The sequence below is a fragment of the Actinoplanes sp. GCM10030250 genome (genome assembly GCF_042666575.1).
Classification (GTDB): domain Bacteria; phylum Actinomycetota; class Actinomycetes; order Mycobacteriales; family Micromonosporaceae; genus Actinoplanes.
In genome coordinates this window covers 1-57,671 of sequence record NZ_JBHTDO010000040.1, presented here as the reverse complement: position 1 = coordinate 57,671, position 57,671 = coordinate 1, and the positions used below count along the sequence as shown (strand labels likewise).

Genomic DNA, 57,671 nt, shown 5'->3' with positions numbered 1-57,671 from the left:
CCACGGTCCCAGCCGCCCCCATAGTTGGTGCTGTGCGCCCAGCGCGAACCGGCGTGCTCGGTGCGGCTCGGTGCCGCCGCCGGTCGCCGCGTCCCTCCGGTGTGGAAGAAGTCCATCAGGGCGGTGAGCTGGGAGGTCTGCGCCGACATCTGCTCGGCGGTGGCGGCCAGCTCCTCACTGGACGACGCCGTCTGCTCAGTGACCTTGCCGATCTGCGACATCGCGATGTTGATCTGCCGGACCCCGGTGGACTGCTCACCGCTCGCGGCGGCGATCTCCTGCACCAGGTCGGACGTGCGGATGATGCTCGGGATCATCGTGGAGAGCAGGTCACCGGCGCGCTCGGCGGTGTGCACGCTGCCGGCGGCGAGCTCGCTGATCTCCTGGGCCGCGATCTGGCTGCGCTCGGCGAGCTTGCCGACCTCGCTGGCGACGACCGCGAAGCCCTTGCCGTGCTCGCCGGCCCGGGCCGCCTCGATCGTCGCGTTCAGCGCCAGCATGTTGGTCTGGAACGCGATGTCGTCGATGATGCCGATCTTGCTGGTGATCTCCTTCATCGCCGCCACGGTCCGCTGCACCGCGTCGCCGCCCTCCTGTGCCTCGGCCGCCGTCGTCGTGGCGATGCCCTCGGTGGCTGTCGCGTTGTCGCTGTTCTGGCTGATGCCCGCGGTCATCTGCTCGATGCTCGCGGTGGTCTCCTCCACGCTCGCGGCCTGCTCGGTGGCGGCCTGCGACAGGCTCTGCGACGCACCGCTGATCTGCATGGAGGCGCTGTTGAGCTGGTTCGCCGACTCCACGACAGTGCTCACCGTCTCGCTCAGGCGGTCGAGGGCGCTGTTGAGGGCGGTACCCATCCGGCCGACCTCGTCGCGGCCCGCGACGGTGACCCGCTGGTCCAGGCGCCCCTGGGAGAGGGCGGTCAGCACGGCGACGGTCTCCCGGAGCGGCCCGGCGACCGCGCGGGTGATGAGCTGGACCACGGTGAAGGCGAGGATGAGCGCCGCGACGATCAGGATGATCATCAGGAGCCGCGCTGTCGAGTAGGCGTCCGCGGACTCGTCGAGCGAGGTCTTGGCCGCGGCGTCGTCCTTGGTGATCAGGTTGTCCACCGCCGTGTTGATGGCGTCGGACACCGGGTTCACCTCGGTCCGGGACACCTCGTTGAACTCCGCCAGGCGGTTCGCCGAGGCCAGCGGCTTGAGCTTGTCGTTCGCCAGCTTCTTGTAGGTGTTCCACGAGGCGAGGAACGCCTCCTGGTCCGGGTCGCCCTGGTCGCCGGTGGCGAACGAGGCCCAGGCCTGGTCGAGGCTGGTCATCGCGGTGTCCAGGGTGCGGATCGCCTCCTCGGCGGCGTCCGCGGAACCGGCCAGGGCCACCCCGCGCATCTGGAAGCGGACCTCTTTGTAGTTCGTGGCGATCTCACCGAGCAGCCGTACGTCGTGCAGGTTGCTGCTGTAGAGGTGCTCCAGCCGGTCCTGGGTGCGGCCGAGCTGGAAGATGCCCACCGACCCGATCACGACGAGCAGGACGCAGACCACCCCGGCGAGCCCTCGCAGCTTCCAGGCGATCGGCATGTCCCGCAAACCGAGGCCGCCGCGCTGGTGGCGTGTTTCCGACGGATCTGCCACGGAAGAATCCCCCCATCCGGCACCTGCCGCGCCGACCGGGCCAGCCTATCGACGTACGGATCACGATTTGCCGGAACGAATTAATGCCTGGCCTTTCCACGGGATGGCCCGCAAAGGCCTGGCGGAACCGGACACCAGGCCGCTTTCACGGCTAACTCCTCGATCCTCTGCAGCGCACACAAAGAATCTGATCGAATGCGGGGAAGGCGGGATAAAGGGGGGCCGACAGTGGACACGGTTACCGAAGCCGGGCGGTACCTGACGTTCACGCTCAACGGCGAGGCGTACGCGCTTGACATATTCCACGTGACCGAGATTCTGGAATACCGGAATCTGACAGTGGTGCCGATGATGCCCGATTTCATCCGGGGCGTGATCAATCTGCGCGGTCGGGCGGTTCCGGTCATCGACATCGCGATGCGGTTCTCCCGTGGCAGTACCACGATCGGCCGGCGCACCAGCATCATCATCGTGCACATCAAGGATCCGGCGCTGGCCGAGATCGCCGGTCTGGACGGTGACGACAAGGGTGCCGCCGAGAGCCAGGACATCGGCATCCTCGTCGACTCCGCCTCCAAGGTGGTGACCCTCTCGCCCGAGGACATCGAGCCGGCGCCCGCGTTCGGCGCCGGGATCCGTGCCGACTACATCAGCGGCATGGCGCGCCGGCACGACGACTTCCTGATCCTGCTGGACATCAGCCACGTGCTGTCGATCAGCGACATGGTCCGCCTCAGCGACATCACCCAGCAGGCAGGCTCCGACCCGATCACCCAGCAGGCAGGCTCCGACCAGTCCCCGCCGCCGGAGGGCGGTGGAACGCCGCCCGGGCCGGGATCGCCGTGACCGCCCCGGCCGCCTTCCCGCGGACGATCAGCCGTGCCGACTTCGAGTACATCACCGGTGTCCTGCACGACCACACCGGCATCCGGCTCGCTCCCGGCAAGGAGGCGCTGGTCGCGAGCCGGCTGGACAAGCGGATCCGCGAGCTCGGGCTGGCCGGTTACCCGGACTACGTCCGCCTGTTGCGGGAGCGACCGCACGAGGGCGAACTGCGTCAGCTGATCAACGTGCTCACCACGAACGAGACGTACTTCTTCCGGGAGACGCAGCACTTCGACTACCTGCGCCGCAACGTGCTCCCGGCGCGGCAGGCCGGGCGCACCTTCCGGTTCTGGAGCGCGGCCAGCTCCACCGGCGAGGAGGCCTACACGGCGGCCATGGTGCTGGCGGAAACGCTGCCACCGGCATCGTGGGAAATCGTCGGTACGGACATCTCCAGCCGGGTCGTGGAGACCGCCCGCGCCGCCCTCTATCCGATCGCGGCGGCCGAGAAGATCCCCAAGCCGCTGCTGCGCCGCTTCTGCCTGAAGGGCCGCGACGAGTACCAGGGACTGATGACCGTCGACCGCGACCTGCGGTCGAGGGTGCAGTTCCACTGCCGCAACCTGATCGAGGACTTCAGCGAGCTCGGCCGGTTCGACGTGATCATGCTGCGGAACGTGATGATCTATTTCGACATGGAGACCAAGCGGTCGCTGGTACCGCGCCTGGCGGAGATGCTGGTACCCGGCGGTCACCTGATCATCGGCAGTTCCGAGTCGCTCAACGCGATCCCGTCGCGCCTGCGGATGGTCGAACCGTCGATCTACCGGCTGGACGGCGACGGCCGTGACTGACGTCTTCCTGCACCCCGGCGACTACTGGTTCGGTGACGGCGGCACCCGCGTCCACACGGTGCTGGGCTCGTGCGTCTCGATCACGATGTGGCATCCCGGCCGGCGGATCGGGGGCATGTGCCACTACATGCTGCCGGGCCGGTGCCCCGCCGCGGACCGGATGGACGCCCGGTACGCCGGCGGTGCGATCGGCCGCTTCCTGCGCGACCTGCACCGCACGAGAACCGTCCCCGGTGAGTACGAGGTGAAGATGTTCGGTGGCGGCAAACAGTTCCCGCACCTGGCCACCTCGGCGACCTTCGACGTCGCCGGCAACAACATCGAGGCCGGGATCAGCCTGCTGGAGAACCACGGCTTCGCCCTGTCCGCGCGCGAGCTCGGCGGCACCGGCGCCCGGCGGCTGATCTTCGACATCGCCACCGGTGACGTGTGGCTGCGAGCCCTCGACCGGGTCCGCGACGGCGACGGGGCGAACTTGTGAGCGGGCGGATCGGCGTGCTGATCGTCGACGACTCGGCGGTCGTGCGGCAGGTCCTCTCGGCCCGCCTGCGCGGTAATCCGGGCATCGAGGTGATGGGCGCGGTGCCCGACCCGATCTTCGCCATGGACCACATGAACAAGGCCTGGCCGGACGTCGTCGTCCTCGACCTCGAGATGCCCCGGATGGACGGGCTCACCTTCCTCCGCAAGATCATGGAGGTGCGGCCGACGCCGGTGGTGATCTGCTCGACGCTGAGCCGCCGCAACGCGGAGATCTCGATGGAGGCGCTCGCCGCCGGTGCGGTCGCGGTGATCGCCAAGCCGGAGACCGGGCTGAAGAAGTTCATCGAGGACGACAGCGGTGACATCGTGGCCGCGGTCCGGGCCGCGGCCGCCGCCGGCCGGCACCGTAGACCCCGGCCCGCCTCCACGGTCACTGGCTCCACCGCCACCGGCTCCACTGCCACCAGGCCCGTCGCCAGGCCGGCCGACATCAGGCCGACCGCCAGGCCCACCGCCGTCCGGCCCGGCGGCACCGGGTCCGTCGCCGATCGGGCCGCGGGTCCGGTGCCGGCCCGCAACGGCGCGCTGCTGATCGCGCCCTCGGCGCCACGGCCACGGTCGCTGGCGACCACCGCGGAGCGGCTGATCGCGATCGGCACGTCGACCGGCGGCACGCAGGCCCTCGAGGTGGTGCTGCCGGCCCTGGCACCCGGCGGGCCCGGCGTGGTCGTCGTGCAGCACATGCCGGAGAAGTTCACCGCGGCGTTCGCCGCCCGGCTGGACACCATGTGCCGGGTCAGGGTCCGGGAGGCGCAGGACGGCGACCCGGTGCTGCCGGGCGAGGTCCTCGTCGCGCCCGGCGGACGGCACCTGGAGGTGCTCCGGATGGACACCCGCTACCGGGTACGGGTCTTCGACGGGCCGCCGGTCAACCGGCACCGGCCCTCGGTGGACGTGCTGTTCCGGTCGGTGGCGAAGGCGGCCGGCGCGGACGCCCTCGGAGTGATCATGACCGGCATGGGCGACGACGGCGCGCGCGGCCTGCTGGAGATGCGCCGGGCCGGCGCGTACACGGTCGCGCAGGACGAGGCGACCTGCATCGTCCACGGCATGCCGCGGGAGGCCGTCGCCCTCGGCGCCGTGGACCGCGAGTCGCCGCTTCCCCAGATCGCGGAGGTGATCCACCAGCATGGCTAAGTTCGTACTCACGGCGGTGATCGCGCTGGCCGTCGGATTCGGCGGCGGCTACCTGCTGCGCGGCCGGCGGCCGGAATCCGGCTCCCTCGTGGCGCAGACCGCCCCGGAACGGTACGCGGACGACGTCACCCAGTTCGCCGGGGCCGTCGCACCGGTCTGGACGGCGCAGATCGATTCATCGCGAACCCAGATGGAATCGGCCGTCGGCCAGCTGACTGAGACGTTCGGCGGCATCGTCGAGCACCTCGACTCGGTGCTGACGTCCTCCTCCGGCGCGCTCGACGACGGCCGGGGCGGCACCTTCGACCGCAGCCGCGAGCGCCTCGGCGACGTGGTGGGCACGCTCGACAACGCCCTTGCCGTCAAGCGGCAGGCCGTCGCGGAGCTGCACTCGCTGCTCGGCCTCAACGAGGAGCTGCGCCGGATGTCGGGCGAGGTGACCCGGATCGCCGCGCAGACCAACCTGCTGGCGCTCAACGCCGCCATCGAGGCCCAGCGCGTCGGTGAGGCGGGAGCCGCGTTCGGCGTGGTGGCCCTGGAGGTACGCCAGCTCGCTGACCGGTCCCAGAACACCAGCGAGCGCATGATCGAGAAGGTGGACCGGGTGGCCGAGGCGATCGCGGCGGTACTGGCCACCGCGGAGGCCAGCGCCGAGCAGGAGAGCACCGCCGTGGTGCACGCCAACGGTGAGGTGCAGGCCGTTCTCGACGACCTGATGACCATGCTGTCGCGGATGCAGGACTCGTCGCAGCAGCTGGAGCAGGCCGCCGTCGGCATCCGCGGTGAGATCAGCGAGTCCCTGGTGAACCTCCAGTTCCAGGACCGGGTCAACCAGATGCTGGAGCACCTGCAGGACAACATCGGCCGGTTCCCGGAGGTGGCCGCCGCCGCCGCTTCCGGCGTGGCACCGCTGGACGCCCGGCCCCTGCTGGAGGAGCTGGCGTCCAAATACACGATGGCCGAGGAGCACCAGGCGCACAGTTCCGGGTCGGCCACCAAGGTAAGCGAATCCGAAATCACGTTCTTCTAGGAGACGACGATGGCCAAGACCATTCTGATCGTGGACGACTCCGCATCGGTACGACAGGTCGTCAGCATCGCCCTGAAGGGCGCGGGCTACGAGGTGATCACCGGCAACGACGGCAAGGACGCCCTGACCAAGCTGAACGGGCAGCGCATCCACCTGATCATCTCGGACGTGAACATGCCGAACATGGACGGCATCACGTTCGTGGCCGAGGCGAAGAAGCTGCCCGCCTACAAGTTCACCCCGATCATCATGCTCACCACGGAGTCCCAGGAGGACAAGAAGCGCCAGGCGCAGGCCGCCGGCGCGAAGGCCTGGGTGACCAAGCCGTTCCAGCCCGAGCAGATGCTCAGCGCCGTGGCGAAGCTGGTCGCACCGTGACCCTGCGGCGATTTCCCGCCGACGAGGAAATGACCATCATCACGGCGGCCGAGCAGCGCGACCGCCTGCTGGCCGCCCTCGCCGACAGCACCGGCGTACGCGTGGACCTGTCCGGGGTCGCGGACATCGACACCGCCGGCCTCCAGGTGCTGCTCCTGGCCCGCGACGAGGGCGCGCGCCGCGGGGTGCCGGTCGAGTTCGCCGAGCCCAGCCCGGCCGTCGCCGAGGTGCTGGCACTGACCCGTCTGGAGTTGTGATGTCCCTCGACGACGACATGCGCGAAGCGCTCGACATGTTCGTGACCGAGGCCCGCGACCTGGTGCAGGGGCTCGAGGAGGGGCTGCTGGAACTGGAGGGGCAGCCGGCGGGCGGTGAGGTCGTCAACGCGGTGTTCCGCGCCGCGCACACGCTCAAGGGCTCCTCCGGTCTGTTCGGGCTCCGGCACATGGTCTCCTTCACCCACGTCGTGGAGACTGTGCTGGGCTCGTTGCGCGAAGGGCAGCTGGACGTGTCCCCGGGCCTGGTCAGCGCCCTGCTGCCGTGCACCGACCACATCTCCACGATGGTCGAGGCGGTGGCCGAGGGGCGCCTCGAGCCGGACGCCCAGCAGGCCTCCGCGGGCGCGCGGCTGCTGACCGGTCTCGAGCCCTATCTGCTGGACAACGTCGCGGCGGCCTCGAGCGCCTCGGCACCCGCCGCACCGGCCGAACCGGAGGAGGGCGCCTGGCGCCTCGAGCTGCGATTCGGGCCGGACTGCCTGCGCAACGGCATGGATCCGCTGTCGTTCCTGCGCTACCTGTCCACCCTCGGCACCGTCACCGACGTGGTCACCGACACCGGCGGGATGCCCGACGCCGACGGGATGGACCCCGAGTCCTGCTATCTGAGCTTCACCGTCGACCTGGTCACGCCGGCACCCAAGGCCGAGATCGAGGCGGTCTTCGACTTCGTCCGCGAGGACAGCGACATCCGGATCACCCCCTCGGAGAGCCGGCTCGACGCGTACGTCCGGGCGATCCGGGCGATGCCGGAGAACGACCGGATCGGCGACGTGCTGGTCAACAGCGGCGCGGTCACCGACCTGGAGATGGCCGAGGCGCTGCGGGTCCAGCAGGAGCGCGCGGTCCGGGAGGGCACCCAGCCGGTACCCATCGGCGAGATCCTGATCGAGCAGGGCATCCTCCAGCGCGAGATCGTGGACGCCGCCCTGACCCGCCAGCGGCGGACCACCGAGACCCGCTCCCAGGACACCCGGACCATCCGGATCGACGCGGCCCGGCTCGACAAGCTCATCGACCTGGTCGGTGAGCTGGTGATCGCCCAGTCCAGCACCGGCATCCAGGGCAAGACCGGCGGCGACACCGCGGCCGAGGCGCAGGGTGAGGTGATGCGGCTGGTCGACGAGGTACGGCACAGCGCGCTCTCGCTGCGGATGGTCACGATCGGCACCACGCTGCGCCGGTTCGAGCGGGTGGTCCGCGACGTCTGCATGGAGCTGGACAAGGAGGTGTCCCTGGTGATCACCGGAGGGGACGCCGAGATGGACAAGGCCCTGGTGGAACGGATCAGCGACCCGTTGCTCCACCTGGTCCGCAACTCGCTGGACCACGGCATCGAACCGGCCGCCGAACGCCGCCGGCACGGCAAGGCCCAGCAGGGGACGCTGCGCCTCAACGCGTACCACGACGCCGGGAGCATCGTGATCGAGGTGGCCGACGACGGCCGGGGCCTGGACCGCGACCGGATCTACGCCAAGGCCGTCGAACGCGAGCTGATCGCGCCGGGCACACCCCTGACCGACGCCGAGATCTACAACCTGATCTTCGAACCGGGGTTCTCCACGGCGGACGCGGTGTCCAACCTCTCCGGCCGGGGCGTCGGCATGGACGTGGTGAAACGCAACGTCACCTCGCTGCGGGGAACCATCGAGGTGGAGACCAGCCGGGGCGTCGGCACCACGATCCGGATCCGGTTGCCGCTCACCCTCGCCATCATCGACGGGTTCCTGGTCGGTGTCGGCCCGTCCTCGTTCATCGTGCCGCTGGACCGGGTCACCGAGTGCGTCGAGCTGCCGGCCGGGCCGCTCGGGCGTGACTGCATGAACCTGCGCGGTGAGGTGCTGCCGTTCATCCGCCTGCGCCAGCTGTTCCGCATCCCCGGCCCGCCGGCCCGCCGGCAGAACGTGGTGATCGTCGAGCAGTCCGGTCAGCGCACCGGCCTGGTGGTGGACAGCCTGCTGGGCGAGTTGCAGACGGTGATCAAGCCGCTCGGGGTGCTGTTCAGCAGGGTGAAGTGTGTCAGCGGCTCGACCATCCTCGGCAACGGGGAGATCGCGCTGATCCTCGATGTTGGCCCGCTGATCGCGGACCATTCCGACCGGGAGCACACCCGCCAGGCGGTGATGGTCGGTTGAAAGGTTGCTCGCGTTCGGGGCGCACATGAGCCGGTCGCGCACATGAGCCGGTCGCGCACATGAGCCGGTGGCGCACATGAGCCGGCGGCGGGGTGCGGCCCGGTGTGGGTCGCACGCCGCCGCCCGGTCACCGTGGGACTGTGCGTCGATCGTACGAAATAGTGCTTCTAGTCTTTTGCGGTGGCTTTTTCGGTGTTCGGGGTGAGGCTGTCCATGAACGAGCTGACGGAGAAGACGGCGTTGCCGGGTCCCGCGGGGCCGTAACCGGGCGGGCTGGACAGGCCGTAGTGATCCATCGTCGCGCGGTAGGTCTCCAGCAGCCGGATGTGGTACTCCAGGGGCGCACCGTTCGGGTTGGTCTTGCCCAGCGGCGTGGTCGGTTCCGGGCACCAGGTCGTGAAACGCGGGGTGATGCCGCGCGACATGAAGTAGTGCAGGCCCTCGGCGGTCGAGTCGATCGCCTCGTCGACGGTGGTGAAACCGAACGGCTCGGCCATCTCGACGCCGGCGACGAAGTTGGGGATGACGTTGCGCGGGCCGAAGACCTCGGCCGACTCGAGGATGCGGCGGTGCCACTCCTCGCGGCCCACGTAACGCTCCTTGCCGGGGCAGTAGAGCTCGAAGAGCCGCTTGTCCCACACCTCGAAGTTCGGGTGGTAGATCTGGATCCCGTAGTCCTTGAAGCGCTGCACGTCAGCCCGGGGAAGGGCCTGGGCGACGACCTTGCCGATCCAGCGGCCGGGGAAACGCTCCTCGATCGCCTGGGCGTATTGTCCGTAGAAGTCCGCCTCGGTCTTGCCGCCCACCTGCGAGGTGACGCTGCCGCCGGTCAGCGTGTAGGCCGTCGACGTCTTCGCGGTGTCGTACTTGTCGATGATCGCGAGCGCCTCGAGCACCTCGTCGACCGGCTTGACCCCGGTGTAGGGCCGCCCGGCCGCCTTGTGCTGGCGCCAGTTGTGGTTGATGTCGCAGTACTGGCACTCCTCCTTGGCGCCGAAGTACTGGCACACCCGGAAGACCGTCAGATAGACCAGGTAACCCCACTGGATGGTCGGGGCGACCTCCATCACCTGCTTGCCGTTGGACAGCGTGTGCCGGTAGTAGTCCGGCATCGGCGGCAGGCCCACGTCGGCGATCGCACGGCCGTCCAGGAACAGCATCAGGCGACCGTCGGCGTCCGGCTTCACCCGGTACGGCGACTCCGGGTTGATCCGGACCGACACCACCGTGCGGCGCAGGTCGTACGGCCCGCCGGTGAGCACGATCTCCTCCGGCGGCCGCCGCAGCGCCGCCTCACCCAGCTCCGGCAGCGTGCGGTGATCGAACGAGAAGATGAAGTACGACTTGGGCTTGACCTCACCGTTCTCGTTGTCGGTCAGCGCCGAGTCGTCGAAGGCGAGACCGCCGCGCAGCAGATCCTCCTTGATCACCGCCTCGCGCGGGACATGGGGGAACCGGGACATCAAATCCTCGACGAGATCGGTACGCGACTGCATACGTCCTCCTTCTGCTGCTCGTACACCCATCCCATGCCATCACATCTCCGGCGTGTCGCCGGGGTCGGAGCAGGGAGACGTACGCGACATGCGATCCTGCCCGCGTGTGGACGACATTCTGGCGCTCGGTCGGCGCGAAGCCCTTCTTCACCCCCGTCGCGCGCCGGATGGTCGACGCCGACCGGTGGCTGAGCCGGGTGACACGGGGGCGAGTCGTGGCGCTGGGCATGGCGCCGTCGCTGCTGCTCACCACCACCGGGCGCCGCAGCGGCCAGCCCCGGAGCAGCCCGCTCCAGTACGTGAGCGACGGATCCGACTACATCGTGATCGCCTCCAACTGGGGCGGCGAGAAGGATCCCGCCTGGTCCTTCAACCTGCGGGCCGAACCGAGGGCCCTTGTCACCGTCGGCGGCCGGGAGGTGGCGGTGACGGCCCGCGAGACCGAGGGCGCGGAGCGCGAGCGGCTCTGGGGGAAGATCGTCGATCAATGGCCGGGGTACGAGACGTACCGCACTCGCGCCTCGCATCGCAAGCTGCGGATCTTCCGCCTGACACCTGGCTGATATCGCTGTTTAAGGCTCTCTTATGGCAGCCACCGTTACGGTCCTGGCAACAACAGCCGATCGAGGTGATTTCGTTGCCAGAAGTGGACGTTCAAGGGCGGTCGCTGAGCCTGCTGGAAGGGCGGAGGCTGGAGTATGTCCGGCTCGACCACGCCGTCATCCTGGGATTCACCGGCGACCGTCAAGTGGTGATCGAGTCCGTCGTCCATCTCGACGGGCCCGGCGGCCGGGTCGACGTGGAACCCGGTGACGACTCCTCCGACGCCCTCGCCACGTTGCTCGGCGACGTCGTCCGGACCGCACGGACCCGGGGCACCGGCGAACTGGAGCTGACCTTCGGCAGCGGGTCGGCGCTGCTCGTCGACGTCGAGACCGACGTGGAGTCCTGGGCCGTGACCGGCCCCGACGGATTCCTGATCGTGTGCATGGCCCACGGCGAACTCGCCGTCTGGGGCGACGCGGGTGCCGGTGACAGTCAGCGGGACGGCGCCAGGGCGTAAGAGCCCTTGCCGTCGCGTTTCACCGCGTACATGGCGTGGTCCGCCTCGCGCAGCAGGTCGTCGCCGTCCTTGGTCAGAGCGGACGACACGGCGATGCCGACGCTGGCGCCCACCCGGGCGGAGCCGGCGCCCGGCACCGCCACGGGCGACTCGACCACCCGGACCATCCGGGCGGCGATGGCACTCGCGTCGCCGGCCGACTCCGGGCTCAGCAGCACCGCGAACTCGTCGCCGCCGATCCGGGCCACCGTGTCGGTCGCCCGTACGCACGCCCTCAGCCGCTGGGCGACCTCACGGAGCAGCGAGTCGCCCGCACCGTGCCCCCACTCGTCGTTGACCTGCTTGAAGTCGTCCAGGTCGATCAGCATGGCGACGACCGGGCCGCCCGCCTGCAGGGCCGCGTCGAGGCGTTCGGCGTACAGGGAGCGGTTGGGCAGGCCGGTCAGCCCGTCGTGGAAGGCGTGATGGCGCAGCCGGGCGGCGAGGGCGTCACGCTCGTCCAGGGACTCGCGCAGGCCCTCCTGGGTCACGTGCAGCTCCTGGACCTTGACGTCGAGCTCGGTGAGCAGCCGGGCGTTGTCCCGGAACGCGGTCAGCTGGCGCAGCACCACGAGCAGGGTGCTGACAGCCGTGCCGGCCAGGGCGATCGGTACGGTCGCCGCGTCCCGCCGGATCACGGCGATGGTGAGCAGCAGGTAGGTGACGGCGATCGCGCCGTACGGGAGAAGGCTGTACGGCTTGGTCTGCTTCGGGTGCAGGATCTCGGGAGTGCCGGCGAGCTGGAGCTGGTTGACGCGCAACCCGATGGTCAGGAGCGCGTGAGCCGCGATCGTGCAGGCCAGGTACCAGTGGAGCTGGTCCTCGGGGAGGCCGTCACGGCTCAGGGCGTCCGCGGCGGTCTTGATCGCGGCGCCGCCCGCCCCGATCATTCCGCACGCCCTGGTGAACGGGGCGGTCCCGGACATGACGAGTTTCGCCACCACGAACACGCACAACAGCAGGATCACCGGGCCGGCCAGCACCGGGGCGGCCATGTCGAGCACGGCGCCGGGACGGTCGGGCACCACCAGATGCCAGCCGACGACCACCGCGGCGACCATGACCGTGGCCACGTCCATCCAGAACCGGGATCGCTCCCGTCGCGAGGCGAAACCCAGCGGGACGGTGAGCAGGGTGATCATCAGCAGGGCGCTGCCGATGGAGAGCGCGGCCTGGTGCACCGGCCCGCCGGTCGCGGCGATCGTGGCTGAGGGGTCACGGGCGGCGGTTACCGTCTGGGCGATGTCGCCGAACAGGTAGATGACGCCGGCGGCGGCTACTGAATGCCAGAAGCGCCTGGTCGGGGCGGGTAGGCCGGGAGTCTTCGCGGTGGAGAAGGCGACCCACACCAGGAAGACGTGGATGACGGCGATGGCGAGCCAGGTGGTGATGACGCGTACCTGGGAGGTGGAGACGCCGGCCGCGTACAGCGTGATCAGGACGGCGGTGCCGGCCGTCAGACCGCCGAGGAGACGGTCCGAGGCGACCCGTCGCTGTATCGCGTCCACTTGGCCATCATCGGCAGGTCGGCGCCGGAATCAACCCTTACGCCTTTTGTTGACATTGCCCACCCCCGAATCCGGCCCCCTGGCCGGCCGTGAGTGCTGCCTCCCGCCGGGTTCGACAGCACTGGTAGCCAGCCGGGGGCGCGAGCGCGAATGTGCGTGCGCGCGCATAGTCGCTGCGGTGGGGCGGCTGGGCGTGAGGGGTGCTTTTGTGGCCGTGGGGGGCCGCTTACTGCCAGCCGGGCGGGCCGGCTGGGCGTGAGGGGGGCTTTTTGCGCTCGAAAGCACCGCTGAGGGCCAGCTGGGTGGGTGGGTTCGGGCGGCTGGGCGTTTCGGGTGGGGGCACTGGGAGTCGGCGGGGGTGGGGGAAGGGTTAGGAGGCTTGGCGGATGGGGGTCTGGGGGAGCCAGGCGTCGGCGAGGGTGGTGAGGGGGATGTTGAGGGCCTGGCTCAGGCAGACAACGATGCCGAACGCGGGTGCGGGGAGGCGGCCGGTCTCGATTTTGCGGAGGGTTTCGGGGGAGATGCCGGCAGAGAGGGCTACCTCGGTGAGGCTGCGGCCGGCGCGGGCGGTGCGGAGGGCGGTTCCGAGGCGCTGGCCCGCGGCGATCTGTTCGGCGGTGAGGGGTTGGCGAACCATGGGAGCAGGATATCTCCCCGGGAAAGCCCCGATCCGGAGCTGGGCGGGCGGCGGTGGCAGAGCTGGGCGGGCGGCGGTGGCAGAGCTGGGCGGGCGGCGGTGGCGGAGCTGGGTGAGTGGCCGGGGCGGAGGTGAGCGGCCGCCGGGGGTAGCCACCGTGGAGGTCGGTGGGGGGCGGGGTGGGGGTGAGGGTGCGTGGTATAAAAATACCGCTTAGGGAGAGGGAGGCTGTCGTGATCGAGCTCAAGTCCGCCGAGGAGATCGGCCGGATGGCGGTGGCGGGGCAGTTCGTCGGGGAGTTGCTCGGCGAGTTGCGCGGTGTCGCCGGGGTGGGGGTCAACCTGATGGACCTCGAACACCATGCCCGCCGCCGGATCAAGGAGCGCGGTGCCGAGTCGTGCTACTGGGACTACGCGCCGTCGTTCGGGCGGGGGCCGTTCCGCAACGTGCTGTGCCTGTCGGTGAATGACGCGGTGCTGCACGGGCTGCCGCACGACTACGTGCTGCGGGACGGTGATCTGCTCAGCGTCGACATGGCGGTGGGTATCGGCGGCTGGGTGGCTGACTCCGCGCTGTCGGTGATCGTCGGTACCCCGGACCCGGCCGACCTGAAGCTGATCGAGGCGACCGAGGTCGCGCTGGAGGCGGGGATCAACGCCGCCCAGCCGGGTGGGCGCCTCGGTGACATCTCGGCTGCGATCGGGGAGGTCGCGCGGTCTTACGGGTACGGCGTGAACGGTGAGTTCGGCGGCCACGGTATCGGCCGCACCATGCACGAGGACCCGCACGTCGCCAACAACGGGCGGCCCCGCCGTGGCATGCGGCTCGACCCGGGACTCACCGTCGCCATCGAGCCCTGGTTCTGCCGGTCCACCGACAAGATCAGGTTCGACGAGGACGGCTGGACGATCCGCTCCGCCGACGGTTCCCGCACCGCCCACTCCGAGCACACGATCGCCGTCACGGCTTCCGGCCCCCGGATCCTGACGCTGCGCCCCACGCAGGACGCCACCGAGGCGGAGCCGGCGGGGAAAGCCGCCACGGCCTCTTGACGAAGAGGTGATCAGACCAGCTGGAACGTAGCGGCCTCCGTAGCGAGCCCGTTGACCTGCAACGCGATCGCATGCGGCCCCGGGTGGTAGCGGCGGGTGGTGATCACACGGAAGGAGTGCTCACGCCGTACCGTCAGCATTTCTCCTGGCTGGAGCGTCGCGACCGTGAGTTTGAAGATCTTGGCCGACTGGCTGCCGTTGGCCTTGTGGTGCGAGACGACGTAGTCGATCGCCAGCCGGGCCGGCGCGTTGCCGGTGTTGCGGACGGTCGCGCTGAAGCCCACCGCCTCGCCGATCGGCACGACGTCGCGGTCCAGTGCCGGTCCGTCGATCGTCAGTGACGCCGGGTCGCCGGTGAAGCCCATCAGGGCCAGCGCTCCCGCGTCGCCGCGCTTGACGAGCGTGCGCAGTCCGGCCCGGACCACCCGGGTTGTTTCAATGTCCGGCGTGTCCATCCAGCGTGAGGCGGTCTCGGTGACCAGGCCGGGGTGGTCGCGGCTGAGATCGTTGAGGTGGTTGGCGACCGAGCGGCGGACGTATTCGCTGGGGTCGCGGTGCAGGGCGTCGAGGATCGGCACTGTCACGCCGGGCCGGTGCAGGATCTCCGGCACGCGGACGGACCAGGGCAGGTAGGGGCGGGTGCCTTCGGAGGCGAGCCGGCGCACGTCGGCGTCGCCGGAGGTGGTCCAGTCGAGGACGGTGGCGAGGGCCCGGTCCAGGTTGTGGCGCAGCAGCGTACGGATGGCGAACTCGGCCGTGAGCAGCCCGGTGAGCTCGGCCATCATCGCCATCGCGTCGTCGAAGGCCTGGTCGGAGCCGTCGGCGACGGCCTTGGTGGCGACGGCCGCCGTGACCGGCCAGATCATCCAGCCGCTGAGACCGCCGGCGGCGCGGACGACTGTCGCGAGGTCGGCGTAGCTTCCGGGTACGTCGGTGAGCAGCGCGTCGCGGAGCAGGTCGGCCCGTTCCCGCAGTGACAGCGTGGCCAGCTGTCCGGCGGCCGCGGTCAGGGCGGGCAGTGGCGTGCGGGGTGCTGCCGTGCTGATGGCACGGGCGAGGTTCTCGGCGGTCCGGTTGCTGATGAGTTCGTCGGCGAAAGGCACGAGGGTATTCAACGCAACCCGGTGAGGCGGCGCCGCAGGTACTCCCGTTCGGCCCGGTCGGCGGTGAGATCGATCGCGTGATCGTAAGCGGCCACGGCCTCCTCGGTGCGGCCCAGCCGTTCCAGCAGGTGCGCCCGGGCCGCCGCGGCCGGCTGGAAACCGGCCGGGGCGGGATCGAGGAGGGCGAGGCCCGCCGCCGGGCCCTCCACCTCGGCGGTGACGGCGGCGAGCGCGACGCTGCCGCCGAGCGACGGCGCGAGCCCGTGCAGCACCCGGTGCAGGCTGAGCAGCGTCGGCCAGTCGGTGGTGCCGGTCCGCGGCCGTGCGCAGTGCACCGCCTGGATGGCCGCCTCGAGCTGGAACCGGCCCACCTGACCGCGGGCGTGTGCGGTACGCAGGTGCTCGTGTGCCCGCCCGATGAGACGCCGGTCCCACAGTGCCGGGTCCTGGTCCGGCAGCGGCACGAACCGGCCCTCGGCGTCGAGTCGCGCACCGGCACGGGCCGCGGAGAGCTGGATCAGGGCGGCCAGGCCGTGCGCCTCGGGATCGTCCGGCACCAGCGCCGTCAGCACCTCGGCGAGGTGCAGGGCCTCCCGCGGGCCGTCGATGACGTGGATGCCGTAGACGGCTTCGAGGACGGCCGCCATCCGGGCCGGCAGGTCACCGCGGTCCGGGATGCGGAACGGGATGCCCGCGGTCTTGATGCGCTTCTTCGCGCGGACCAGGCGGGTGGCCATCGTGCTCGCCGGCACTGAGAAGGCCCGCCCGACCTGCTCGGCGGTGAAGCCGAGCACGGTGTTGAGCATCAGCGGGGTGTGCACCGCACGGTCGATCGCCGGGTGCGCGCAGACCAGCATCAGCTCCAGCCGCCGGTCGGGCAGCGCGTCCACGTCGACGTCGTCGAGGTGGATCGGCGAGTCCCGCTCGGTGTCGAGGGCGACGGTCCGCCGGAACTCGGCCGACTTCCACCAGTCCCGCAGCCGGTTGCGGGCGACCGTCAGCAGCCAGGCGTCCGGTTTGTCGGGCACACCCTGCTCCGGCCAGGTCCGCACCGCCCGCTCGAACGCGTCGGCCAGCGCGTCCGCCGCCGCGGCGAGATCGTTCGTCGCGGCGGACAGCAGCGCGAGCAGCCGGCCGTAACTGTCCCGGGCGGCGAGGAGAGCGGCCTGCCGGGCGGCCGCGGTCAGCGGGTCCATCCGCCGCCGACGAACGCGGTGGAGACCGGGCGGACCTCCACCACGCCCCACTGCGCTGCCGGGCACTTCGCGGCCCAGCCGATCGCCGCGTCCAGGTCCGCCACGTCGATCAGGAACACCCCGGCCAGGGCCTCCTTGGTCTCCGCGAACGGGCCGTCCTGCACCCGCAGCGAACCCTCCCGGTGGGTCACCGTCGTCGACGCGACGGTCGGCTGCAGCACGTCCGCCGAGAGCAGGACCCCGGCCTTCTCCAGCGCCTTGCCGTAGACGTCGAAGGCGCGCATCGCCTCCGACAGGGCTTGCTCGCTCAGGTCGCCCTCGGCCGGTTCCCCGTAGTGCATGAGCAGTGCGTATCGCATCGTCGGCTCCCTCTCGTCGAGTCTCTACCCTCCATGACGAACGAGCGAAGCCTCAATCGTCAGCGCACGGCTCACCAACCCAGATAGCTGCGGGTCATCGCCGTGACCTGTTCAACGACCTCGATCCCGGCCGCCTTGTCGCGGTGCCCGCCGGACAGCACCGCCACGAGGGTGTCCGTCTTCTCACCGGAGACCCGGCCCATGCTGTTGATCACCCACCGGTTGTCGTCGTCCGACCGGGCCACCCAGCCGTTCTTCAGCGCCGTCCGGTCACCGTCCAGGGCCGCCGCGCTGACCCCCCAGTTCTGATCGGCGTTGACCGACGCCATGAGCTGGAGCGCCGTGTCCCGGGAGTCCTCGTCGAGGGCACTGCCCGGGTCGGTCAGCGCGGTCAGCATCCGGACCTGGTCGTCGGCGGTGGTGGTGGTCAGGCCCCACGACGCGTTGGGATCCGTTTCGGTCAGGCCGAGTCGCCCGCCGGCACTGTCCAGACCCGAGGGCCCGCCGATGGCGGTGAAGACCTTGGACGCCGCGGCGTTGTCACTGGCCAAGATCATTTTTCGTACGCGGGACGCCTCACCGTTCGTCAGGTCCCGGCCGCCGTCCTGGGCCCTCAACAGCAGCGCGGCCATCAACTCGACCTTCACGATGCTCGCGGTCTCGTGGCGCCGGCCGCCGTGATAGCTGTACCTCTTCCCGGTCTTGCGGTCCGCGACCGAGACGGAGAACTCCGGTACGCCCTGCGCGTACTCACCGAGCACCTTGGTCAGCCGCTTGACCCGCTCCGGCCAGGAGCCGGTCGCCTTCGACCGGTCCACCTTGTCGCCCTTCTGCGGTCCGAGGTACACCACAGCCTTCGGCTTGCGGCCCGTCTCCGGCAGCGTCCTGAGGTCGCTGACCTGCACCGTCCCGGCGTTGGCGGGCGCGGTGATCTGCCGGGTGGGCTGGTCACGCAGGGCGCCGGTCAGGAAATCCTGCCAGATCCGGTACGGCATCCCGTCGCCGTTGACGGACCTGCCCTTCCCGTCCCGGATCGGCCCCGGCTTCTCACGGCCGATCCACGTCACCGCGGCCAGCCCCGGGGTCCAGCCGGCCGTCCACGCGTCGGACGAGTCGGCCGAGTCACCCCACTGCTGCGAGCCGGTCTTCGCCGCCGCGTCGATCCCCGGCACCTCGCCGTCCGCGGCCACCACCTTCGCCAGCACCGCCTGCACGTCCGCGGCCACCTCCCGCGACAGCACCCGCCGGGCCTTCCCGGAGTGCTCGTGCAGCGTCGCGCCGTCGGCGGTGGTCACCGAGGCGACGAAGTGCCGTTCCCGGTGGCGTCCCTCGTCAGCCAGCGTGGCGTAGACGGTGGCCAGGTCCGCCGGGGCGACCGGGTACCGCCCGAGCGAGATGTCCGTGCGGGTGCGGCCGGGGTCCGGGTCGCCGCGAAGGTCCACGAGCGTCGGGTCCTTGCCGTACTTCTCCGGCACGCCCATGTCGTGGGCGAGCTCCCGTACCGAGTCGGGGCCGATCTGCTCGGCGACGGCGTAGAACGGCGTGTTCAGCGAGTGGACCATCGCCACGTCCAGCGGGCAGATCGGGCACTGCAGGTTGCGCTGGTTGTAGAGCGGCACCCCGAGCCGGTCCGCGAACTGCCGGGGCGACGTCCCGTTGTAGAGGGAGCCGAAGCCGATACCGTGCTCCTCGGCGGCGGCCAGCACGACCGGTTTGAACGTGGACGCCGGAGGGCGGGCCGCCAGCGCGTCGTCGAAATAGCCGCGGCCGCGGTCCCCGCCGTAGTAGGCGCGTACCGCCCCGCTGCCCGGGTCCACCGCCACCAGCGCGGCCCGCAGCTCCTTCGGCTGGCCGCGCAGCTGGTCGCCGATCGTGGTGGTGGCGGCCTCCTGGGCCTGTGCGTCGATGGTGGTGGTGATCCGCAGGCCGCCGGTGCGGATCTGCTGGCGGCTCACGCCCGCCTCGACCAGCTCGTCCTCCACCCGGTCCGCGATCAGCCCCGCGGCACCGCTGATGCTGCTGGCCGTCACCGACTCCGGCGCGACCTGCGGGTACACCGTCTGTCGTGTCTCATTCTCGTCGAGCCAGCCCTGCGCGGCCATCGCGCGCAGCACCCACACCCACCGGTCCTGCGCCCACTCCGGGTCCACCGCCGGATCGCCGTGCGTCGGGTCCTTCACCAGCGCGGCGAGCACCGCACCCTGAGCGGTCGTCAGGCGGTCGGCCGTCGTACCGAAATACGCGTGCGCCGCGGCCTCGATCCCGTATGCGGCACGGCCGAAGTAGATCGTGTTCAGATACCGCTCGAAGATCTCATCCTTGCTGAACCGGTGCTCGGCCTTCAGCGCGAGAGCCGCCTCCTTGCTCTTCCGGCTGACCGTCCGGTCCTGCGTCAGGTAGGCGTTGCGCACATACTGCTGGGTGATCGTCGACGCGCCCTGACCACCGTCGCGGGTGACGTTCGCCCACAGTGCGCGCAGCACACCGCGCACCGACACACCCGCGTGGTCGTAGAACCCCCGGTCCTCCGCGGCGAGGAACGCCTTCCGGACCCCTTCCGGGATCCGTTCCAGGCGCACATCGGTGCGGTCGGTGGCGCCGATGCGCGCGAGCACGGTGCGCCCGTCACGGTAGAAGAGAATCGACGCCTGCGGCGGTTCGGGATCCGCGGGCAGATCGACGGAGACCACATAGGCGGCGGTGCCGGCCACGAGCGTGAGGGCCAGCAGTGCGACAACCGCGACGGTACGGCGAAACCAGCGCGGAAGCCTTCCCGGATGTCGGAGAACACCCGGCACCGAACGCAGCCATCCCAGCAGCCTCGCGGCGACGGCGGTGGCACCCGACAGATCGATCCGGTTGTCTCCCACACCTCCACGACGGATCACACCCCGCAAATGTTGCACGACCGGCCAAAGATGATCGACCGTAGTGAAATGCCTACTATCCGGTGCCTTGCGGGCGGTGTCTCTATGCGTTCAGGAATGGAATGACGTCATTGCGTAATGGCGTCATTCTCCGCCATTGGTGTTCCGCTCCGGATACTCCACGTATGCGAATCGGGTGCTGTCCGGGGACCAGCTGTTGACGTTGATGGTGCCCTGGCCGCCGGGCAGTTTCGCGACGGTGCGGGGCGAGTCCCAGGCGTCGCCGTCGACCAGGCGCAGCTCCACGGGCAGGTCGGCGGGGTGGCCGGTGGTGCCCGGCGGGTAGCTCAGGTAGACGGTGCGGGCGCCGTCGGGCGACGGGTGGGGGAACCAGTTGACCCGGTCGTCGGTGGTGAGCCGGTGCATGTCGCTGCCGTCCGGGCGGATCCGGGCGATCTGCGCGTGGCCCGGTGCGGTGCTGAAACGCTCGGTGTTGAAATAGATCCAGTCGCCGGCGGGGGAGTACTCCGGGCCGTCGTCGGGACCGCCCGGCGCCGGGGTGAGCGGCGTGGTGGCCGAGCCGTCGGTGGCCATGGTGAACAGGGATCCGGCATCCCAGCGCTGGTTCTCGATCCCGACGTACGCCAGGGTCGTCCCGTCCGGGCTGACACCGTGCAGGAAGTGCATCAGGCCGTCGTCGGGGGTCACGCGGCGCCCGGGGCCGCCGTGCAGCGGCGCCTCGTAGATGTGCCCGTCGTTCGCGCTCAGGAAGATCGTCTCCGAGCCGGGCGCCAGGACGTGGTCGTTGTTCAGCTCGGGCACGCCCTCCAGCGGGATCTGCCGCGGTGGTGCCGAGCCGCCGGACGGCAGCCGCCACAGCAGACCGTCCCCGTTGAGGATCAGATCGCCGCCGGCGGACCAGTTCGGCGCCTCGAACAGCACGGCGGAGTCGGTGTGCACCACGGTCGCGGATTCGCTGGTCAGGTCGTACACAAGAATCCGGCACCGCTGTCCGTGGGTGAGCTTGCGTGCGTAACTCATCGCCCGCCCTCCGGGGTGCGGCGTTCGCGGATGACGTCCGTACCCGTCTCGCCGGCCGCCTCCGCCGCACTCTCCACCCGCGCGACCTCGGCGAAGCCGGCCTTGATCGCGACCGCCGCCGAGGCGCCGTTCGCCACGTCATGGCGGATGGCCACCCGCTCGACGCCCGGCAGCGTGAACGCCACCCGGGTCAGTGCCTTCACGGCCGCGGTCATGTGGCCGCGCCCGGCACAGGCGGTCCGCATCCAGTAGCCGATCTCCAGCACGCCCGGGCCCATCCTGGTCATCAGGCCGATGCCGCCGGCGAGGTCACCGCCCGCGGTGAAGATCGCGTAGTTGAACGTCTTCCCCTCGTCCCACTCCCGCAACGAGGTCGCGATGAACGTGCGCGACCCCTCGGCGTCGTAGGAGTCGGTCGCCCACGGCAGGAACGGCTTCAGCTCCGGCAGCGACTCACGAACGGCGGCGGTGGCCTCGTCCACCCAGGCCGGGTCCCACCGCCTCAGCACGACGTCACCGGCGGGAATCATCTCAGGCGGCTTCATGATCTGACAGCTTTGCCGCCCGCCGGTGCCGTGGCAATGCGATTGCGGCGGTGCGGGCCCTCGGCCGGAGGGCCCGCACCGGGACATCAGGCCCGCGTCCACTTCTGGTTGGCGGCGCCGGTGCAGTCCCAGAGGTGCAGCAGGGAGCCGTTGGCGGTGCCGCGGTCGGCGACGTCGACGCAGCGGTTGGCGGCGGTGTTGACCAGGTCACCGGCGGCGCTGAGGGTGAAGCGCTGGGCCGCGCTGCCGTTGCAGGTGTAGAGCTGGATCGCGGTGCCGTTGGCGGTTCCGGCGGCGGCCGCGTCCATGCACTTGCCGAGGGAGCGTACGGAGCCGTCGCTCGCGAGCTCCCACCGCTGGGCGGCGGTGCCGTTGCAGTCGTAGATCTGCAGGCGCGCACCGTCGGCCGGGTTGGCCGAGGGTACGTCGACGCAGCGGCCGCTCGCGGCGGACCGCAGGACGCCGGTGTTGCCGGCCGGGGGCGTGATGTTCACGTCGTTCCAGACGTAGGTGCCCACGGTCTTGGCCGGCAGGGTGCTGGTGAACTGCTGCCCGCCGGCGCGGAGGGTGAACGACTGACTGGCGGTGCTGCGGTTGACGACGACGGTGACGAGGCTGCCGTCCGGGTTGAGGAACGCCACGTTGGTGACGGTGCTCGCGGAGCCGTTGTTGGTGTCGACCCGCTTGGCGCCGCGTTTGACGAACTTGGAGAACTGGGCGGTCAGGTAGTACTCCGGCAGCGCCCACACGGTGTCGGCGCTGGACGGGCTCTGCACCAGCATGGTCGGGTCGGGGGAGCCGGACCACTTCTCCGGCTGCCGGTTCTGGTCGAGCATGGTGACCCAGTTCTGGTACATGATCGAGTGGTTGCGCAGGTAGTCGACGATCCGGTTGGCGCCGGTGGTGCCCCAGACGGCGCGCTCGGTCATCGCGACGTCCTTGGCCGGGTAGCTGTTCTTGACCTGGCCCATCGTCGACGGTTCGCCGGAGTAGTCGTGGAAGGCGAGACCGTCGACGGCGTTGTAGGCGTCGGTCGGACTGCCCGGATTACCGAGGACACCGGCGACGTACGAAAGTCCCTCCGCGAAGTTGTGGTCGAACGCCCAGATCTTGGTGGCGCCGGCGCCGTTGGCGTTGAACTCGGCGCGCATGGCGACGGCGAGGCGGCGTTCCTGGTCGGCGGAGATCAGGGTGCCGGGGTAGTCCGGCGGTGAGTACAGCGGCTCGTTCTGCAGGGTCACCGCGTGCACGGGCAGGCCCTGCGCGGCGTACGCCTGCACCGCCTTGCGGTAGTAGGCGGCGAGCGTGGGCACGTGCTGGTCGAGCAGGTTGCCGCCGATCAGGCTGTTGTTCGACTTCATCCACGCGGGCGGGCTCCACACGCTGGCGAAGATCAGCAGGTTCGGGTTGATCGCCCGCGCCTGCTTGAGCACGCTGATGATGTTGTAGTCGATGTCCTTCTGGATGGAGAACCGCGACAGGCCGGGATCGGCAGTGCCGTCGTTGTAGGTGTAGAACGCCCGGCTGGTGAAGTCGCTGGCGCCGAAGGCGATCCGGGCGACGTTGAAGCCGGCACCCGTCTGCGGGTCCACCAGCAACCGCAGCGTGCGCTCCCGGGCGGTGGCGCTCATCCGGGACAGGTTGTAGATCGTGGACTCCTCCAGGGAGGATCCGAAGCCCAGGACGCTCTGGTACTGCTGAGCGGTGTTGGCGGTGATCGTCGCCGTGCCGCCGGCCGCGGTGACCGGGACGTCGGCCTGCTGCGAGAGCTTGTACGGCGTACCCGCCAGGCCCGTCGCGGGGTTGGTGTACCAGTTGCCGTTCACCGGCTCGAAGCCCGCGGTACGTGACTCGGAGCTCCAGTAGACCTGCACGGACGTGGCCGCGGCGGCCTCACCGGCCGTGCTGATGACACCGGCCAGACCGGCGGTCACCGTCATCGTGGCGGCGGCGAAGGTCGCCACCCGGCGGCGTGCTGTCACGACGTGTCTCCCTCTTCGAAGGTGCGGCGCAGTTCCGGCGCCGTAACGGAAACGAAACACCGTTACATCGGAGAGTGTCAACATCAACTCAGCAAGTTGAGGTTCCGGAACTGGCATCTACGCCGCATCGCGTTCCGGAACTGGAAACTGTTGACACTCTTATCTGTAACGGTGTTTCGTAGCGTTACGGCGGCGCCGCCCACAGTCCGGCGGCACCCGCGGGCGCCCGGAACCGTGATCCCCGACGGCTCCCGGCGCAGCTCCTCCGTACGAAAAAGCTGTTCGTCCGTACCGAAAAAGGCCCGTTCCAAAAAAGGGAGTCCCCGATGCCCGCATCCCCGCGGCGCCGCCGCTTACGCCCCAAGATCTTCGCCGTCGGCCTGTCCGGCGTCGTGGTCGCCGGCCTCAGCCTGGCCGGCATCACCAGCGCCTTCGCCGCCTCGGCCGGCTCGCTCGTCGGCGCGGCCAGCGGCAAGTGCCTGGACGTGGCGAACAACTCCACCGCCGACGGTGCCGCGGTGCACATCTGGACCTGTTACAGCACGGTACCCAGCCAGACCTGGACCCTCGCCGACAACGGTACGGTCCAGTCGCAGGGCAAGTGCCTCGACGTGGCGAACAACTCCACCGCCGACGGCGGCACCGTGCACATGTGGTCCTGCGTCGACGCGGTGGCCACCCAGAAGTGGTCGCTGAACGCCGGTGGCGCGCTGGTCAACCAGGCCAGCGGCAAGTGCCTCGACGTGCGCGAGCGCGGTACGGCCGACGGCACCCGCCTGCAGATCTGGGCGTGCGGCGGCACTGACAACCAGCGGTGGACGCTGACCGGTGGCGGTACGCCCCCGACCACCCCGCCGACCACACCGTCCAACCCGGGTACGCCGGTGACCAACCCGGACCTGGGCCCGAACGTGTCGGTGTTCGACCCGTCGATGTCCGCCTCGACGATCCAGAACCGCCTCAACACGGTCTTCAACCAGCAGGTGACCAACCAGTTCGGGCAGCAGCGGTTCGCCCTGCTGTTCAAGCCGGGCACCTACAGCGCCGACGCCAACGTCGGGTTCTTCACCCAGGTCGCCGGGCTGGGCCTCACCCCAGGGCAGACGGTCATCAACGGCCGGGTGCACGTGGAGGCCGACTGGTGGCCGGACGGCTCGCAGAACGCCACCCAGAACTTCTGGCGTGCCGCCGAGGGCCTGGCGGTCAACCCGACCGGCGGCGCGGACCGGTGGTCGGTGTCGCAGGCCGCCCCCTACCGGCGCATGCACGTGCGCGGCAACCTGGCGCTCTCCGACGGCGGCTGGTCCTCCGGCGGCTGGATGTCCGACACCAAGGTGGACGGGCAGATCAACTCCGGGTCGCAGCAGCAGTGGATCACCCGTAACTCGCAGATCGGCAGCTGGACCGGCTCCAACTGGAACCAGGTCTTCGTCGGCGTGCAGGGCGCACCGGCCAACAGCTTCCCGAGCCCGCCGTACACCACCATCGGGCAGGCGCCGGTGGTCCGGGAGAAGCCGTACCTCTACGTCGACTCGGCGGGCGCCTACCGCGTCTTCGTCCCGGCGCTGCGCCGCAACTCGGCCGGCACCACCTGGGCGAACGGCAACCCCGCCGGTGAGTCGATCTCGCTGAGCGACTTCTACATCGTCCGCCCGGGTGACAACGCGGCGAACATGAACGCCGCGCTGGCCGCCGGCAAGAACCTGCTGGTGACGCCGGGCGTCTACAACATCAACCAGACCATCAACGTGACCCGCCCGAACACGGTCGTGCTGGGGCTGGGACTTGCCACGTTCGTACCGCAGAACGGTGTCGTCGCGATGCGCGTCGCCGACGTCGACGGCGTGAAGGTCGCGGGTGTCCTCTTCGACGCCGGCACCACGAACTCGCCGGTGCTGATGGAGGTCGGCCCGAACGGCTCGGCCACCGACCACGCCGCGAACCCGACCTCGCTGCACGACGTGTTCTTCCGCATCGGCGGCGCGATCGCCGGCAAGGCCACCACCAGCCTGCTGATCAACAGCGACGACGTGATCGGCGACCACACCTGGATCTGGCGTGCCGACCACGGCAACGGCGGAACGGTCGGCTGGAACATCAACACGGCCGACAACGGGCTGACCGTCAACGGTGACGACGTCACGTTCTACGGGCTGTTCGTCGAGCACTACCAGAAGTACCAGACCATCTGGAACGGCGAGAACGGGCGCACGTACTTCTATCAGAACGAGATGCCGTACGACCCGCCGAACCAGGCCGCCTACATGAACGGGTCGACGCAGGGGTGGGCGGCGTACAAGGTCGCCGACTCGGTCAACAACCACCAGGCCTGGGGCCTCGGCTCCTACGCCTACTTCAACGTCAACCCGTCGGTGGTCAACGCCCGGGCCTTCGAGGTGCCGGTCAAGCCGGGCGTGCAGTTCCGCAACATGGTGACCGTGTCGCTGGGCGGCACCGGCACGATCAGCCGGGTCATCAACAACACCGGTGCCGCGGTCAACACCGGGCACCAGGTCACGTACCTCACCAGCGGTCCGTGATCGTACGGCTTCCCCAGGCCCGCACCGCCGTTCCCGGTGGTGCGGGCCCGCCGTTATGCTCGGCGCGGTGATGGCGGCGGTGGAACCGCGGTATCGGCGGCGGTGAACCGCGGTGATGGCGGCAGTGAACAGGGAGCTGGGAGCGTTGTGAGACGAGCGTCGGTTCGGGATCTCGCCGCCCAGACCGGCCTGTCGATCGCCACGGTCTCCCGGGCGCTCAACGGTCAGGCCAACGTCGCCGAGCACACCCGGCAGAAGGTGCTGGAGGCCGCCGGCCAGAAGGGCGGGCAGGCGACGTCCCGCGTGGTCTACCTGCGCTGCCCGTATGTGCTGACCGATTACTTCGGGCTGATCGTGTCGTCGGTCGCCGAGGCGGCCGAGCTCCACGGCTTCAGCGTCGTGCTCAACGCCGGCGAGGCGGCGCGCAACAGCGACGTGCTCAGCAGCCTGCCCGACCGGCCCGGCATCGACGCGGCGATCCTCATCCTCCCGCCGGAGCCGGCCTCGGCGCTGACGGCCCTGCGGGACCGGCGCTTCCCGTTCGTCGTGGTGGACCCCCGGGTGTCGCCACCGCGCGACGTGGTGGCGGTGTCCGCCGCCCACTTCGCCGGTGCCCGCGCGCTGATGACACACCTGGTCGAGCTCGGCCATCGCCGGGTGGGCATCATCGGCGGGCCCCGCGAGTGGCTGGTGAACGACAACCGCCTCGCCGGGTACGTCGCCCCGCTCGCCGAGATGGGACTGCTGCCGGCCCCCGAGCTGATGCGCTTCGTCCCCGAACCCAACGAGGAGAACGGCTACCACGCCGCGCGGGAACTCCTCGACGTCGCCGACCGGCCGACCGCGATCGTGGCGTTCAACGACAAGATGGCTGTCGGAGCGACGCGCGCGGCCGGCGAACGGGGCCTGCGGGTGCCGGACGACGTGTCGATCGCGGGATTCGACGACATCGACGTCAGCCGTGCGATGCAGCCGATGCTCACCACGGTGCGCCAGCCCCTGGCGGAGATGGGCCGGATGGCCGTCACGCTGCTGTCGAGGCTCCTGGAGCGGCACGAGCTCGACGCCCTGCACGTGGAGCTGGCCACCGAGCTCGTCGTCCGCGGGTCCACGGGGCCCGCGGCGGTCTGATTCCCCGCCGGACGATGCCGGCGCGGGTGACATCCACGCGGTCGGCTCATGCGGCCGGGAACGCCGGTGACTAACATTCAGGTTGTGGAACGCAGCGAAGAGTCCGCCGAGCTGAGCCGCCGGGAGCACCGCGTGTCTGAGCGGGAGAGGCTCGTTGCGGAGCGGGAGAGGCTCGTCGCGGAGCGGGAGAGGCTCGTCACGGACAAGGAACTGCTCGCCGCCGACAGGGAACTGCTCGTCGCGGACAGGGAACTGCTCGCCGTGCACCGCGACGATGTGGCCGACCAGCGTGATATCGACTTCGAGACCCGGATGAGCAGGGCGACTCTGCGGGATCGGCACATCGGTGACCGGGCGGCCGATGCCGGTGCCCGGGAACGCGGCATGGACCGGCGATCCGAGGCGCAGGACGACCGCGAGAGCCGGGCCGATCAGCGTGAGGCCGATGAGGTGCGGCGCGCCGCCCTGGCCGATGAGCGTGACCGGACCGCCGACCGGCGAGACCGGCAGGCGGACGAGCGGGAACGTGCGATCGGCCGGGGGGAGATCGACGAGGAACTGCGCTCCTGGGACCAGCAGGACCACTGACCGGGGACCAGCGGAGTGATCCGGTCCGGAACGGGTATCCCGGCGCCTCATCGATCGGCACCGGGAGAAGAGATGGCAGAGTCGCCGCGCGCTACCGACCCGTACCCACCGGCGGACGGCGCCCTGGTGACCGCCATGATGGCCCTGGCGGGCACGCCGGATCACTCGCCGGATGTGGACGCTCAGCTGGCGGCGATCGCGAACCTCACCGTCGAACGGGTCGCTGTCGCGGCATATGCATCTGTTACCGCATTGCGCGGCAAGGCCTATACCACCGTGGCGGTGAGCGACGACCTGATCCGGGCCGTCGACGCGGCGCAGTACTCCGACGGTGCCGGCCCGTGCCTGGACGCCTTGGATCGGGGGTCTCCCGTCGGCGTACCGGATATCGGCACGACCGTGCAGTGGCCCGGATTCCATGAGGTGGCGCCCCGGCTGGGCCTGGCGGCGTCGGTCTCCGTACCGCTGTTCGCCGGGCGTGGCAACGCCGTCGCCGCCCTCAACGTGTACGGTCACGACCGCGCCGCGATGGCACCCCTGATCGCCGCGATATGTGCGGTGCACGGGCGGGACCAACGTCAGGCGGCCGAATTGGACGTCGGCGGAACGGAGCTGGTGGCCGGCTATGTCGAGGCACTCGGCATCCGCGCCACGATCCGGCTCGCTCTCGAGATCATCCGATCCGAGAACCGCTGCGGTCCGGATGACGCGTACCTGAGCCTGTGCGCGGGGGCCGCGGAAGCTCGCACCGACCTCGGTGCGGCAGCGGCGAAGCTCGTGGCCCGTGACCTGTGAGCCGTGAGCGGTGAGCTGGTGAGCGCGGTCAGGCGTCGCCCATCACCAGGCCCTCGATGGTGTGCTTCTGCGTGATCGGGGTCAGCCGCGGCACCACCGGGCAGTGCAGGTGGGCGCGGACCTGGTCCGGCAGCGAGGCCCAGTAGTCCTCGGTGACCGCCATCGCGTGCTTGTCGCTGTTGCCGGCGCCGGCGGCGTCGACGCCGAGCACCAGGACCGGCCGGGACAGCTGCGAGTGATTGGCGGTGCCACGATGGATGGTCAGCGCCGAGCGGGCGGAGATGTCACCGCGCTGGGGGTATTTACGCACGGCGCGGCCGGCGAAGCCCTCATACCGGGTCTTCGGCGGGAACATGCCGTGGTGGAAGTCGGGCTCGTCGTCGAACTGCGTCCCCGGGGCGATCTCGAACGGGCCCATGTCGTCGGTGGTGTCCACAGCGGTCAGGTTGAACGCCAGCGAGTTGAGCCGGCGCTCGGCGCGGGTCACCTCGGGCATCGGGAAGTCGCGGTGCCAGGGCTGGTTGACGGCGCCGGCGAACGGTGTGTCGAAGCCGAGCTCGACGATCTCGTAGTCGGGGCCGAGCACCGCGGTGCAGACCGCGTCGACCCACGGGTGGGTGACCAGGTCGGCGAAGCCGCGCAGCTGCTCGGGGTGGATCTCCACGTAGTAGCGGTGGGGGCCGCGGCCGACCGCTCCGCCGGGCCGGTCGATGGCCTCGGCGAACGCGGCCTCGATGTCCTCGCGCATGGCGTCGGCCCAGGCGACGCTGAACGCACCCGGCAGCGCGGTGATGCCGTCGGAGTAGATGGCGGTGCGTGCCTTCTCGCCGGCCTCGGCCCAGTCGATGTCCGTGGAAGTTGTCATACTCCCCATGTTGCAACGTTGCATGCCACGTTGCAAGGGATAGGCTGCCACCCATGAGTGCCACCTTGCGGGAGGTCGCTGAGCGCGCCGGTGTCTCCGTGCGGACCGTGTCCAACGTGGTCTCCGGCTTCGCGCTCGTCGCACCGGAGACCCGGGCCCGGGTTCAGCTCGCGCTCGAGGAATTGCGATACCGGCCCAACGCCGCCGCCCGCCACCTGCGCGGCGGGCGCTCCGGACTCGTCGCGCTCGTCGTGCCGGAGCTCTCCACACCGTATTTCGGCGAGCTGGCCGGCCACTTCGCGGACGAGGCCGACGCCCGGGCGCTGATGCTGCTGGTCCAGCAGACCGGCGGCGACCCGGCCCGCGAGCGGGAGCTGCTCGACGGCGTGCGGGGCCAGGTCGTCGACGGCCTGATCATGAGTCCCTGGGGCCTGTCCCCGGCCGAGCTGCGCCGCGACCCCGGCGCCGCGCCGCTGGTGCTGCTCGGTGAGCAGGACGCCGACGGGCGGCTCGACCACGTGGTGGCCGGCAACGTCGCCGCGGCCCGCGAGATGACCCGGCACCTGCTCGGTCTCGGGCGCACCCGGATCGCCGCGATCGGCCCGCAGCCCCACCTGCACAACGCCACGGCGGCACGCCGGATCGAGGGTTACCGGCAGGCGCTGGCCGAGGCCGGGCTGACGCCCGGCCCAGAACTGGAGATTCCGGTCGACCGGCTGCACCGCGCCGACGGTGCGGTGGCGATGCGGCACCTGCTGGATTCCGGTACGCGGTGCGACGCCGTCTTCTGCTTCAGCGACCAGCTGGCCCTCGGCGCCATGCACGCCGCCGTGGAGCGAGGGCTGCGGGTGCCGGCCGATCTCGCGGTGGCCGGCTTCGACGACATCGAGGACGGCAGGTATGCGAACCCGCCCCTGACCACCATCTCACCGGACAAGGCGGCGATCGCGCGGGCGGCGCTGGACTGCCTGACCACGCGGCTGGACCGCGGCGCCCAGGAAAGCGCGCCGCGGACCATCGTCGTCCGGCACCGGCTGGAGATCCGCGCCAGCACGGACGCGGCCGCCCGCTAGCGCCGGGCCCGCGAGGTCAGCCGGTGGTGCAGGGCAGGCCGTTGAGCGTGAACGCGGTCGGCGCGGGTGCCGGAGCCGTCCAGGTGCCCTGGAAGCCGACGGTGCGGCTCGCGCCCGGGGCGATCGAGGCGTTCCAGTTCACGTTGCGCAGGGTCACGGCGGTGCCGTCCTGGGCGTACGAGGCGTTCCAGGCCGACGTCACCCGCTGGTCACCGGCGAGGGAGAACCCGGCCGTCCAGCCGCTGACCGGCACGGCTCCGGTGTTCGTGATCGTCAGCGAGGCCACGAAGCCGCGGTTCCACTGTGCGGTGTTCTCGTAGCTCACCCGGCAGGCGGGTGGGGGCGGCGGCTGGCTGGAGGGCGGGCCGCTCGTCGGGCTGGTGGAGTTCACGGTCACCGTGTTCGAGGCGATCGACACGTTGCCGGCGGCGTCGCGGGCCCGGACGTAGAAGACGTTGCGGGTGGCGGTCAGTGCCGCGGTGTACGACGTCCCGGTGACCGTCGCCACCAGGCGCGAGCTGAACCAGCCGTCGAACCAGTACACGTTGTAGCCGGTCACACCCACGTTGTCGGTTGACGGTGACCAGCTCAGATCGGCGCTCGCCGGTGTCTCCGCGGTGACCGTCAGCCCGGACGGTGCCTGCGGCGGTGTGGTGTCACCGGTGTCGGAGCGCGGGGTGACCACGGTGACCGTCTCGGAGGACGCCGAGTAGTGGCCGACGTCGTCGAACGCGGAGACCCGGAAGCTGTACTGCGTCGCGGGGGAGAGGTTCGGGATCGTGACGGTGGTGACGTTGCCGACCTTGGTGAGCCGGTACACGTCGTCGAACGCCTGGCTCCAGACGACGTCGTAGCCCTCGACGCCACAGCAGCCGGGCCGCGAGGCGGTCCAGCTCAGCGTCACGGAGTTCGCCGTGACCGAGGTGGCGGTGAGGCCGGTCGGTGCCGTCGGTGGCTGCGGCGACTTGGACGGGGTGGGCATCGTGAAACTCGGTGACGCCGAGCCGGACGCCACGGCGGCACCCGGCAGGGCGGCACCCGGCAGGGCGGCACCAGGCAGGGCGGCACCAGGCATGGCGCCGCCCGGCACGGCGCCGGCGCGGGGTGTGGCGGTGCTGCCCTGCGCGTCGGTGACGGTGAGCAGGCCGGCCAGGGTCATGGCGGCCGTGACGGTGACGGCCACCAGCAGCCGTCTGCCGGATGGTCTGGTTGCGGAAGGTGAGGTCGACATGACCCGAGCGTGCAAGGAGCATTCACGCGAGTCAATGTCATCTCATGGCGGGACGGCTCAGCCGATCAGGGCGGGCACCGCGGAGGCGAAGACGTTGCCCGGGTCGTAACGGCGTTTGGCCCTCAGCAACCGGTCCAGATTCGCACCGTACGACGCGCGGGCCCGCTCGTCCTCCTCGGGACCGAGCAGGTTGGGGTAGCCGCCGGGCAGCGCGATCGGGTCCAGTGCCGTCACCACCGAGCCGGCCCACGCCCGGTGCCGCTCCGGCGTCTCACCGGGCGTCCACACCGCGATCACCTCGGCCACCTGGTGCGGGGTGCGCAGCGCGAAAGCCGTGGCGGCCGGGTCGACCCGGGCCGCCGCGCCGTGGAACCGGTTGACGATCAGTGCCGAGTACGGCGACGGCAGCGCGGCGGCCCCGGCGATCAGCGCGTCCGCGGCAATCGGCGACATCTCCGGGAACCAGCGGCTGCGCAGCAGGTAGGAGTTGCGGTCGGAGATGTTGCCGTCGAACATCGCGAGCGCGGCCGGGTACGGCACGGGTCCCACCTGATCCACGATCGGGTGCCCGAGCGACCGCAGCCGGGCCACCGCCCGCTCGCCGGCGGCCAGGTCACCGGAGGACCAGAACGGGCACAGGAACGGCAGCGCCCGGCCGTCCGGGCCGGGCAGGAACCCGCACATGACGGTGAGCTCGTCCGGAGCCTCCGCGACGATCTCGGCGTAGCCGGCGAGGACGGCGGCGGACTCCTCGAACGGGAACATCAGCATGCCGGCGAGCACGGCCGGCAGTTCGTGCAGCCGGTAGCGCAGGCGGGTCACCACACCGAAGTTGCCGCCGCCACCGCGCAGCGCCCACCACAACTCGCTGTCACCGTCCGGCCCAGCTTTCACGGTCGAGCCGTCGGCGAGGACGACGTCGGCGTCCAGCAGGTTGTCGAGGGCGAGCCCGGCCCGGCCGATCAGCCCGCCGTAGCCGCCGACGGTCGTGAGCCCGGCCATGCCGACCGAGCTGACCACGCCGGTGGCGGCAACCAGGCCGTGCGGGGTGGTGACGGCGAGCAGGTCGGCTGCCGTCGCGCCGCCGCCGACGGTGACGGTCCGGGCGGCGGTGTCCACGTGGGCACCCCGCATGCCGGTGAGGTCGACGACCAGGCCGCCGTCGCGCAGGGCGCGGCCGGCCCAGTCGTGCCCGCCCGCCCGTACCGAAAGGGGCAGTCCGGCATCGGCCGCCGCACTCACCGCGAGACTGACCTCGGCCGCGTCCGCGCAGCGGGCGATCACGGCCGGACGGCTGGTCACGGCGGCGTTCCAGACCCGCCGGGCCCCGGCGAACGCGCCGTCGCCGGCCACGATCAGGCGTTCGCCCAGGTGCTTGCGCAGCAGGCGGATCGCGGTGTCATCGGTGGCTGCGCTGGTGGCACTCATGCCGTCCCCCGGGATAGGCGTCGATGGCACGGCGACCGTACCCCGATGCTCACCCAGCGTGCCGTCGTGAACACGACTCGGCAGGTGTGGTGGTGCCGGCACCACTGCCCGGCACCACCGCCCCGGTCAGCTGTTGTCGACGGCCGCCTTCTGCACCGGCAGCGCGGCCACGTAGCGCTCCATGAAGGCGTCGAAGCCCGCCACGTCGGCCGGATCGGGTTCGGCCGTGTCCAGCCGGGCGTCGCCGAAGACCGAGGTGGTCAGGAAGTCGTCGAGGCTCTGCCCGGGCCGCCGGCCGGTCACGAACGCGGCGAGGACGGCGATGCCCCAGGCGCCGCCCTCGGCGGCGAGGTCACCGACCGAGACCGGCGTGTTGATCGCGGCGGCGAGCAGGCGCTGCGCCACGCCCTCGGTCTTGAACAGGCCGCCGTGCGCGAACATCCGGTCCAGCCGCACGGACTCGGCCTTCTGGAGCACGTCCATGCCGATGCGCAGGGTGGCCAGGGCGGCGTAGAGCTGGGTGCGCATGAACGTGGCGAGGGTAAGGTCGCTTCCCGGCGTACGGAAGAAAAGCGGTCTTCCCTCGTGCAGCCCGGTGATCGGCTCCCCGGAGAGGTTGTTGAAGGCCATCAGGCCGCCGCCGTCAGGCGCGCCCTCCAGCGCGGACCGGAACAGAGCCTCGAAGACGGTGGAGCTGTCTCGCCCGGCGCCCAGCGCCGTGGCGAACTCGGCGAACAGGCCCGCCCACGCGTTCAGCTCGCTGGCGCCGTTGTTGCAGTGCACCATCGCCACCAGATCACCGGCCGGCGTGGTGACCAGGTCGATCTCCGGGTGCACCCGGCTCAGCTCACCGTCGAGCACGATCATCGCGAAGATGCTGGTGCCGGCGCTGACGTTGCCGGTGCGCCGGGCCACCGAGTTGGTGGCCACCATGCCGGTGCCCGCGTCACCCTCCGGCGGGCACAGCGTGGCACCCGGCTGCAGGGTGCCGCTGGGGTCCAGCAACGTCGCCCCGGCCTCGGTCAGCGTGCCCGCCGCCTCACCGGCGGGAAGCACGGCCGGCAGCAGCTCCCCCAGCTTCAGCGACAGGCCACGCCCGGCGACCAGGTCGTCGAACTGGCTCAGCCGCCGCGCGTCGTAGCCGCCGGTGGCGATGTCGATCGGGAACATGCCGCTGGCGTCACCGACACCGAGCACCTGGCGGCCGGTCAGCTTCCAGTGCACGTATCCGGCGAGGGTGGTCAGGTGGGCGAGGCGGCCCAGGTGCTCCTCGCCGTTCAGCACGGCCTGGTACAGGTGGGCGATGCTCCAGCGGTGCGGGACGTTGTAGCCGAACAGCTTGCTGAGCTGCTCGGACGCGTCACCGGTGTTGGTGTTGCGCCAGGTGCGGAACGGCGTCAGCAGCTCGCCGTCCGCGTCGAACGCCAGGTAGCCGTGCATCATCGCCGAGACACCGAGCGCGCCCGTGGTCCGCAGCTCGGTGCCGTGACGGCGCCGCACGTCCTCGGCCAGCGCGGCGAAGCACGCCTGCAGGCCCGACCAGACGTCGCCCATCGAGTACGTCCAGGTCCGGTCGACGAACTGGTTCTCCCAGTCGTGGCTGCCGACCGCGATCGCCGCATGGTCCGGGCCGGTCAGCACGGCCTTGATCCGGGTCGACCCCAACTCGATCCCAAGCGTCGTGCGGCCCTGGTCGATCGCTTCGCGCACACCGGCCGGGCGTGCATCCGTGTCATTCATCGTCACGTTGTACCTCAATTCCTGCGGGGTACGGGAGCGGCACCGCGCAGAGCGGCAGAACTTGCGTGTGAACGCTCACCTAAGGCACCGGGAGTCGGTAGCGGAATGACCCGTCGTCGAGGATACGTATCGCGGTATGGGCCGCCCAGCGGGAGTTCCCCGGCGATGCGGCCCGTGCCACGGCGAACGCGAACAATTCCGGCCGTGCACGAGTCCGTTCCGCGCCGTTTGCGGTGACGCTTTCCCGCCCCGCGCGGACGTCCGCGCGTACGCCGTCCGTGGCCACCTTTCATCTCCGGCTCGGTGACTGATATCGTCCCTGCCCTGTGCGGTTCCGTGGCGTTCAGAGAGCGCTGTAACACACCGCATGGTAAGATCTGAAAGAATCCGATTTGTCCGATTTGAGACATATTCGTAAGAAGTGTGGGAGTGCGCGATTCCCTCACCTCTGGCGAACCTCTCGCGCGAGAAGGACTGGGCCTTGGACGAGTGGCCGGACGGGGTCGACACCGACCTACCTGACTTGCGCGGGCTGGGTTTCGACGAGCTGCGCCCGCAACAGCGGGACGCTTTGGAACCCTTCAAAGAGATCCTCCTCAGTCAGGTGGAACGGCCGCGGATCAACCTGGGCAGCGGCCCGCCCGGTCGCGCTGACTGATCGTCGCTCTGACTGAGCCTTTTTCAACGTGGCGAGGGCCTCGCTTGCCGGCGCTGGACAACGGCCCGGCAGGCATCGGGCCCGATGCCAGGTTGAAAATGGCTCACTGATCCGACGTCCGCCGAACCGTCACCAGGGAAAGACACCGATTTCTGATGGATTCGAACCGGGAACCGCGGGATCTCACGCGGCACCGCATGCCGAGTGAGTGGCTGTCCACGCTGGCTTCCGGTGAAGGATCCTCGGAGATAACCCGCTTCTTCTGGGAGACCGAGCGCAGCCGTCGCTTTCTGCTCGTCAGAACGCTGATGGAGACGATCGAGAAGGACGACTCGCTCACCGAGCACCTGCCACCGGTGAGCGCGGTCCGGGACGTGCTGAAGGCGGCATGGCATGCGGCGCCCGAAGCCGTCAACGCTCTGTTGCTCGACCCCGGCGTGGGTGGCGGCTGCGCCTATGCCCTTCGCCGCCTCCGTGGCGGCGCTCGCAGCGGCGCCCCGCTCTGGCGCGACCTCGCGACTCTGTACTCCTTCGCACTGCTTGCGGCCGCCCGGGCCGGCCTCTCCTGGTCGACCCCGCTCCCGGCCCGCGACGGTGCGGTCATGCTCGTGACCCTTGGACTGGCCCGGCTTCCCGGCCCGGCTTCCCACACGTTCGTCGAGGCGAGCACCGAGGGCGGCCGGATCCGGTTGACGGCGGGCGATCATGAGTTGCTGGTGCCGGACGACGAGACCGACATCGAGCCGGACGGCGCCGGCATCGGCTGGTGGGCACTTCGGCGGGTGACGGTCGGCGGTGATCTACCGCTGACCGTCTGCCTCGACGACCTGGACCCGTTCCGGGACCTCGCCGATCCGGTCGCCGCCGCCCGGCTCGACGCCGAAGCCTTCTCCCGCTGGAGTGAGCTGCTGACCGAGGCGTGGGAACTGCTGTGCCGCGACCACCGGTCGTCGGCGGAGGCGATGGTCGACGGCTTCGTGACGCTGGCGCCGCTCAAGCACGAGCAGGGCTGGGACACGCGCAGCGCGTCGAACGGCGAGGCCTTCGGCAGCGTCATGGTCTCCGAGCCTCCGGACGCGGTGACCCTGGCGGTGTCGCTGGTACACGAGTATCAGCACATCACTCTCGGCGGTCTGCTCCATCTGCTGCAGCTCACCACCGCGGACGACGGGACGCTCTACTACGCGCCCTGGCGCGACGATCCGCGCCCGCTGCCCGGCCTCGTCCAAGGCGTGTACGCGTTCTACGGGATCGCTCGCTTCTGGCAGGAACGTGCGCGCGCCACCACCGGCGCGGATGCTCAGCATGCCCAGTTCGAGTTCGCCTACGCGCATCGCCAGATGCAGGACTCCCTGCGGCAGGCGCTGGCCGCCCCCGGCCTGACCGAGCAGGGGCGCCACTTCTTCACGATGCTGCGAGACAGCATGACGAAGTGGACCGGCGAGCCCGTCGACCCGGCGATCGCCGGCCTGGCCACGCTCACCGCCGACAGCCACCAGATCGGCTGGCGGCTCCGGCACTTCCACCCCGAGCCGCGAGAGGTCGAGGCTCTGGCCCAGGGCTGGCTCACCGCCCAGGCATCGGCGCCCACGGTGCCCGGGCCCGCGCGGCTGGCCGTCCATCCGAGCCTCCGCTGGAACCAGCGCATGCCGGCCGTCACCAGGCGCTCGGTCACCGCGGAGGGACGAGGCGCGCCGAAGCCGCCCGGTGACCAGGTCTCGGCCGGCGAGAACGCGCTCGTCCAGGGTGATTCCGCCGCCGCGCGGTCGGCGTTCCTCTCCTGGTTCGGTGCCCAGCCCGGCGTCCCCGCCGGCCTGGGCGCGCCGGCCGACGACGAGGCGCGGGCCTGGGTCGGTCTGGCACTCAGCTCGGCGGACACCCCGGCGGCCGGGGTGCTGGCCCACCGGCCCGATCTGGTGCGGGCTGTCTGCGCCGAGCTCAGGGCGGCCGGGCACACGCCACCGCCGCCCGACGTGGCGACGTGGCTCGCACCCGTGGTCGACAGGCGCTAGCGCCTCCCGGTCAGAACTGCATCGGGTCCACGTCGCAGTTCGCCCGGGCCCGGTCGCGGGCGGCGGCGATGGCGGGATGGTGAGCGCCGAGAACGCGGATGTAAGCGTTGATCGTGTTGTCGAACAGGGTCGTGCCCTCCTCCTGAGATCCGAGCGCGGCCAGGTCGAAGGCGAGGTTGAGCGAGCAAGCCAGCGTGGAGGGGTGCTCCGGGCCGATGAACTGGTCCGCCTGGCGCAGCATCGCCGCGTCCAGGTCGTGTGCCGCCCGATGGTCGCCGGTGGCCGCCAGTGCGCTGGCCAGGTTGATACCGCAGGTGATCGTCAGCATGTGGTTCGGGCCCAGCACCCGGGTCAGCGTGTCGAAGGCGGCCTGGTGGTGCGTGACGGCCTCCGCCGTCCGGCCCATGAGCCGCAGAACGATGCCGAGGTTGGTGCGGGCGCACAACGTGTACGGATGATCGGTGCTCAGGGTCGCGTTGTACGCGTCGATCGTCTCCGTCGCGAGTGTGCGGGCGCGTGCGAGATCGCCCGTCTCCCGTACGTCCACCGCGAAGTCGAGAGTGGCGGCGATGGCATCCGGGTGATTGACGCCGAACCGGTCCTGGAACCGGTTCATCGTGTCCTCGGCCAGTTTGTAGGCGTTCTCGTGGTCGCCGGCCCGCCGCCGGGCCACCGCCAGGTTCCGGGCGATCCGGATGGTTTCCAGGTGCCCGGTGCCGTACTTGTTCGTGTACCGCTCGTAGAGCTGCTCGACCCAGTGGCGTGAGTTGATGTACTCCCCGCATTCTCGCTGGTCGATGGTCAGGTTGTTGAGCGTGCGCAGTGTCTCCGGGCTGTCGCTGCCGAGTGCGGCCACCCGGCGCTGATAGGTGTCGGCGTCGATTTCCCGTGCGGTGCGGAACTCGCCCGTCAGCCGCAGGCTGATGCCCAGATTGTGCGCCGCCGCCAAGGTGGCCGGATCATCCTCGCCGAGGCTCCGCCGCGCCCGCTCGAACGCCTCCAGGTCGATGTCGCGTGCGGCGGAGAACTGACCGTTCGTCCGCAGCGCGATACCCACCATGTTCATCGCGTCGATGGTGCCCTCGTCGTTGGGCCCCGCAGTCTCGCGGTACTGGTCGAGGGCCGAGCGCCAGATCTGCTCCGCGGTCGGGAAGTCACCCTCGATCCAGGCGTAGTAGCCGAGCCACTTCGCCGCCTCCAGCGTCTGTGAGTAGCCCTCGCCGAGCCGCTCGCGCCAGTCGTTGTAGACGTCGGTGGCCAGCTTGCGGCCGCTGGGGTAGTCGCCCCAGTAGAAGAAGTACCGCATGAGCTTGAGCACCAGCACCCGCGCCCAGTCGTCCTCACAGCTGGACGCGTTGGAGGCGGTCAGGTGCGAGGCGAGGGACTGGTAGGGCAGCCACTGCTCGGAGTCGCTGGGATCGCCGAGTTTTCCGCCGGCCAGAAGGATGTGCGCGATGTGCTCGATCTTCAGGCGCCGGTCGGCGGGGATGCTGTCCTGGAGCACGCGCCGTACCAGGCGGTGCAGCTGCAGGGTGTTGGCCTGGTGGTCCACCCGGGCGAGCACGTAGCGCTGGATGTCGCGGATGGCCTGGCTCAGGCGGGTGGGGTTCTGGAACGCCTCGTCCAGCTCGGCGGCCACCTCGGTACCGACGCCGCGTACGCCCTCGAACAGGAAGCGGTCGATCGGCTCCGGCGCGAAGAACGAACAGACCTGCAACAGTTGCAGCGCCGCCGGGTTCTCCAGGGCCAGACGGTCGAGCGCCACGTTCGCGGCGGCCGCGACCGGGATCTCGTACCCGGTGGCCAGATCCGGCGCCGTCAGTTCAGCCCGCTTCTCGTTGAGCAGCCGCAGGTACTCCCCGATCGACATACTGGTGGCGAGCAGCCAGGCCGCGGCATGCTCGATCGCCAGCGGGAGATCGCCGAGCGCCTGGGCAAGGCGGTCGGCATCAGCCTGGTCGAGCTCCGGATTCCGGCGCTTGAGCAGCCGGATGCTCTCCTGCCGGGTGAAGACGTCGACCTCGAGGGACTCGGCGAGCTTGTTCCACGCCTGATTGCGGGACGTGATCAGCACCTTTCCCGTCCCCGACTCGGGAAAGTAGTCGCGTACCGTCTCGGGCGTCTCGGCGTTGTCGAAGACCAGCAGCCACTTGCTGTGCGGGGTACCGGCCCGCAGCGCCGCACGGACCCGGGGTACCGCTGTGCTCACCTCGTTGCCGATGTCCAGGCCCAGCCGGTTGCCCAGTTCGATCAGCGAGGCCAGGATCTGCGCGGGCTGCTCGGACGGGATCCACCAGATCAGGTCGTACTCGTCGCGGTGAAGGTACGCGTACTCGATGGCGATCTGGGATTTACCCACGCCGCCCTCACCGTGCAGCGCCTGCGGCAGGACCGCGGTCACGCTCTGCGTCCGCAACCTCCGCTCGAGTTGCTCGAGCAGCGCGCGGCGCCCGGTGAACACGGGGTTGCGGATGGGTACGTTGCCCCACACCTTGGGGCCGGCAGTCGGTGCCTGGCCACCGAACATCTCGTGCAGCGACTCCAGAGCGCTGTCGACGGCCAGTATCGGCCCGCCTGGAATGTTCTTGGCCGGCGGTGGAGCGGTCGGCTGCCCGGTCGGCGTGTCGCCGGGGAGTGGCAGGTCCGGTTGACTGGGCATGGGCTCACCGTTCCTCTCTGTGCGATCGGGCTGCGGGTCCCCGTCAGTGGAGGGGGAAGGGGACTCCGCTTGTGGCTCTCGTCCCTGCTCGACCGCGGCGATCGCGTTCCGCAGCCGGCGTGCCCGGGCGACGTACGGGCCGGAGAGTGCGTTCAGCACGGCCAGTTCGATCCGGGCCATCGCCAACGTCTCTCTGGTGACCTGCGGTTCCCAGGCCGTCTCCGCGGCGGTCAGCGTGCGAGCCAGGGCCAGGCCCGTGGTTCCAGGATGCCGCTGATGGGCGGCGATCGCCTGCAGAACCCGGGCAGAGTCCGCACGAGTGGCACACCCGAGGAGGGTTTCGCGTACGTCCGGATCGAACTCGAGGGCCGTGCCCGCCTCGTTGGTCACGTGCACCAGGTCGCTGGTCAGCAGTTCGGCGAGGTCGGCCGGGACCGATTCGGGCAGCAGGGTTCGCTGGAGGCGGTGCAGCAACGGCAGTTCCAGCGGCGCGGCCGCGAGGAGCGTGGCCAGCCGGAACGCCAGGGGCGACGCGACGCGCTGAAAGCGGCGCACGGCGGCCGCGGCGCCGGGCCGGGGGACATCGTCCGCCTCCGGCCGGGCTCTCGGGCCGACGGGGTGGATCAGTGCGTCCAGCCACGTCGGCGGGCCGGTGACCAGCGTCGTCCACCAGCGCATCCAGCGGTGGCTCAGCTCCAGCACGGGCACCGCGAGCGCATCCCGCGGGTACGGCGGGTCGAGCGGATTGGACAGCTCGGCGTGGTGCACCTGCAAGGCGGTGTTCGGTGCCGCGGCCCGCGGGGCGCGGATCCGGCACCGGCGGGGTGTCAGGTTGCCACGTCGCCACTGAGCCTGCGGAAAGGGATTGACGATCGCCAAGGGCCCGGAGGCACCCCACAGCCGCAACAGCTGGTCCATCGCCGATGTGCGCCACAGCGAGCTGATCCCGTCGGTCACCACCAGGAAGATCTGCCGGCGCGCCGGGTCCAGCAACTCCGCGGGGCTGCGTGTGCCACCCGTGGGACCGCGCAGTCGCGGTGATCCGCCGGGGCTGGACAGGAGGAAGGTGCGCACACCGCGGAACGCGCCGTGCCTCTCCAGCATCACCCGGAAGGCCGCGGCGGTGGGGCGCCACACCGCCATGGAGGGCGTGTCGTCCACGATCAGAGTCAGGCCGAGCCACCGGTCCTGCACCGGCCGGAAGCGCGGGAGCCAGACTCCGGAGTCAGCCGCGAAGTCGGCGGTGGCCTCCTCGTCCGGCTCGGCGTCGGTGGCCGAGCTGACCTTCCGCTGGAACGGTTTGAGCGCCCTGGCCAGCAACTGGCCCGCCGGGAGGGCGGCCAGCAGCGAGGGGTCGCCGGTGTCGTCGATCTCGGCGTGCCCGGTGGCGAGCTGCCGGCGGGACGGCTGCGCCGCTGCGCGTGGCTCGTCCGGGGGCGGCGGTGGACGTGTCGGCCGGTCGGCCGGCCCGGAGCCGGTCAGGCCGGTGCGGTCCGCGATCTCGGCGGGTGCGGCCTCCGGGTCCGGGGCCGCCGGCTGTGTCCGAGGGCTTTCGTACTCGCCCATCGTGGCTGCCAGCCAGACCGCGTCCGCGATGTGATGCCAGTCCGGCGCGGGCCCGCCCGGTGGCGTGCGCGCCCGTTCCGAGTCCGGCCCGCCCATGATCATCGCTCCTGGGAGAGGGAATGCCAGATGTCGGTGATGAGCCGTTGCCAGGCCTCCCCTTCCTGGGCGTACGCCCCGGAGTCGGTGAGATAGACCGCGTTGAGCAGCTGGTCCCGGGCCAGCGCGTCGTGGGCCGGCCGGTTGAGGAAGTCGTTGATCAGGTCCGATCGTCCCTCGGCCGTGCCGGGCAGTTGCGCGCGCACCATGGCGGCCAGGTCTTCCGCGCTCGGCATCTGCAGGTCCAGCCGCAGGCAGCGGCGCAGGAAGGCGGGCGGAAACTCGCGCTCACCGTTGCTGGTGATCACCACGATGGGGAACGCCCGGCAGCGCACCCGGCCGTCCCGGACGGTTGCCACGCCTCCCGGATCGTCGGTGTAGACCGACACCTGCTCCTCGCGCCGGCTCACCCGCACCAGCTCGGGGATCGTGAACTGCCCGTTCTCGAAGATGTGCAGCAGATCGTTGGGAAGGTCGATGTCGCTCTTGTCGAGCTCGTCGACCAGCAGGACCCGGGGCCGCTCGTATGCGAGCAGGCCGGTGCCGAGCGCTCCGAGCCGTACGAAGTCCCCGGTCCGCGGGTCGGTGCCCGGCCCGGCGGTGACCGCCTGGGCGCGGCCGATGGCGTCGTACTCGTAGAGCCCGGAACGCAGCGTCGTCCGGCTGGTGATCGGCCACTCCAGGACCCGGCCCAGCTTCAGCTCCCGCGCCACCCGGAAGGCGATCGCGGACTTACCGCTTCCGGGCCGCCCGGTGACGAGCAGCGGCCGCCGCAGCCGGATGGCCGCATTGACCATGTCACCTTCGCGCTGGCCCGCGCGACGGGGCGGAGACACGTTCGCCCGGCCCAGCTTCCGGCCGATCTCCTCGCCGTCGTCTCCCGGCGGCGGCTGCACCGGTTCGCCGTGGAAGGCGCGCCACGGCGGCGGATCGGGCAGTGCGGTGCGGCTCTCCTCGGCCGCCGGGATGCCGTCACCGTGGTAATGCCACCAGTTGGGCCACTGGCCGTCCAGGCCCGGGGTCTCCGGCGTCACGGTTGTCATGGGTGTGCCTCTCCCTCGATGCCGCCGCCGCCCGCATCCGCGTGATAGACGTTGCGGTCCGGGTCGTCCCAGAGCAGCGCGAGGTGGTGTCCGGGATGCCGGCGCCGCTCGTCCGGGCCGAGCTCCGCCGCCTCCATGCGCAGGGTCCGGACACGGCGCGCCAGCTCGGCGGGCGGGCCCTCCAGGATCCGGCCCAGCAGCGCGGCGGCCTCGTCGGTCAGCGGGGAACGGCGATCCCAAAGGATCACCGGAATCCCGGCGTTCAGGGCCGACAGCAGCTCGTCGCCACCGGGTGGGTCCGGCGGCGGACCACCCAGCACCACCGTGGTCAGGTCCCGGTTCCCCCGCAGGTGGGCGTTCCAGCCGCCCAGGTCGTCGCCGCCCGCGTGGCTCCGGCCCCAGAACACGCGGTGGCCCGGCGGTTGCTGCCACAGGGCATGCCATCGGCCGGCCCAGACCCGATGCCGATGGGGGGCGCGCATCCGGTCGAGGCTCCGGACGACAACGGGATAGTCGAGACAGAGGGGTGTGGGCGCGGGCGACTCCAGCTCGGTGCGCCACCACTCAACGGCCAGGTGCAGCAGGTCGGTGGGCAGCAATAGCTCGATCTCGACGGCAGCGCCCTCGTCGAGTCCCTGCCAGATCGCCTCGGCGTGCCGGATCGCGTCCTCCATCACCCGCTCGACCTCCTGGAAGGACGTCGTGCGCGGCACGCTCGCCTCGGGCTGCCAGGTCTGTGCCCAGCGCTGGATCCAGTACCGGACCTCGCACAGGTCGCGGTCGATGCCGTCGCGCTCGATCTGGATCAGCAGGCACGGGCGGACCGGTGGCCGCGAAGGGCGACGCGCGTTGCTCGCCCGGTGCTCCCGCTCGGCCAGCGCGCGATAGGCCTGGAGCGGCTCGCCGATGTGCGCCCGCGGCTCCGCCTCGTTGTCGGCCCAGGCACGCAACTCGCCGGCGAGCGGCTGCTCGACCCGGACGGCCACCTGCTCGACGAGGGCGAGCAGCGGCGGTACGTGGTCCGGGCCGGCGTTGCGGCCGACCAGCAACGTGACCATCTCGCCGAGCGTGGTGGGCCGCTCCGGTAGCGGAATCAGGTCTCCGGTCGCCCGCTGCCAGACCTCGCCCGGATCCACCCCTGGCGCGCGGCTGAGCAGGGTGCGGAGCCGGTCCAGCGTCCACTCGGGCAACAGGGCGGGCACACCACCTGCCGCGGTGCGCCAGACCGGGAACGGCGGGCAGGAAGCCAGGAGGGCCCGGACGCATCCGGCGGAGACGAGCGACGCGTACCGGTGCCAGCGGTCGTCCTTGTACTCGTCGCAGTAGTCCACTATTCCGCGGACCACGAACCACGGCATGCCGTGGTTCGTGGCACTGGCGGCGACGCCGGCCGCCTCCATCTCGATGGCGAGCACGTGGTGCCGGGCCGCGAGCTCGTTGCGGATCCGCTCGTTGACCATCAGCACGTCGCCGGACGCGATCGGCCCGAAGTGCACCTTCGGGACTCCGTTCAGGTGGCCCGACTGCTCCCGGGGCGGATGCGGGACGAGCCGGGCTCCGCGGTGCAGGACATCCGTGTCCGGCGAGGGGCGGGCGAAGACCGCCATGGGACGGTCCTGTGCCGGAACCAGCAGCTGTGCCCAGGGAATCCGGTCGGTGACCAGAAGCTCCTTCAACCGGTTGGCGGCGCGTTTCAGGTCCATCGACATCCCGCCGAGCGGCCGCCGGGGCTCGGCCGGGCCGCGCCCCTGCCGGGTGTGGCTGATGTCGACCACACCGCCCGCGGCGATGACGATGTCACCGAGGCGCACGTGGTGCTCCGGATCGTCCGGCGCCGGCACGCCGCCGGCGATGCCCGTCAGGATGACGCTGCGCAGGCGGGGAAAGCTGCGCAGCATGTTGGTGCAGGTCGTCGCGGCATTGCGGGTGTTGTCCTCGGGCATCACGGTGAGCACCACCCGGTGCGGCCGGTCAGCATCCGTACTGGCGAGGTTGCCCACGCGGTACTCGCTGGGATCCTCGGGGATCCGGGCGGGAACCGGATCACCGATGAGCGTGATCATGGCAGCGGCCTCCACCGGAAGCGCGGCGATGATTCCGATGGTCACGTCGGCCCACGGGTTCTCCTCACCTGCTGCGACGGTGGCTTCCCACCCGGGCGTCGGCGCCGCCACCTCAGGCATCCCCGGCCGGGGGGCGGCACCGACAGGCCGGTAAACCCAATGCCACTGTGGACGTGTCCGACGTCAATGCGTGACCCCAATCTCCAAGAGATCAAGATAATGCTCCGCCGATTAAGGACCATAAGTATCGCAAAGGGTCGGCACGCTGTACAGAAGGTAGGTGCACGAGGCATATCTCGCGTTTCATAATCACTTTCGAGAGGCCGGCGCGGTGGATGGCCGGTTCTGCGAAAAAGCGCATTTACGGCGCCCAAGGTCATTATTTGGGCGCCGTAGCCGCTGGTGGATGCCCTTTTGAGTTTCTGATTGTCACGCCGTCACGGTATGCCGGGTGGTTGCCTATATGGCATGGCGCCGACGGTGTGCTGGCATGAATACCGCCGACAGTGATATAGGGCGGCGCGTGTTCGTCAGATTGCCCATGACAATTGCTGCGTAGACACTTGCCTCATGACAAGATTGATGGAAATGCCGCCGGTGTGATCCGGCGTCAACGGCGGGGAGCGGTCGCGCCGACGCCCAGATCGGCGTACCGGATGATTTCCACGGCCAGCCCGCACACGGCCGCCGCCTCAATGATCGACACCACCACGAACGGCCACCGCAGCGGCCCGTTGGCCCAGTAGATGACGATCGCGGTCAGGGCCGGTGCGCAGAACCCGCCGAGGTCGACGGCGAGTTGCAGGACTTTGCGTGTCCGGCGGCGCGGGTCGCTGCGGTGGGCGATCTCCCAGCCGAACACGCCGGTGTTGACGGTGGCGGCGAGTCTGCTGCCGAGATCGTCGCGGATGTAGCGGCCGATCGCGGACACCTTCTCGTCGTTGACCAGGTAGGTCCAGCCCAGCAGCGTGGTGACCGGAGGGAGGAGAAGCAGCAGGTTGGCATGGCCCTTCGCGGACAGTGCCGCGGCGATGACGCCGGCCATCGACGCCAGTGTGGCGTAGATCAGGTTGTCGCGGAAGCCGATCCTGACCTTCTGCTCCTCCTTCAACCGCTCGTACTCGGCCAGGAGCAGCTGGGAAGCTGTCACGTCCGACTCCGCCATGTGTCCTCCCAGGACGGATACCTCCGGCCATCATCGCGGGAGCCGCTCTGCGGAATCAAGCAGTTGCTGAACGTGATCCGTCGAGGGTGGGCCGCCGGCGTCGAAGGCCGGACAGCCGCGCGTCGGCTTGCCGGTCCCGTTCTGTGACAGCGCCGGGTGACGCCCCGGCGTGTGCCGAGGCGTCACCCGGAGGTCAGCGCAGTCGCCGGCGGTCGCCGAGCATGTCGTCGAGGGGCAGGCCGGCCGGCGGGGCGGCCGAGAGGGTCACGGGTGCGCCGGCCCAGCGGCGGAGCATGGCGGTGGCGGCGGCGGAATCCTCGGGGGAGAGGCGGGCGATGTTCGCGCCGTGGTTGCCGCCGGGTGCGACGAACAGGGCGGAGTCGCGCCTGCTCGGGGTGAAGCGCTCGGCGCCCCACGGGTCGTTCTCGCCGTAGATGAAGAGCATGCGCTCACCGGCGGTGCGGACCCAGAGGTCGACGTCGAGCATCGGCAGCGGGTTGTGCGCGCGGCGCAGTTCCGGCGGCAGGGAGGAGTTCGCCGTGTAGAGGCCGGGGTGGTTGCGCAGGCCGCGCAGGTGCTCGAAGCGCAGGCTGGGCCAGCCCAGCTGGGCGGCCGCCTGGTAGTAGTACGGGAAGTAGTACTCCAGGCCCTGGTCGGTGTAGAAGTCCCACCCGGCCACCCCGTCGATCCAGTCGTACAGCTCGTCGTCGGTCGCGGTGGCGGCGGGCACGCTCGCGCAGTCGGCGAGGGTGCTGTACTGCCAGAACGCCCACACCGAGTCCAGGACGGTCATCTCGAACGAACGGTCGGCCGTGCCGATGGTCCGGTCGAACGTCCAGCCCTGCGCGTCGGCTGCCGCCTGCACCCGGGGGACGAGCCGGTCGCGGCGGCGCAGCGCCTCGCGCTGCACGTTGTCGAGGGTGGCGCGGCAGGCGGGTGTGCCGACGGTGTCGAAGAACCTGTCGTACGCCCCGTCGGCGGGGTTGATGACGTCGTCCGGTGCCACGTAGGCGACCACGCCGTCGATGTCGCGGGGGTAGAACCGCTTGTGGTAGACGGACGTCATGCCGCCCTTGCTCCCGCCGGTGCGGATCCAGTTGCCGGAGAACAAGCCCTTGAAGGCGGTGACGATCCGGTGCTCGTCGGTCGCCTCCTGCCAGATGTTGAGGTCCGACCAGTCGGCCGGTGCCGGGCGCGAGTCGCGGAAGAAGCGGTGCTCCACCGAGATCTGGTTGGCGTTGAGCAGCGCCGTCGGCTCGGTCTGCGACGGGCGCGGTGCGACGGCCAGGCCGTAGCCGCTGGTGGCCAGCACCACCGGGGCGCCGTTCGAGCGGTGCAGCAGCGTGAGGCGCTGCTCGAAGGTGCCCTGCCCGGGGTGACGGTGGTCGGCGGGCTGGCGGTAGGACAGGACGAAGAACCGGTAGCCGGTGGACGGGGTCTCGGAGATGACGGAGAGTCCGGGGATGGCCGTCAGCTGGTCCAGCAGAGGGTCATCCGCGGCGCGGGCGGCGGTGGCGGGGGATAGAACCACCGTCAGGGAAACGAGGGCAGCGATGATGCGTAGTCTCACGCCCGCAAACATATCGACGCGGAGCTATCACGGGGAGGGGCGGGCGTCGATGTGATCTCACCGTGGCCCGGGTGGCGTGATGATGATCGGCGGGAGGCCGGGTTTCTCGGGCTTCTCGGGTTTCGCGTCCTTACCGTTGCTCACCTCAATGACCACAACACCATTTTTCACCGTACGGCCGGACGGGTCGGTGCCTGCCGCGGTGCCCTTGGGACAGTCGGAGTCGACTTCACGGCCGATGAAGACGGAGAAGCCGGCGCGGTCGATCCGGTTGCGGGCACTGTTGAGCGGGTCGCAGGTGACGTCCGGGATCGAGCGCTGGTCGCCGTACGCGATCTTCCTGCTCTCCGGGCGCGGGAACTGCTCCCTCTTCTTGCCCTCCATGTAATCGCCGAGCGTGTGCATCACGGCGGGATTGACCTGGTCGTGGCGCAGGCGGTCCCGGTGGGCCTGGTAGTCGGGGTTGACCAGATAGCCGGCGACGACGAGCGACGTGGTGCCGGCGATCAGCGAGGCGGTCCGGTCGCGGTCGGTGGTGCCGGTCTTGCCGAACACCGGATGCCCGACGATCCCGCGGGTGGCACGCGCGGTGGCGCCGGCGCAGCTGCCGAGCCGCGACGAGTCACCCACCGGGCAGCGGGCCGCGTCGACGGCGGCGCGGGCCACGTTCTCGCTGGTCGCCCGGGTGCAGCGGGACCGGCCGACGTCCAGTTCCTCGCCGTCGCGGGCGGCGATCTGCTCGATCGGGGTGGGCTCGCAGTACATGCCGTCGGCGGCCAGGGTGGCGTACGCGTTGGCCATGTCGAGGGGGGTGGTCGCCGACACGCCGAGGGTGAAGGCGCCCCACTGGTGGGAGAAGCCGGGTGACGCGTACTCGGCGTCCTTGGAGGAGCGGAACTGGATGCCGAAGCGTTTCGCGGCGTCCACGACGTTCTCGGCGCCGACGCGCTCCTCGAGCGGCACGAAGAACGTGTTGATCGAGCTGCCGAACCCGGTCCACATGTTGAAGACACCCTCGCCGCCGCCACCGGAGTTGCTGGGGCACCAGAAGTGCGTGCCCTCGCAGGCCGAGTCGTTGCCGCTGTCGATGATGTACTTCGAGCGGTACCGCTTCTCCGTCTTGATCGTGTAGGCCAGCGGGTAGCCCTTCTCCAGGGCGGCGATGATCGTGAAGATCTTCATCACCGAGCCGGCCTGGTACCCGGTGATGTCGCCGCCGCCGGTCATCAGCGGGTTCGTGGTGTTCGGGTAGGAGCCGCGGATGCCGTGGCGCGCCTTCTTCGGGTCCGAGGAGATGCGGTTCGCCGGGTCGGCCGGATCGTCCAGCTTGTACTTGCGGTTGGCGGCCAGCATCCGCACCTTGCCGGTGCCGGGCTGGATCGCGGCCAGCAGCAGCGCGTTCTGGTTCCGTTCGGAGATCAGTTCGGCGATCCGCCCGCGGGCCTTGTTCTGCGCCTTGATGTCGAGCGTGGTGGTGATGCGATAGCCACCGCTCTTCAGACGGCGCTCACGGTCGTACGGTGTCGGCCCGAACTCCTCCCGGCCCATCCACCACCGGTAGAAATAGTCGCAGAAGAAGCCCCAGTTGTTCTTGGCGACCGAGACGCAGCCGTTGCTGACCGGCCGGACCTTGTCCGGGATCGGCTCCTTCTTCGCCTTGTCGGCCTGGCCCGGGGTGATCGTGCCCATCTCCAGCATGCCCGGGATGACGTAGGTGTTGCGCCGCTGCTCGATCCGGTCGTGGCCGGTGGCGTCGGTCGGGTCGTAACCGGACGGTGCCCGCACGATTCCCGCGAGCATCGCCGCCTCGCCGATCGTGAGGTCCTTCGGTTTCTTGTTGAAGTAGACCCGGCTGGCGGCGAAGATCCCGTAGGTCTGCTTGCCGAACGGCACGATGTTCAGATAGCGCTCGAGAATCTGGTCCTTGCCCATCTGCTTCTCGAGCTCGAGCGCGTACTTCATCTCGGTGAACTTGCGTTTCGGGGTGTCCTGGGTGGCCTCGACGACATCCTGCGGACTGGTCGCCGAATAGGCCAGCGACATACGCACCCACTGCATGGTGATCGTCGAGGCGCCCTGCTTGGCCCCGCCGTTCTTGTTGTTGACCAGCGCCCGCGCCACACCCTTGAGGTCGACGCCGTTGTGGTCGTAGAAGTTCCGGTCCTCCGCGGCGACCATGGCGTCGCGCATGTATTGCGAGATCTCCTTGAGCGGGACATCGCTGCGGAACTCGTCGTAGAACTGGGTGATCTGCGTCTTGTCGTCGGCCGCGTAGACCCGGGTGATCTGTGGCGACCGGAACGCCTGAAGCTCGCTGGGCAGGCTCGCGAACGCCCGCTCACCGGCCTTCGCGGCCAGTCCGGACATCATCGCGTACGGGAACACCGCTGCCGCGACGACGACTCCCGTGGTCAGACCGCAGACCAGGAAGACGAACGCGTTGACGAAGATGTTGTGATCCCGCCTGCGCATCCAGGAACTCACCGCACCACCACCCGTGACTCGGCGATTGCTCGCTATACGGTCGGGCGGGGAAGTGATACCTGTCAAGGTTTACCCGGTTCTTTCACCGAAGCCGGCTGGTCACGCTATCGCGCGGACGCCGATGCCGAGTCCGACCAGGACGACGAGCGCCGCGGTGGCGGTCGGTGCGCCGGCGGCGAAACGCCTGGTGACGCGGTCACCCACGCGACCGGCCCAGCTGCCTTCGGCGACCAGCCGGGCCAGCCGGTGCTGGGCGACGACCAGGACCAGGCCCACCGCGGTGAGGGTGGCGGCCATGCCGATGCCGTACGCGATGACCAGCGCCACCCCCAGCCCGGCACGGCCGAGGCCGATCGCGCCGAGCAGGACCACGAGCGCTGACGGGCTGGGTACGAGGCCGCCGGCCAGACCGATTCCGGCCAGATTGAGGCGGCGGTGCCGGTGAGTGTGACCGTGGTGATGAGGATGTCCGTGCCCATGGCTGTGGTCGTGCCCATGGCTGTGGCCGTGCTCGTGGGTGTGGCCGTGCTCGTGGGTGTGGCCGTGCTCGTGGGTGTGGCCGTGCGGGCCGTGTGAGTGCGCCGCGGTCCGCCGGGCGGAGATCAGCATCCCGACGCCGACCATCACGACGAGGACGCCGCTGCCGACGCCGAGCGCACTCAGGACCTGTTCACCGGCGAGCGCCGTCGACGTGCTGAGCACCGCGCCCAGCAGCAGAACACCGGCGGTGTGTGCCAGCGTGACGGTCCCACCGACGGCGAAGGCATCGCGTACGCGCCCGTGGCGCCCGGCGAAGTAGGCGGCCATCACCGTCTTGCCGTGGCCGGGCAGGACGGCGTGCCCGGCGCCGAGCAGCAGCGCCAGCAGGAACGCGAGCGCGACGACCGCCGGGCCGAGTTGCCCGCCGAGCATCGCCTCCATCCGGCTCTGGGCCGCCTCCAGCCAGCCCCGGGGCGAGGACTGCGTGCCGGTGGGCTCCGTGCTGGTCACCGCGGCGGGAGCGGCGGCACCGTCCACCTCGATGGTGGCGGTACGCACGTCGAGCGGTGAGGAGAGCGGGTCGCGGGGGTAGGAGCGGAGCTGTCCGGTGGGGCTCTCGGTGGGCAGTGTGGACTCGGCGAGGCGTACCCCGGCGCCGATCGCCGTCATCTCCCGCCAGCCCAGCCGGTCGGCGCGGTAGGTGTTGCCGACGCTCACCGTGGCCGGCGAGGTCAGCTCGGCGGGAGCGCTGAGCCGGCAGTCGAGCCGGCTGGTGAACAGGCCGGCCGCGCCGGGCAGGACGTCGTACGCCTGGCCGGAGACCGTCCACGCCAGGCGCTGCCCGTCCGCCGACACCGCGAAGGCGGCGGCCACCTGCGCGCATTCCGTTCCCGCGTAGGCGGAGCGTTCGGACGGCGACAGGGCACCGTCCCCGTCGCCGTCCGCGCGGGTCTTGTCCTGGAAGGTGGGTATCTCCGCGGCGTCGATCACCGCGGTGACCTCGACGTGGTCCGGGCTCAGTGCCAGCCCGGCGTACTGGTTGACCGAGAAGTTGCCGAGAGGGTGCGCCTGTGCGGGTGCGGCCGGCCAGGCGAGCAGGCCCGCGGCCGCCGCGCAGGCGACGCTCGCGCCGAGCCGCAGTTGCCTAGTGCTGATCATCGTTGCCTCCTTGGTGTCGCGGGCTTCTTCCTTCAGAGCAGGCCGTTCCTCAGCGCGGGCCGCTGTTCAGCGCGGGCCGCTGTTCAGCGCGGGCCGTTGTTCAGCGCCGGCCGTTGTTCAGCGCAGGCCGGCCAGGGCGCGGCGGGCCAGCGGGCCGTCGACCGGGGAGAAGTAGGGGTTGGTGTTCAGGGCGCGCTCGAGCTCGGTGCGCGCCTCGGCCTGCCGGCCGAGACCGAGTTGGATCATGCCGAGGTGGTAGGCGTAGGCGGCCGGGTGCGCGCCACCGGCAACAGCGCGTTCGGCGTACGGGAGAGCCTCGTCATCGCGGCCGGCGGCGTGCAGGGCCCAGGCGAGGGTGTCGGCCACATCGGCGTGCCGGCGCAGGCCCCATTCGGTACGGGCGGCGGTGACCGCGTCGGCCGGGCGGCCCTGTGCGACGGCGAGTGCCGCGGTGGCCAGCCGGTCCGTGCCGCCGTTCGCGGTGAACAGCCGCTCCGACGCGGCGGCCAGCTCCAGTTGCCGGTCGGCCTCGGTGCTTCGGCCGGCGGCGCGCAGCGTTTCCGCGTACTCCAGAAGGTTTGCCGGTCCTGGAAGCCTGGCGGTCAGATCGGCGTAGGCGGCGAGCGCACCCGGCATGTCGCCGCGACCGGCCCTGATCTTCGCTGTGCCGTGCCGCGCACCGATCGAGGCCGGATCCGCGGCGAGCGCCGCCGCATACTCGCTCGCGGCCGCGTCCGGATCACCCCGGCCGAAGGCCAGATCACCCAGCTGGACCCGGCAGAACGCCACGTCGTGCGGATCGACGGCGCCGGCCAGCGCGCGCCGCATCATCTCGCTCGCCTCGGCGAGCTCGCCCCGCAGCTCGAGATCGTAGGAGGCGCGGGCGTAGGCGGCCAGGCCGGGCCGCAGATCGAGCATCTTCTGTACGGCGGCGGTCGCACCCGCCGGGTCGCCGAGCTGGGTGAGCGCGTCGGCCAGCACCCCGTACGCCTCGGCGTGGTGATCGTTGATCGCCAGCGCCGACCGGGCCCGGGTGCGGGCGCCCGCGAAGTCGTGCCGGGCGTTCGCCAGGGCGCCGAGAACCACCAGCGCGTCGCTGTTGCCGTCGCGCCGCAGCGTGAGTGACTGGCGGGCGGCCTGCTCGGCCCGGGGATAGAGCCCGGGGTCGGCGGTGATCCGGGCCTGCTCCAGGTAGGCGGCGCCGAGCGCGGCCCAGCCCGGCCAGTCGCCGGGCACGTCACGCAGCTGCTGCTGGGACCGTGCGATCCGGTCGGCCAGCAGACCTGCGGGCGGCCGGGTGGTGTCCTGGCTCGCCGGTACGGGCGTGGTCGGGGTGCGCGGCCAGGTCAGGACCGCTGCGACCGCGAGCAGGGCGGTCGCGAGGGCGGCGGCCAGTCCCAGGCGGGTGAGGGTGCGGCGCATGGTGTTCCTCCGTGGGGTCGGGCGGGTGCGACGGGGGTGACGCACCCGCCCGGGCTCGGGTTACAGCGGCCTGGTCCGGTCGTCGTCGAGGTGGGTCTGCCGGGTGCGGCGCCGTTTGAGCAGGGCCAGCAGGCCCGCGGCGATGATCAGGATTCCGAGGCCGGAGGCTCCGGTGGCGTACGCGACAGGCATGGTGTCGGGGTTGCTCTTCGCCGTGGTGTTCTCCTGCTTCTCCGGCGCCTTCTCGGTGCTCTTCTCGGTGCTCTTCCCGGCGGTGCCGCTGGTGGTGTTGACGGCGTCGCTGTTGGGCAGCGCCACGTAGGGGAACTCGGCGCCGAAGTCCTGGTCGTTGGCGTTCACGCCGTCACCGGCCGCGAGCGCGTCGACGAGCTTGCCGGTCTGCGCGGCGCCGACGAGCGCCTGCAGCTCGATGTCCAGCACGTCGTCGGCGAGCCGCCTGCCGTTCGGGAAGCCCTGCAGATCACCGGCGAGAACTCCCAGCCGGTCCGGCTGGTCGGTGACCGGCACCGAGAGGTTCAGCCGCAGCTCCTCGGCCGGGGTGAAGCGGGAGGCGTCCACGTCCGCGTTGTTGAGCTGCGAGTTGAGATCGGCCTTGATCGGGCCGTCCGCCTTGGTGGTGATGCCGGTCAGGAAGATCTCGGCCAGGTCGTTGCGCGGGGCCGGCGGCGCCGGGATCTGGTAGATCGACTCGAGGAGCTTGGGCACCTCGGGTTCCAGCACCCGCTTGACCAGCGCCGGTGTCTTCGCGTCCTTCCTCGGCGGGCTGGCGTTGAAGGCGTCCTTCAGCGACGCCGGCACGATCACCTCGTTGATCAGCGGGTTGCCGAGGCGGGACACCTGCACCCTGCCGCCGGACTGACCGCCGCCGGTGATCCGCACCCGGTCGCGTTCGGTGGTGGTCCAGAGGCCGATCACCGGGTTGCGGGTGGCGTCGCCGTTCAGCGCCACGTCCTTGACGGGCACCTGAAGGGCGATGGTGTTCACGTTGTATCCGGCGACGGTGTCCTGTCCCGTCTCGGACAGGTCACCGCCGTAGAGCAGGTCGAAGGCGTGCAGGTCCAGGAAGAACGGGTCGTCGGCCTGCCCGGCGAAGATGTTCCAGCCGCCCGGCAGGGTCCGGGTGGCCTGGTCGCGCAGCTTCCCGTAGTCCGGCATGGACGCCGGGCCGACCCGGGAGGGCGCGACGGGCGCGTCCCGCACGCGGGTCTTGAACGGCGCGCCGCCGAACGAGGATTCCAGGGTGTATGTCTGCTTGAACAGCAGGTTCTCGTCGTCGAACGAGGTGACGGGGCCGTTGTTGTAGAGGAAGGTGCTGTCACCCCGGTTGTCGATGTTCCGGAACTTCCACCGGAACTCGGCGTCGGGTCTCGCGTCACCGTCGCTGTCGACCTTGATGTGGTAGCTGGCGTCGGTGGCGAACGGGTAGAAGTTGGGGCCGCCGTTGGGTTCCTCGAACGGCTGCCAGTTGGCGACGAAGGTGACATATCCGGGGCGGTCGGGGCTGACGAACGCGTACAGGTCGGTGTTGTCGACCGCGGGATCGGCGGCGATCAGCGGCGCCTCGCGGTGGCTCGACGCGGTCGCGGTCCCCGGCCCGAGGCCGTACAACGAGCCGGTGAGCAGAGCGCCGATGCCGAGCGCCGTCAGGGCGCGCCGGCGGCGGGTTCCGGTCATTGTGGTTCCTTCCGTGCCGAATGTGGCCGCCGGCGGTTTCGGCCGGCGTCTCGCTCTCGGCGCGGAATTCGCAGCGGTCCCCGGCGCGGATGGGTTTCTGTCGATTTCCTGATTCCCGGCAATCCGAGCGCGGCGCGGCGGCGAATCCTCTCTCGATGCCCTTCAATGTGCTCGTGGTCATCTCGCGCGCGCTCCTGGCACCGCTGCTGCTCGCCGCCCTGCTGACGGGCCCATCACCGGCCGCCTCCGCTACGACGGCTGACCCGGGGTGGACGGCGCCGCTCTCCACGCGCGGGCGCTACATCGTGGACGCGGACGGCCGGCGCTTCAAACTGCGCTCCGGGAACTGGCACGGCGCGAGCGGCACCTGGACCGGCTCCGGTGACCCCGCCGACAACAGCAACCACCACGCCGGGGAGAACTCCGGCCGGATCCCGCTCGGCCTCGACCGGGCGCCGCTTCCCGCGATCGTCGCCGGCTTCCAGGAGCTGGGCCTCAACAGCGTGCGCCTGCCGTTCTCCGGCGAGATGGTGCACGACGCCCAGCCGGTGACCGACGCCGCGGTGGCGGCCAACCCGCAGCTGCGAGGGCTCACCCCGCTCCAGGTCTACGACCGGGTGGTCGGCGCGCTCACCGGTGCCGGCCTCGCGGTGATCCTCAACAACCACACCAACACCACACGCTGGTGCTGCGCCGTCGACGGCAACGAGCGCTGGAACACCTCGCGGACCGTGCAGCAGTGGGAGGACGACTGGCTGTTCATGGTCCGCCGCTACCGCGCCGATCCGCGGGTCGCCGGCGCCGACCTGTACAACGAGGTACGCCGTACCGTCCTGGACGACCCGAACTGGGGCTGGGGCGACGCGCGCGACTGGTTCGCCGCCTCCCAGCGGCTCGGCGACCGGATCCTGGCCGAGGCCAATCCGGACCTGCTGGTGATCGTCGAAGGCATCAACTGGACCGGCATCCCGGTGGACGGCTTCGCCCACGAGCGGCCGACCCTGCGGCCGGCGCGCACGCTCTCGCACACCCTGGTGCGGTCCGGGAAGCTGGTCTACTCGGCCCACTTCTACGACTACACCGGCCCCAACCACAGCGGCGCGACCGGCGTGGGGGAGACCAGCGATCCGCGCTACCGCGACCTGTCCCCGGCCGAGCTGGCAACGGTCGTCAACCGGGACGCGCTGTTCGTCGCCGGGGAGCCGGGCCAACATTTCACCGCGCCGGTGTGGATCAGCGAGTTCGGTGTGGACGGTAACGCGGCGGCCGGGAGCGAGCAGCGAGAGTGGTTCGAGAACTTCGTCAACCTGCTGGGCGGCGCGGACGCCGACTTCGCCTACTGGCCGGTGGTCGGCTGGGGCCGCGGCGTCAACGGCTGGGGCCTGCTCTTCTTCGACTCCGCGGGACGGCGATCCGGCCTGCTCGACGAGGCGGACTGGCGTTCGGCGGCGTGGCAGCGGCTGGTCGGCACGCCGGGCCGGGAGGGCTATGTGGCGCCGGTGCCCGGCCGGTCGATGCTGAGCCCCGATCACGGCGATTTTGTTGCCTCGCTGCGGATGCGGGGACAGGCCGACTGGGATCGGGGCGCGCGTAAGGCCGCCTGCCCGGACGGCGCGCGGCTGATCGGGCTGAGCCACACCGGGAACCGCGGGTTGTGCGCGGACGGCGGGGCCGGGTGGGACGCGTACCAGGTGGTGACCGACGAGAGGTATGTGTCGCGGGACTGGGCGTCCGGATACACCAAGCTGCAATGCCCGGGAACATCATTGCTGATCGGGTACGCGGTGCGTGGTGCCGCGGTGTCGAGTGCGCTGTGCGGGACCGCGCTGCCAGCGCGTGGTGACACCGGCCGGACGGTGTGGTTCGACCGCGGTGACAACCGTCCGGCGGGCGGGCCGGGCGGGGATTTCGCGAGCGGCCACTACAAGGGCCAGTGCGGTGACGACGAGTACGCGGCGGGAATCGCCTTCACCCGGCGGATCGGGACGTCGGGTACCCCGGACGCGCTGTTCTGCCGCCACCTCCCGTAGCCACGGCAAGCGAGGTGGAGAACCGTGTGCGGTGTTCAGGGCCAGACATGATCAGGCGGGCCGGCAGCTGGTCGCAACTCGCCACAGGAATCGCCCTGTTGGCCCTGCCGGTCAGGCCAAGTGGGGCCTGATCAAAGGTAGCCACAGCGGTGACACCGATCGGGGCTCCTTCACTGAGCCTTTTTCAACGTGGCGAGGGCCTCGGTGGCCGGCGCCGGACGATGGCCTGGCAGCGTCAGGCCGGATGCCAGATTGAAGATCGCTCACTGACAGGTGTTCGATCTTGTCAACTCTGGTCAAGATCCGTATCGATCGCTCGCATCGATAATCTCGACGCCGCACTGTTGAGTGGTCCAGCCGTATGACAGGCGGTATCACTAAGAGGAGTCGGTGAATGCGTGGCATGATTGAGCCTTTTTCATCCTGCGTAGCGGTTGGCTTCGACGTGGTGCAGAACGAGGATGGCCTGCACGATCGCGGTCG

At 70.5% G+C, this 57,671-nt stretch carries 43 protein-coding genes (1 of these 43 running past the window's edge); 19 read left to right on the top strand and 24 right to left on the bottom strand.

The genetic code is table 11. The annotated features are described in order from the left end of the window. Positions 1-1,628 carry the 5' portion of a methyl-accepting chemotaxis protein gene (locus tag ACFQV6_RS36565; RefSeq protein ID WP_378032267.1) on the bottom strand. The gene continues 88 nt to the left of window position 1, outside the view, so only the first 1,628 of its 1,716 coding nucleotides appear in the window; the start codon lies at positions 1,626-1,628; its stop codon lies off the left edge, out of view. Between the two features lie 228 nt (positions 1,629-1,856). On the opposite strand from ACFQV6_RS36565, the gene ACFQV6_RS36560 reads away from it, so the two are divergent. The 8 genes from ACFQV6_RS36560 to ACFQV6_RS36525 are packed head-to-tail and all read left to right on the top strand — an operon-like array spanning position 1,857 to position 8,808. After that, positions 1,857-2,474, top strand: coding sequence for a chemotaxis protein CheW (locus tag ACFQV6_RS36560; RefSeq protein WP_378032266.1), 618 nt, complete (start codon positions 1,857-1,859; stop codon positions 2,472-2,474). Next, a complete protein-coding gene (locus tag ACFQV6_RS36555; protein ID WP_378032265.1) occupies positions 2,471-3,307 on the top strand; it encodes a CheR family methyltransferase in 837 nt (278 codons plus the stop codon). Before ACFQV6_RS36560 ends, ACFQV6_RS36555 begins: the two co-directional genes overlap by 4 nt. Beyond that, the gene (locus tag ACFQV6_RS36550) at positions 3,300-3,788 is read left to right on the top strand and encodes a hypothetical protein (protein ID WP_378032264.1); all 489 of its coding nucleotides are present in this window, start codon (positions 3,300-3,302) and stop codon (positions 3,786-3,788) included. Before ACFQV6_RS36555 ends, ACFQV6_RS36550 begins: the two co-directional genes overlap by 8 nt. Next, complete coding sequence (locus ACFQV6_RS36545) at positions 3,785-4,987, top strand: chemotaxis response regulator protein-glutamate methylesterase (protein WP_378032263.1); 1,203 nt, start codon at positions 3,785-3,787, stop codon at positions 4,985-4,987. Before ACFQV6_RS36550 ends, ACFQV6_RS36545 begins: the two co-directional genes overlap by 4 nt. Continuing rightward, positions 4,980-6,017 (top strand): methyl-accepting chemotaxis protein, encoded by a 1,038-nt coding sequence (locus ACFQV6_RS36540; RefSeq protein ID WP_378032262.1) that lies wholly within the window; start codon positions 4,980-4,982, stop codon positions 6,015-6,017. Before ACFQV6_RS36545 ends, ACFQV6_RS36540 begins: the two co-directional genes overlap by 8 nt. A 9-nt stretch (positions 6,018-6,026) precedes the next feature. After that, a complete protein-coding gene (locus tag ACFQV6_RS36535; RefSeq protein WP_378032261.1) occupies positions 6,027-6,395 on the top strand; it encodes a response regulator in 369 nt (122 codons plus the stop codon). After that, positions 6,392-6,652: a lipid asymmetry maintenance protein MlaB gene (locus ACFQV6_RS36530; protein WP_378032260.1), complete on the top strand. Its 261-nt coding sequence runs from the start codon at positions 6,392-6,394 to the stop codon at positions 6,650-6,652. Before ACFQV6_RS36535 ends, ACFQV6_RS36530 begins: the two co-directional genes overlap by 4 nt. Next, the gene (locus ACFQV6_RS36525) at positions 6,652-8,808 is read left to right on the top strand and encodes a chemotaxis protein CheA (protein ID WP_378032259.1); all 2,157 of its coding nucleotides are present in this window, start codon (positions 6,652-6,654) and stop codon (positions 8,806-8,808) included. The genes ACFQV6_RS36530 and ACFQV6_RS36525 overlap by 1 nt, the downstream gene beginning before the upstream one ends. Positions 8,809-8,975: 167 nt before the next feature. Here the strand turns inward: ACFQV6_RS36525 and ACFQV6_RS36520 are convergent, their stop codons facing one another. Then, on the bottom strand, positions 8,976-10,304 hold the full coding sequence (locus ACFQV6_RS36520) for a radical SAM protein (protein ID WP_378032258.1): 1,329 nt from the start codon (positions 10,302-10,304) through the stop codon (positions 8,976-8,978). A 167-nt stretch (positions 10,305-10,471) separates the two neighbouring features. On the opposite strand from ACFQV6_RS36520, the gene ACFQV6_RS36515 reads away from it, so the two are divergent. Beyond that, positions 10,472-10,867: a nitroreductase/quinone reductase family protein gene (locus tag ACFQV6_RS36515; protein WP_378032295.1), complete on the top strand. Its 396-nt coding sequence runs from the start codon at positions 10,472-10,474 to the stop codon at positions 10,865-10,867. 83 nt (positions 10,868-10,950) lie between these two features. Then, positions 10,951-11,367: a DUF6188 family protein gene (locus tag ACFQV6_RS36510; RefSeq protein WP_378032294.1), complete on the top strand. Its 417-nt coding sequence runs from the start codon at positions 10,951-10,953 to the stop codon at positions 11,365-11,367. On the opposite strand, the gene ACFQV6_RS36505 is transcribed toward ACFQV6_RS36510, so the two are convergent. Both ACFQV6_RS36505 and ACFQV6_RS36500 read right to left on the bottom strand, forming a co-directional pair. Beyond that, a complete protein-coding gene (locus tag ACFQV6_RS36505; protein ID WP_378032257.1) occupies positions 11,343-12,914 on the bottom strand; it encodes a diguanylate cyclase domain-containing protein in 1,572 nt (523 codons plus the stop codon). The two genes, ACFQV6_RS36510 and ACFQV6_RS36505, sit on opposite strands and share 25 nt — an antisense overlap. Before the next feature lie 370 nt (positions 12,915-13,284). Next, the gene (locus ACFQV6_RS36500; RefSeq protein WP_378032256.1) at positions 13,285-13,551 is read right to left on the bottom strand and encodes a helix-turn-helix domain-containing protein; all 267 of its coding nucleotides are present in this window, start codon (positions 13,549-13,551) and stop codon (positions 13,285-13,287) included. A 233-nt stretch (positions 13,552-13,784) separates the two neighbouring features. Here ACFQV6_RS36500 and map point away from each other — a divergent pair, with 233 nt between their 5' ends. Beyond that, on the top strand, positions 13,785-14,603 hold the full coding sequence (map, locus tag ACFQV6_RS36495) for a type I methionyl aminopeptidase (RefSeq protein ID WP_378032255.1): 819 nt from the start codon (positions 13,785-13,787) through the stop codon (positions 14,601-14,603). An 11-nt stretch (positions 14,604-14,614) separates the two neighbouring features. Here the strand turns inward: map and ACFQV6_RS36490 are convergent, their stop codons facing one another. From ACFQV6_RS36490 to ACFQV6_RS36460, 7 genes are all read right to left on the bottom strand, one after another. Then, positions 14,615-15,706 carry a DNA alkylation repair protein gene (locus tag ACFQV6_RS36490; RefSeq protein ID WP_378032254.1) on the bottom strand — a complete coding sequence of 364 codons (1,092 nt, stop codon included), beginning with the start codon at positions 15,704-15,706 and terminating at the stop codon, positions 14,615-14,617. 8 nt (positions 15,707-15,714) lie between these two features. Beyond that, positions 15,715-16,902, bottom strand: a complete 1,188-nt coding sequence (locus tag ACFQV6_RS36485) for an RNA polymerase sigma factor (protein WP_378032253.1) — start codon at positions 16,900-16,902, stop codon at positions 15,715-15,717. Then, positions 16,890-17,261 carry a YciI family protein gene (locus ACFQV6_RS36480; protein ID WP_378032252.1) on the bottom strand — a complete coding sequence of 124 codons (372 nt, stop codon included), beginning with the start codon at positions 17,259-17,261 and terminating at the stop codon, positions 16,890-16,892. Before ACFQV6_RS36480 ends, ACFQV6_RS36485 begins: the two co-directional genes overlap by 13 nt. Before the next feature lie 71 nt (positions 17,262-17,332). After that, a complete protein-coding gene (locus ACFQV6_RS36475; RefSeq protein ID WP_378032251.1) occupies positions 17,333-20,149 on the bottom strand; it encodes a transglycosylase domain-containing protein in 2,817 nt (938 codons plus the stop codon). 123 nt (positions 20,150-20,272) lie between these two features. Then, the gene (locus ACFQV6_RS36470; RefSeq protein WP_378032250.1) at positions 20,273-21,169 is read right to left on the bottom strand and encodes a TolB family protein; all 897 of its coding nucleotides are present in this window, start codon (positions 21,167-21,169) and stop codon (positions 20,273-20,275) included. Next, positions 21,166-21,714: a GNAT family N-acetyltransferase gene (locus ACFQV6_RS36465; RefSeq protein ID WP_378032249.1), complete on the bottom strand. Its 549-nt coding sequence runs from the start codon at positions 21,712-21,714 to the stop codon at positions 21,166-21,168. Before ACFQV6_RS36465 ends, ACFQV6_RS36470 begins: the two co-directional genes overlap by 4 nt. An 86-nt stretch (positions 21,715-21,800) precedes the next feature. Next, positions 21,801-23,696 carry a ricin-type beta-trefoil lectin domain protein gene (locus tag ACFQV6_RS36460; protein WP_378032248.1) on the bottom strand — a complete coding sequence of 632 codons (1,896 nt, stop codon included), beginning with the start codon at positions 23,694-23,696 and terminating at the stop codon, positions 21,801-21,803. Positions 23,697-24,022: 326 nt separating this feature from the next. Between ACFQV6_RS36460 and ACFQV6_RS36455 the strand changes: the two genes are divergently transcribed. The 4 genes from ACFQV6_RS36455 to ACFQV6_RS36440 all read left to right on the top strand — a co-directional run bounded on the left by ACFQV6_RS36455 (position 24,023) and on the right by ACFQV6_RS36440 (position 28,750). Then, positions 24,023-26,236: a ricin-type beta-trefoil lectin domain protein gene (locus ACFQV6_RS36455; protein ID WP_378032247.1), complete on the top strand. Its 2,214-nt coding sequence runs from the start codon at positions 24,023-24,025 to the stop codon at positions 26,234-26,236. Positions 26,237-26,383: 147 nt separating this feature from the next. After that, entirely contained in the window at positions 26,384-27,367 is a 984-nt protein-coding gene (locus ACFQV6_RS36450; protein WP_378032246.1) for a LacI family DNA-binding transcriptional regulator, read from the top strand. Between the two features lie 84 nt (positions 27,368-27,451). Further along, positions 27,452-27,955 carry a hypothetical protein gene (locus ACFQV6_RS36445; protein ID WP_378032245.1) on the top strand — a complete coding sequence of 168 codons (504 nt, stop codon included), beginning with the start codon at positions 27,452-27,454 and terminating at the stop codon, positions 27,953-27,955. Positions 27,956-28,027: 72 nt separating this feature from the next. Next, entirely contained in the window at positions 28,028-28,750 is a 723-nt protein-coding gene (locus ACFQV6_RS36440) for a GAF domain-containing protein (protein ID WP_378032244.1), read from the top strand. 28 nt (positions 28,751-28,778) lie between these two features. On the opposite strand, the gene ACFQV6_RS36435 is transcribed toward ACFQV6_RS36440, so the two are convergent. Then, complete coding sequence (locus ACFQV6_RS36435; protein ID WP_378032243.1) at positions 28,779-29,615, bottom strand: phytanoyl-CoA dioxygenase family protein; 837 nt, start codon at positions 29,613-29,615, stop codon at positions 28,779-28,781. A gap of 53 nt (positions 29,616-29,668) precedes the next feature. Between ACFQV6_RS36435 and ACFQV6_RS36430 the strand changes: the two genes are divergently transcribed. Beyond that, entirely contained in the window at positions 29,669-30,688 is a 1,020-nt protein-coding gene (locus ACFQV6_RS36430) for a LacI family DNA-binding transcriptional regulator (RefSeq protein ID WP_378032242.1), read from the top strand. A gap of 16 nt (positions 30,689-30,704) precedes the next feature. Here the strand turns inward: ACFQV6_RS36430 and ACFQV6_RS36425 are convergent, their stop codons facing one another. The 3 genes from ACFQV6_RS36425 to ACFQV6_RS36415 form a co-directional block, all read right to left on the bottom strand. After that, on the bottom strand, positions 30,705-31,919 hold the full coding sequence (locus tag ACFQV6_RS36425) for a cellulose binding domain-containing protein (RefSeq protein ID WP_378032241.1): 1,215 nt from the start codon (positions 31,917-31,919) through the stop codon (positions 30,705-30,707). A gap of 57 nt (positions 31,920-31,976) precedes the next feature. Continuing rightward, a complete protein-coding gene (locus ACFQV6_RS36420) occupies positions 31,977-33,347 on the bottom strand; it encodes an FAD-binding oxidoreductase (protein WP_378032240.1) in 1,371 nt (456 codons plus the stop codon). 126 nt (positions 33,348-33,473) lie between these two features. Further along, the gene (locus ACFQV6_RS36415) at positions 33,474-35,087 is read right to left on the bottom strand and encodes a xylulokinase (protein ID WP_378032239.1); all 1,614 of its coding nucleotides are present in this window, start codon (positions 35,085-35,087) and stop codon (positions 33,474-33,476) included. 481 nt (positions 35,088-35,568) lie between these two features. Here ACFQV6_RS36415 and ACFQV6_RS36410 point away from each other — a divergent pair, with 481 nt between their 5' ends. Together ACFQV6_RS36410 and ACFQV6_RS36405 are read left to right on the top strand one after the other, a co-directional pair. Beyond that, positions 35,569-35,745, top strand: coding sequence for a hypothetical protein (locus tag ACFQV6_RS36410; protein ID WP_378032238.1), 177 nt, complete (start codon positions 35,569-35,571; stop codon positions 35,743-35,745). A 197-nt stretch (positions 35,746-35,942) separates the two neighbouring features. Continuing rightward, positions 35,943-37,757, top strand: coding sequence for an HEXXH motif domain-containing protein (locus ACFQV6_RS36405; RefSeq protein ID WP_378032237.1), 1,815 nt, complete (start codon positions 35,943-35,945; stop codon positions 37,755-37,757). Between the two features lie 10 nt (positions 37,758-37,767). Here ACFQV6_RS36405 and fxsT read toward each other — a convergent pair whose 3' ends face one another. The 9 genes from fxsT to ACFQV6_RS36360 all read right to left on the bottom strand — a co-directional run bounded on the left by fxsT (position 37,768) and on the right by ACFQV6_RS36360 (position 55,158). Then, positions 37,768-42,078 (bottom strand): FxSxx-COOH system tetratricopeptide repeat protein, encoded by a 4,311-nt coding sequence (gene fxsT / locus ACFQV6_RS36400; protein ID WP_378032236.1) that lies wholly within the window; start codon positions 42,076-42,078, stop codon positions 37,768-37,770. Between the two features lie 2 nt (positions 42,079-42,080). Beyond that, entirely contained in the window at positions 42,081-43,121 is a 1,041-nt protein-coding gene (locus ACFQV6_RS36395; RefSeq protein WP_378032235.1) for an AAA family ATPase, read from the bottom strand. Then, complete coding sequence (locus tag ACFQV6_RS36390; RefSeq protein ID WP_378032234.1) at positions 43,118-45,295, bottom strand: hypothetical protein; 2,178 nt, start codon at positions 45,293-45,295, stop codon at positions 43,118-43,120. The genes ACFQV6_RS36395 and ACFQV6_RS36390 overlap by 4 nt, the downstream gene beginning before the upstream one ends. A gap of 499 nt (positions 45,296-45,794) precedes the next feature. Further along, positions 45,795-46,349, bottom strand: coding sequence for a hypothetical protein (locus ACFQV6_RS36385; protein ID WP_378032233.1), 555 nt, complete (start codon positions 46,347-46,349; stop codon positions 45,795-45,797). Between the two features lie 193 nt (positions 46,350-46,542). After that, positions 46,543-47,919, bottom strand: coding sequence for a S28 family serine protease (locus tag ACFQV6_RS36380; protein WP_378032232.1), 1,377 nt, complete (start codon positions 47,917-47,919; stop codon positions 46,543-46,545). A 57-nt stretch (positions 47,920-47,976) separates the two neighbouring features. Beyond that, positions 47,977-50,391, bottom strand: coding sequence for a transglycosylase domain-containing protein (locus ACFQV6_RS36375; protein WP_378032293.1), 2,415 nt, complete (start codon positions 50,389-50,391; stop codon positions 47,977-47,979). A gap of 111 nt (positions 50,392-50,502) precedes the next feature. After that, positions 50,503-52,041, bottom strand: coding sequence for a hypothetical protein (locus ACFQV6_RS36370; protein ID WP_378032231.1), 1,539 nt, complete (start codon positions 52,039-52,041; stop codon positions 50,503-50,505). A gap of 117 nt (positions 52,042-52,158) precedes the next feature. Then, positions 52,159-53,463 (bottom strand): hypothetical protein, encoded by a 1,305-nt coding sequence (locus ACFQV6_RS36365; RefSeq protein ID WP_378032230.1) that lies wholly within the window; start codon positions 53,461-53,463, stop codon positions 52,159-52,161. A 60-nt stretch (positions 53,464-53,523) separates the two neighbouring features. Beyond that, on the bottom strand, positions 53,524-55,158 hold the full coding sequence (locus ACFQV6_RS36360; protein ID WP_378032229.1) for a DUF4331 domain-containing protein: 1,635 nt from the start codon (positions 55,156-55,158) through the stop codon (positions 53,524-53,526). A 155-nt stretch (positions 55,159-55,313) separates the two neighbouring features. Between ACFQV6_RS36360 and ACFQV6_RS36355 the strand changes: the two genes are divergently transcribed. After that, positions 55,314-57,188 carry a glycoside hydrolase family 5 protein gene (locus ACFQV6_RS36355; RefSeq protein ID WP_378032228.1) on the top strand — a complete coding sequence of 625 codons (1,875 nt, stop codon included), beginning with the start codon at positions 55,314-55,316 and terminating at the stop codon, positions 57,186-57,188. The last annotated feature ends 483 nt before the right edge of the window (positions 57,189-57,671 follow it).

Excerpts from the sequence above, each read along its gene's own strand:
- ACFQV6_RS36440 (WP_378032244.1), top strand. The coding sequence starts at position 28,028 with ATGGCAGAGTCGCCGCGCGCTACCGACCCGTACCCACCGGCGGACGGC.
- fxsT (WP_378032236.1), bottom strand. The coding sequence starts at position 42,078 with ATGGGCGGGCCGGACTCGGAACGGGCGCGCACGCCACCGGGCGGGCCC.
- ACFQV6_RS36360 (WP_378032229.1), bottom strand. The coding sequence starts at position 55,158 with ATGACCGGAACCCGCCGCCGGCGCGCCCTGACGGCGCTCGGCATCGGC.
- ACFQV6_RS36500 (WP_378032256.1), bottom strand. The coding sequence starts at position 13,551 with ATGGTTCGCCAACCCCTCACCGCCGAACAGATCGCCGCGGGCCAGCGC.
- ACFQV6_RS36375 (WP_378032293.1), bottom strand. The coding sequence starts at position 50,391 with ATGCGCAGGCGGGATCACAACATCTTCGTCAACGCGTTCGTCTTCCTG.
- ACFQV6_RS36520 (WP_378032258.1), bottom strand. The coding sequence starts at position 10,304 with ATGCAGTCGCGTACCGATCTCGTCGAGGATTTGATGTCCCGGTTCCCC.
- ACFQV6_RS36485 (WP_378032253.1), bottom strand. The coding sequence starts at position 16,902 with ATGGACCCGCTGACCGCGGCCGCCCGGCAGGCCGCTCTCCTCGCCGCC.
- ACFQV6_RS36470 (WP_378032250.1), bottom strand. The coding sequence starts at position 21,169 with ATGAGTTACGCACGCAAGCTCACCCACGGACAGCGGTGCCGGATTCTT.
- ACFQV6_RS36370 (WP_378032231.1), bottom strand. The coding sequence starts at position 52,041 with ATGATCAGCACTAGGCAACTGCGGCTCGGCGCGAGCGTCGCCTGCGCG.
- ACFQV6_RS36420 (WP_378032240.1), bottom strand. The coding sequence starts at position 33,347 with ATGAGTGCCACCAGCGCAGCCACCGATGACACCGCGATCCGCCTGCTG.
- ACFQV6_RS36435 (WP_378032243.1), bottom strand. The coding sequence starts at position 29,615 with ATGACAACTTCCACGGACATCGACTGGGCCGAGGCCGGCGAGAAGGCA.
- ACFQV6_RS36405 (WP_378032237.1), top strand. The coding sequence starts at position 35,943 with ATGCCGAGTGAGTGGCTGTCCACGCTGGCTTCCGGTGAAGGATCCTCG.
- ACFQV6_RS36430 (WP_378032242.1), top strand. The coding sequence starts at position 29,669 with ATGAGTGCCACCTTGCGGGAGGTCGCTGAGCGCGCCGGTGTCTCCGTG.
- ACFQV6_RS36385 (WP_378032233.1), bottom strand. The coding sequence starts at position 46,349 with ATGGCGGAGTCGGACGTGACAGCTTCCCAGCTGCTCCTGGCCGAGTAC.
- ACFQV6_RS36535 (WP_378032261.1), top strand. The coding sequence starts at position 6,027 with ATGGCCAAGACCATTCTGATCGTGGACGACTCCGCATCGGTACGACAG.
- ACFQV6_RS36425 (WP_378032241.1), bottom strand. The coding sequence starts at position 31,919 with ATGTCGACCTCACCTTCCGCAACCAGACCATCCGGCAGACGGCTGCTG.
- ACFQV6_RS36415 (WP_378032239.1), bottom strand. The coding sequence starts at position 35,087 with ATGAATGACACGGATGCACGCCCGGCCGGTGTGCGCGAAGCGATCGAC.
- ACFQV6_RS36465 (WP_378032249.1), bottom strand. The coding sequence starts at position 21,714 with ATGAAGCCGCCTGAGATGATTCCCGCCGGTGACGTCGTGCTGAGGCGG.
- ACFQV6_RS36525 (WP_378032259.1), top strand. The coding sequence starts at position 6,652 with ATGTCCCTCGACGACGACATGCGCGAAGCGCTCGACATGTTCGTGACC.
- ACFQV6_RS36395 (WP_378032235.1), bottom strand. The coding sequence starts at position 43,121 with ATGACAACCGTGACGCCGGAGACCCCGGGCCTGGACGGCCAGTGGCCC.
- ACFQV6_RS36480 (WP_378032252.1), bottom strand. The coding sequence starts at position 17,261 with ATGCGATACGCACTGCTCATGCACTACGGGGAACCGGCCGAGGGCGAC.
- ACFQV6_RS36540 (WP_378032262.1), top strand. The coding sequence starts at position 4,980 with ATGGCTAAGTTCGTACTCACGGCGGTGATCGCGCTGGCCGTCGGATTC.
- ACFQV6_RS36515 (WP_378032295.1), top strand. The coding sequence starts at position 10,472 with ATGGTCGACGCCGACCGGTGGCTGAGCCGGGTGACACGGGGGCGAGTC.
- ACFQV6_RS36355 (WP_378032228.1), top strand. The coding sequence starts at position 55,314 with ATGCCCTTCAATGTGCTCGTGGTCATCTCGCGCGCGCTCCTGGCACCG.
- ACFQV6_RS36455 (WP_378032247.1), top strand. The coding sequence starts at position 24,023 with ATGCCCGCATCCCCGCGGCGCCGCCGCTTACGCCCCAAGATCTTCGCC.
- ACFQV6_RS36365 (WP_378032230.1), bottom strand. The coding sequence starts at position 53,463 with ATGCGCCGCACCCTCACCCGCCTGGGACTGGCCGCCGCCCTCGCGACC.